We start from the raw sequence: 49,278 nt of genomic DNA on the forward strand, positions 1-49,278 counted from the left end.
ATGCGGGATCTACTCGCCTTCGGCTTCGTGGCTGTTTTTTGGCACCTGACGGCGCTTTTATGGTTCCCGGCTCGGGGGCCGGGATGACGGAAGAAGGAGCTGGGTGACGAAGGGAGAACAGGCATAAACTGGCATCCTCCACTCGTCATCCTGCACTTGATGCGGGATCTACTCGCCTTCGGCTTCGTGGCTGTTTTTTGGCACCTGACGGCGCTTTTATGGTTCCCGGCTCGGGGGCCGGGATGACGGAGGATAGGGCCGAGATGACAGAGGATAGAGCCGGGATGACGGAGGAAGGAGCTGGATGACGAAGGGAGAACAGGCATAAACTGGCATCCTCCACTCGTCATCCCGCACTTGATGCGGGATCTACTCGCCTTCGGCTTCGTGGCTGTTTTTGGCACCTGACGGCGCTTTTATGGTTCCCGGCTCGGGGGCCGGGATGACGGAGGGAGAAGCTGGATGACGGAGGGAGAAGCTGGATGACGGAAGGAGAAGCTGGACAGCGAAGGAGAGAGGCGAAATTGCGAAGGAAAGAGGTGGAGGCGGGATATCGGGGTGTATGTTTATGACGCTTGAGTGATAGCAGAATTGTTTGGCTTCACATCCGTTAGCAGAATGCTAAAATACGCCGGTGTATCAAATATGGGGAAGTGTGGTGTCGGCTCGGATCAGACAAGAATGGCTGCTGTCGTTGTGCGGGTGGACGCTGGTGATTGCCTTTCTGACCCTTATAGACCTTTTGCATGACTGGTCGGTGCCCGAAGAGGAGCGCCTCAATAATCCACTTTGGTGGGCGGGGCAGGAATGGGGCCTGTGGTATTTACTGTCTCCTGCGGTTTTTCGTGCCCTTTCCCGGCTTGAACCTGCGCCTAAGGTGAACGTGACCCATTACCTCACGCTCATGAGTGGTGCCTATTGCTGTACCATGCTGCTGCAGGCGGTGTTCGACCTGGTGGCACTGGACGACCCTATTGCTTATACCTTGTATTATTTTGCGCCGGCACACCTGCTGGTGCTGTTTGTGATCACCATTTTATGGCATACCCAGTTACGCGTCATTGCCGAGCCAAATCACGAGCATCCGGTGCTGTGGGCAGATCAGGGGAAAGACAAAGCCCCGGTCCCTTTTGATGACATTACCCATGTTACTGCCGCCAGCAATTATATGGAGATCCATACCAGTACCCGGCAATACCTTAAGCGCGGCACCTTAAAAGAGCTGATGGCTCAGCTGCCACCTCAGTTTATCCGTACTCATCGCTCTCATGTGGTCAACCTGTACGCCATTGACAGGATCCAGAATAAACCTTCTGGCAGTGCCACGATTCAGCTGAAAAGCGGCGCTCAGATTGCCCTGAGCAAGGGCTACAAGCAGGAAGTGAAAACCCAGCTGGCGCAAAGTGTCTAAATTCGCGCCAGTCTGTTCGTCCCACCTCCATCGGGACCAGTAAACAACCCAGGTTCATTCGTCCCAGTCAGCCACATCTTACCCCTAAGCTTTTGTTTATCTTGATTTGAAACTCGTATCATAGGACAACTTTTCAAGGAGTGTTGTATGAATCGATTTAAACCTGCCTTACTGGCCTCATCGCTGTTTTGCGCTGTCGTCGCGCCGGTATACGCGCAGGATCAGGCCGATAGCGTGTTTAACGAAGCGGCCCTTGCCCAGTTCAGCGCCCAGCATGCACTGGATCTGCTAAATCAGCTACCCACCTTTGTGCTCACCGAAGGCAGTAATGAGCGCGGCCTCAGTGGTGCCAGCAGCAATGTGCTGATCGATGGCGTAGTCCCGTTATCCAAATCCGACTCAATTGAAACCCTGCTGCGCCAACTGCCGATGAGCCAGATAGCCGGGCTGGAGTTATATACCGGCCAGCATCCGTTCAGCCAGCTCAGTGAGTACACGCAGATCGTCAACATCCGGCTCAAAGATCAGGGCACCTCATTAGACTGGCGTGCCGAGCTGCACTCTCAACACAGCGACCATGAACTGAGTGAAGCGATGGTGAGTATGCAAACTCGCCATGCTGACTGGCATCATAGCGCCAGCGTAAAGTGGGTAAACAACCATGCCTACTCATCAGGCGAACTGATGCAATACACCGATGTACAATCAGATCAGGTTGCCAATTCCGAACGAGAGCATTTTGCTGAGCGTGAGCAAGGCGTGCAGCTGGCGCTGATCAGCAGAACCCCGCTGCACAATGGCACCCTGCAACTCAATGCATCGGCACAGCAAACCGACTGGCTGACTCGTTATCGCTGGACTCCTGCTCTGCCTGCGCCGGTCAATGGCACCAAAGACATAGAACAGGTAGACGAGTATGAACTGGGCTTTGACTGGCAAAGACAAACTGCCACAGACTGGCAAATGCAACTGACAGGCCTTGCCAGACGGGAGCAGTCCGACTTGTCTATACAAGAGTGGCTAGGCCAATCGGCGGCACAAACTACCTTTGAGCAACGCGAACACGCCCGCGAACAGGTGCTCAGGCTGGCGTATAGTGATCCATCACATGATTTGCAGCCGAGTATCGGCATAGAAGGGAGCTACAACTCAGTCAGTGCCGACACCAGGCATGCAGACGAGGCCGAAAACAGCAAGGTCACTGAAACACGGTTTGAGCCTTTTGTGGCCGCCAGCTGGCAAGTGGCGCCACAGTGGCAGCTGTCGGGTAAGCTTGCGCTGGAGCAGGCCACCCTGAAATCCGGCCACAACGGCGCGCAATCACAGCAGCATCGGCTGTTAAAGCCGCAGCTCAAACTGGGCTATGACCTGAGTGCTGACTCACAACTGACTTTCAGCGCCCTGCACCAGGTTGAACAGCTGGACTTTGGGCTGTTTCAAAGCTCTCAAAGCAGCGGCTTTGCGCGCACACAAAATGGCAGCACACAGTTAAAGCCCATGCAGTACACTGAGCTGATGCTCACCTGGCAATATGCCCGGGCCGACTGGTTTGAGTTTACGCTAAGCCCGTTTTATCAGTGGCAGCAAGATATCCACGAATATCAGGTGCAAAGTAATGGCAATGGCGCCATCGTCAACGCAGGAAGGGCCCGTTATTTTGGCCTGGATACCGAGTGGAGTATTAATACCCGCTTTTTGCTCAGTGACAGCCGAGTTGAGCTGAGTTATGCCTGGCGGGATGCGCGCTATGCAGATCCGCTGAGCGGTCCCCGTCCCATCACGGAATTAACACCGCACGAGTTAACCATAGGGTTTCGACGTGATCAGGCCCGCTTATCCTGGGGTTTCGAAGCGTTTCTGCCTACCCGTTTTCGCGAGTATTATCATGACGAAATACTGACTGAGCGGGCCAACACTGAGCTCAGTGCCTTTATGCAGACTCAGATTGGCGGCGGATTATCGCTCACCGTGGAGCTGGATACCCTCAATAACGCCCGCTATCAGTATCATCGTGCTATTTATGAAACAGACAGAAGCAGCTCCTTGCAAAGCCGGGAGCAGTTATCTGAATCGATAAAGCCGAAGCTGTCTATCATATTGAGCGGCAACCTATGATAAAAACAGTTAATACAACAGGTTAAACTTATGTTAAAGTTCCGTCGACAGGCAATGGTGCCTGCTTACACGGAGTGTTTAATCTATGATGAAACTTGTATTGCTGAGTTTGTCAGCTTTGATCAGCTTCACAGCTGGTGCGGGCGCAACGGCCTGGTTGTCGCTCAATATCGAAAATGGCCACGCCAAGGTACCCGCAAAAGTGGCGGGTATTGAGGGCATGGCAATTTTGGACACAGGCGCACACATCAATGGCATTAATCAGCACTTTATTAATCACAATAATTTGGAATTTGCACATCGCGGGCACGTTGATATTGAGGGCATGCATGGGCAACAACGCCAAAAGCTCTATGCCAATATAGAAACAGAAGTGTTCGGCATTAAGTCCAGCATGAATGGGCTCGCGGCGGCCACGCTTGGCCATCACACCAATGCCTTATTACTGGGTGCAGGCTTCTTCAGCCAGTCAGTGGTACAGCTCGACTACCCTAACCAACGTGTTCGTATGCTCACGCGTGACGCCATCAATGTCGGTAAGCACGAGAATATTAAAACATACGCACATTTAGGCACAGGCATGCCAATTGTGGAGGTCGAGATCGCAGGAAAACCAATCTGGCTGCTGCTGGATACTGGGTACACGGGCGGTATCCTGATCTCTCGTCGTCTGGCAGAGGGGCTGGACCTGGTAACACCGGATGCAAAACACGTTACGTCTGCCGGGGTTAATGAGTTTGCCGTCATGCGCGAAACACAGCTTGCAGAAATGCGGCTGGGACCGTTTACCCTGGCCAATGTCGCCATTGCTTATCCCGACGAAGGACATCGTATTAAAACGCTCACTCAGTACCAGCATACCTCCAGCAAGATTAGAGGCCGAAAAGTCAGAGGCGTGATCGGTTACGACGCCCTCAAGCATTTTGTACTCACGCTGGATTATGCCAAAGGTGATCTGCACCTCAGCGTACCCGAGAAGTTATAAGCCGATATTTCCTGCCTATTCGGACCTGCTCGTCTATACTTAACGATCACAGTAAGTAAACACGAGGAGGTCCCATGACTCATCGTATCAGTGCCTACTTAGACACACACCTCATTCCGTACCGCGTTATCGAGCACGTCGAAAGTCAGTCCTCATTCGCTTCCGCTTATCTCAGCCAGATCCCATTGCCACAACTGGCAAAAGCAGTGATGCTGGAAGACCACGAAAGCAAGCGCCTGATGGCAGTGCTGCCCGCAAATTACAAAATCAGCCTGAGCAGCCTGAACGACGCACTTAAACGGCGCTTTCATCTGATGAAAGAGCGTCAGGTATATCGATTGTTTTCTGATTGCAGCCCCGGGGCTGTGCCACCCATCGCCAACGCTTATCACCTGGACACAGTCTTTGATGATTTGCTCCTCAACCAGCCGCATGTCTATATCGAGTCGGGCGACCACCGCCATTTACTGCAGCTGGCTCAGACGGATTTTCGGCAACTGATGGAAGATGCCAAGCATTTGCGTTTTAGTCACGAGACATTTCATTAACTGCGGGTGCTCTGTGTGCCTTGCACTATCGGCAAGGCACGCACTTAAAGAGATGCTTTATTCAACGGCATCACAAACCGGCAGTGTCCGTCGCTGACATTGCCTATCATCTCATCGTAGGCTGTTTCCATATCAAAGGTGGCTTGTGTGGCACCCAGCTCAGCCAATACCAGCTCGGCTTCGCGCAATGAATTGTAGGTCAGGGTTTTACCCTGGCGGTCGGTCAGTAAATGATAATTACCTAATGGGTCGAGCCCACCGGCGAGATAATGGTTTGAATCCGCATAGCTCAGGATAACTGCATCCATATGGTCCTGATCAAGCTCGTTTTTCAGTTCGGAACGTAACATAAAAGCCCCCTGACGGTACTCAAGTAAGCACAGCGCAGTGCCCTGCTTAACATTGCAAGTTTAGCTCAATTTACGTACAGATTGGAGCAAACGATCAACCCTGTCCGACAAGAGTGGCAAAATTCCCCAACTTATATACAATCAAAACAAATAAGAATAAGCCGAAAACCAGATGCCAGCCAGAAAGTTGCCTTTGCTGATGATGCTGTTATTGCTCACTGGGTGTAATACCACGCCCCAGGACAGCACATCAGACGATGCGGGTGTAACCACCCGAAGTACTCCACCCCAGCACACCTATGTCGCAGACCAACCTTTGCCTGCACTGCCAACCCCGCATACCAGTGATGATGTCTGGCAACGTATTCGCATGCAGCTGAGTTTTGCCAGCTCAACACACCCCAGAGTGCTGAAACGTGTGAACTGGTACCTGCAACATCCAAATTATATGCACACCATCAGCAACAGGGCCGAGCCTTACTTGTATTATCTGGTGAGCGAAGTGGAACGTCGTGGTCTGCCCATAGAGCTGGCACTGATGCCGCTGATTGAAAGTGACTTCAACGCGCAGGCTTACTCCGAAAAACACGCATCGGGCTTGTGGCAACTGACGCCTTTAATAGCCAAACACTATGGTGTCACTATCAACCCCTGGTTTGACGGACGCCAGGACTTGATCCAATCCACCGGCGCTGCGCTCGATTTTTTAACCTATTTGCATCAACGCTTCGACGGTGACTGGTATCACGCCATTGCGGCTTATAATACCGGCGAAGGCCGTGTTGCCACAGCCATTGCGAATAATCGCAAAGCGGGTAAATCAACCGATTTTTTCGCACTGAAGCTGCCAAGGCAAACCCGACACTATGTCCCCAAATTGCTGGCCGCCGCGGCGTTACTAAAGCAACAGCGTATGCACTTTCCGGCCATAGACAACCAACCCGCTTTTATCCAGCTGACAATGGACCAGGCCGTGATCTTGCCCAATACAAATGACTGGGCTGAGCTGGCGGTTCTGAACCCGGGTTTTCGCCGTTTTCCGGTGTTACTGAGCGGCCCGGGCCATCTGCTGGTTCCCCGGGACAGAGAGCAGGAGTGGCTGCAGGCAGCAGCGCAGTTTCAGGCACTGCCAGATACACGCTGGCAGCAAGTGACTGTGCGCCGAGGTGATAGCCTCAGCCGGATCGCCCGGCAACATGGCATCACGGTCAGCGAGCTGCGCCAGTTCAATCAGCTGAGCAGTAACCTGATCCGAATTGGTCAGACATTGTTGTTGCCATCGCGCTCAGAAAAGCTCGACTACGTGGTAAAACGCGGAGACAGCTTGTGGCGTATTGCCCGACAGTTTGGCGTCTCAGTCAAAGATTTAAAACGCTGGAACCAGCGCGACAACAATCAGCTCAGGCTGGGTGAAACCCTCGCCATTCATCTCACGGCCCCATAAAACAATACCAACAGGACTTGCCGTATGACACAACAGGACACCACATTACCCGACATCGATGACAGTCACGAGCACCCGCCCGGACATGAAATTGACAGGCCAGAGCCTGCCCCTCACGTCAAACCAAAGCGGTTGTTTCGACCTCTACAGCTGAAGCTGTCACGCTCTAAAATGAACACAGTGCTGGCTTTGTGCGCGATGCTGATCTCGGCGGCATCTTTCTATGCCACATATATGCAGGCAAAAGCCGCTCAGGAACAAGTTGCCGCGGCAGAACGCCAACTTGAGGCCGAAACCTGGCCCTGGCTGCAGTTCAATTACAGTAACTTCGACTTGGAGTCCGAGCGTCCCCGGATCACCATTGGCATCCTCAATTCAGGTACCGGTCCCGCTCTGATTGAGTGGGTGGAATACCACTACCGTGGCCAGGTTTACGACTCGATCATCGCGCTGTTCGATGCCTGCTGCAATATCAGCGCCTATCGCGAAGCCCTTGAGAATGCGCAGCAAGACGACAACGAGGTCAATGTGCTGGCCAAGTTTGGCTGGTACATTACCAGTCGTGCTGAGCACTCACTGCTCGCCGATGGTGCCTCCTTACCCCTATTCACCATGCAAAAAAGCAATTTTAATAACCGTCTGTGGGATAAGATAGACAGTATGGCTGAGCGGGTTGAGGTCTATACTTGTTATTGTTCGCTGCTGAAGCAATGTTATATTTCTACGGTGGATTCGCATGTGTCGCCGGTGTCTGACTGCACCTCGGGCAGGCAAACGCTCACGCAACACAACGACCCACCTGATCCGGAGCATTAACTGTGTGCTAAAACGTATTTTCTCTCACGCTGTTTCGCCCTCGCCGGCTGTCAGGCACATATGCCACTTTGAAGGGGTGATCGACCATCTTTATCTCGATACCCGAGGCAATCCAACCATAGGCGTCGGTTTTCATGTCAGCAGTAAAGAGGCGTTTACCCGCCTGAGCTTGAGAGACAAGCGTACTAATAAGCCGGCCAGCCGAGCGCAAAAGCAGCAGGAATACAACACCCTGACACGCCTGCCTGCGGGTAAAACTGCCCGCTGGTATGCCGAGCACTGCTCCTTGCACCTGCCACACAGCGAAAGTATGCGTTTGCTGCAGCAACAGATCAGCAATTTTGAGCAGGAGCTTGCGCGCCTGATCTGCCCCGCCAATGGCTATACCCGGCCGTATAACAAGCTGCCTTCCAGTGCTCGGCTCGCATTGCTGGATCTGGCTTATAACCTGGGCATCACCAATCTGAGTAGTCACTGGCCAAAACTCCAGACAGCCCTAAAACGCGAAGACTGGCAGCAGGCGGCAAACGAATGCGCCCGCAAACACGTCAGTAAAGCCCGCAATCAGGCCACCTCTGCACTGTTTATGCAAGCGTCAAAAAGTGACAACCTGATAGCACGGCTGCTGAGGCGGTTTTGGAGTAAATTGTGGCGCTAATCACCCTGGCAGATCTGTTGTTTCGCTTTAGTGCCCTCGGGTTACTCCTTGCCCTGGTGCTGTTTAACTGGCCCCGCCTGACTCACTTTGAGCGCCTGCTGGCGGTTGCCCTGGCCACCAGCCTGACGTTTTTTCTGCTACTCACTCAGCCTTTGCCTGAGTGGCGCTTTAACCCATTACGCAACCTGTTTCTTGCAGGTACAGAACTGCTGCCGCTGGTGTTGTGCGCCTGTGCCTGGTATCTGATCAGGCTGCGTGTGCCGCACTGGCTGACGCTTCACTGGGGCCGCTGGCTACTGGGGTGTGCTGTTGTAGTCAGTAGCTGTGTGTTTGTGATCTACGGAAGTAATACACACTGGCATACATTCATGCATGTATTTTCAGCCTTAGCTATGTGTGCCGCCTTATACTATTGTCTGGCAAATTTTAATGATGATCTGGTACATAGCCGACGTCGTCTGCGGCTGATCCTGGCCACGTTTGCCCTGCTACACTGCCTGGTGCTGGTCGGGTTTGAGCTCAGTGCCAGTCTTATTCGGCGGGATCCCATTTACCTGCTGGCCAATGCGGTGTTTGTTTTTTGTCTGTTGTTACTGCTCACCGGATTGTCCCGGCCTGCCGTAAGAGACAACGGCAACCCCAGTCAGGCCACCCAACAAACACTGCCGGTGCCTGCCCACTGGCTAACCACTTATGAGGCTTTGCAATCCCTGCTGGCACAGGGCATTTATCGTGAGCCCGAGCTCACCATTGGCAAGCTGGCCGAGCACCTTGATATACCGGCTCATCAGCTGCGCGCCCTGATCAACCAGCAGCTCGGTTTCAAAAACTTCTCACATTTCATCAATCAGTATCGACTGGCGTATGCCGCCGAACAATTGTGCGACCTGGCGCATGCGCGCACCGCTATTCTGAGCATCGCTTATGATGCCGGGTTTAACTCTATTGGTCCGTTTAACCGCGCCTTTAAACAAGTTTACACCCTGACGCCCGGTGATTACCGCAAGCAACACCTGAGTGGTGTTCAGACCAGGTCAAAAGATTGCACGGGTTCATAAATGAGCCCACGGCTGTCGCATCGGTAAGAGTGATAGAGGTGAAACTGCGTCACCGAAAGGGTAAACGGCGTAATGGATGAGCGTACCTCAGGTTCGCCTTTGTGCCCTCTCAGCAGAGTAATATGAGGGGCAAAAGGTAATCGGTCACAATGCAAACCCTGTGCGGCCCCCATGTCACGTAATGGCTCTGCAAGTGCACTTAACTCCGGAGGTTCGGGCTCCGGACGTAAAAAGAAAATCCCATTACCCGACCAGTAACCGGTATGTGCAAAGTTCAGCGTAAAGGCGGGCACTTTAAGCTGGCGGGCAAACGCCACCATGTCTGCTTCCTGTGACGCTTCTACCTGACCAAGAAAAGCCAGTGTCAGGTGCCAATTCTCCATTTTAGTCGGTGCTTTACGGGCACGCACCTCAGTGCGTAACCAGGCATCAATATGTGCCTGGCTGTGTTCATTCATCCCAATGCCAAAAAATAAGCGCTTTGCCATAACTCACTCCCGCTGCAGATACGCTGAGTATATCGCGCCACGCACGTATTTTCCCGCCAGAACAGTATAGGACGACCAGGCTAGTGAGCCCGGGCGTAGCGGCGCTCAAGTAACAGGGCCAGTAAACCTGCAACAAACAGCACGATACCGATAAACTGCATCCAGGCATACGCAGGAATATTACGCCATACCAGCCTCAGACAAGATTAACCTGCTGCAAAACAGGTCGTTTTGTTGCCCACATGGCCTGACCGGACCCACCTGTTTAGCCACTGATTTAGTCACCTTTTCAGAATCGGCTAGTATTTTTCACTTTAGACAAGATTTAAAAGCTTAACTCTCAGATAGTTAAGTCAGTTTATAGAGAATTAAGGATCGCCAATGAAACGCCTGTTCAGTCTGCTGACATTACTGCTCATAATCACGCTGGCCTATTTGGGCTGGCCCGTCTATCAGTTTTATGCCTTCAACCTGGAAAAAGTGCCGGTACTGGCCAGCGCAGATCCGCTCCCAGGGGGTCCTTTGCCACACCAGTCGCGTCATTCACCACTACTCAGTGCATTCAACGCTCAGGCCAGTGACATTCTCCATACCACCAGAGCCACCAGCAAGGCGCCCGGCATTTCCGCGGCCATTGCACATCACGGCAAAATCGTATGGCAGGGCACGCTCGGCTATGCCGACATCGCAACAAAAACTGCGCTCACACCGGAACATCAGTTTCGCATTGGCAGCACTTCTAAAGCCGTAACCGCCACGCTGATGGCAAAACTGATGCAGGCGCAAAACTTCAACCTGGATACACCGCTGAAAGACAGCATGACACCACTGCCCAATCCTGCATGGCAGGATATTACCCCGCGCCAGCTGGCATCACACAGCGCCGGTTTGCCTCATTATAAAGGCAATCAGGATTTAATCGGGCTGTACCATTCCCTCAGCCTGAATACCCAGTTTGATCGGGTGCTGGATGCCGTTGCACAGTTTGATGAAGGGCCGCTGCGCACCAAGCCGGGCGATGCATTTTATTACTCCAGCTATGGTACTGTGCTGCTGAGTGCGGTCCTGGCGCAGCATGCTCAGCGCCCCTATCTCGACTTGCTCCAGCAGCACGTACTCACGCCGCTGGGCATGAGCCAAAGTGGCGCAGAGTCACAGGCCGACAAGCTGGTCACTTTTTATTTCAATCGTCGGGGGCAGGACGCCCATTACATTCCCTGGCGCACGGTTAACCTCAGCCATCGTCTGGCAGGAGGTGGCCTTGTCAGCACACCCAGTGATCTGGTACGGCTCGGTAGCGGTTATCTGGATACCCGTTATTTGCATACTGATGTGCGCGAGCAAGTCTGGACACCACAGCGGCTCAATCATGGCGAGGTCAACCCGCAAAACTATGCACTGGGATGGCGTCGCCATGAGTACCAGCATAACGACAAGTCCGTGTTTACTTACTATCACCATGGCGGCGTATCTCGGGGTTCTCAGAGCATGCTGATTGTCGTGCCAAAATACCAGCTCAGTGTCGCAGTGAACATCAACAGTAAAACCAAACCCTTTTGGATCTTCGGCGAAGCTGCACTTAAGCTGGCACATGCTTATGTGCAGCAGACAGAACAAGCTCAGCGTGATCCGCTGGACAGTAAGGTCAGCGCCGCATCCAGCACCGCATCTGTACCGGCAAAGTAGTCCTTTGCCGTCAGGGCCACCGGCAGGTCCGGCGCCAGCCACACCCGGCTGTCTTCTGCCGCTCCTTGTTGGTGAAACTGAGATGAAATCACCCCAATCTGGCCACTGTAGGGCAAGGTGAACCAACCCGCCTCACCGATGGCGTTGGGCCGGGTGCCCGAAGGCTCGCCAACCACTATGGCGCTGGTCAGTTTGCTGATCCCCATCAGTAGATCATGGCCAGCCGAAAAAGTATTTCGCCCTGTCAGGATCATCAGCTTACCGTCTGGTACCAAGGCCTCAAACAAAACCGCGGTGGCTATGGTACTGGGCAGCAAGAAGCCATTCCCGCCACTGTTATCACGCAGATCCAAAATAAAGTGCTTCGCCTGCCCGGCCAGCAGGGTTTCACGCAACTGCTGATTAAAAGCATCCAGCGACACATCCTTGCGCTCACGTACAGCATTAAAGTTCACATAAAGTGCCTTGTGTTCAGGCAGCAATTTGGACCAGTAAGGCTCTGACTGTGGGTGCTGGCGCGGCAATTTAGGAAAACCATTAAACTGCATAGCACGCGGCGTCAGCGTTAGCTGCTGTGTTTGCAGATCATCACCCCGGATAGTCACAACGACTTCATGGCTATGTTCAATGATCCCCAGTCCCTGCAATACACTGGCAAGACTCAAATAGTAAGGTCCAAGCCACGCTTGCTGCATATTATTATCGCGAGGATTGACCACACCCGTTTTTTCCAACGCCTGTAAAGCCGGAGTGTTTCCTATTGATAAAACCTGCTTACCGATGAGATGCCGATAGTCGGAGTCGGCCGCCACAATAAACAACCCCTCCTCAAACAGATAAAACTGCACGGGTAACTGTTGAGTGTTACCCGCCTTACCCCAGGCCGGAACAATAAAATTGTGGCCATTTTCCAGCATGCCGAGCAGCTGCATCAGCTCAAACACAACCTGCTGATCGTTCAGGGCAGGAATGCGCTTGTCTATTTGTGCTACCTTGCGCTCAAAAGCCTGCTCACTCATACGGTGAAAGGCCGACACATGTAAACGTCTGATCTCCTCAGCCAGATAATGCAAATCATAGCGCCAGCGTGCATCTCTGTGCGCCTCAGATTCGGGCTCTGCGCCCACTAACTGACGAAAGTCATCATCCTGTGCAAACGCCACAAAATGCGGATTTGGCTTACGGCTAAACAGACTGCGACCCGTCAGTGCGGGTTTATCGTCCCAGCGTGCTTGCAGTGCCCGCTCCAGCCACAACATGGCATTGCGCTTGTCATTTAGCTCGCCATACAGCTCAGCCAGTGTCACCATCATGTCGTTGGGGTTATCATGCCATTTCGGCAAGCGCTGTAACCGCACGCCCAACTGTAATGCCCGCTTAAGTGGGGCAATGGCTGCCTGCCATTGCTGTTGCTGCCGATACCCCAGGCTCAGCAGGTACCAGGTAACGCCATCGTTTTGATAGTCTCTGGTCAGCTCGGTGGCCAATTTGACGACCGCAGGCCAGTCTTCGCTTTCAACCAGGGTAAAAAGCTGCGTTTTGCGGTGGTAATAACCAACCGGATCGCTTACCTGATTAGGCAACACTGGAATTTGATATGCATCGTTATGATGCCCGGGTGTACCACGCAACGGGGTTGCATGTGACTGCTGACAGCTCAAAATGATGAGTCCGAGTAGTCCAAGAATGGCTTTATACATTTGGTTCTCCTCCTAAGTTGAGAAACAATGTATTGAAAAAATTACTTTTATTCGTCCAGATTCCGGATTCTGAACGGCACAACGCGGTAGATAGTTAATTTAACTGCTGACTGAGCGTGGAACCCATGCGATAACGTGTCGGCGTCATCCCAGTGCGGGCCTTAAAGGCCTGATTAAAGGTCGACTTGGCATTAAAGCCATTGTTCATCGCAATATCGAGTACCGAAGTCTGGGCATAAGCCGGATCAACCAATTGCTTCTCAATCTGCTCAAGCCTTATTTCATTGATATAGTTAGAGAAGTTATTCCCAGATACCAAGTTGATGGCCCAGGAAACCTGCTTTACTCCCAGTGACAGCTGATCAGCAATATGCTGAATACTCAATCGCGGCTGACAAAACAACCCCAGCTCGCGAACCTGTGCATCCACCGACGCAAATATCGACTGCGCCAGCTGTTTGTCCTGCGTGGCCGCTTCGTACTGACTGAGCGCTTGGTACTGTGCCAGGCGATTGAATAACAGCGGCTGCTTTATGATGCCAATCAGCAACACAGACAAAATACCAAAGAAACCCACTTCATGGACAAAATACCAGTAGGCTTTCCAGGGCATTGGCGTCATGGGTTGCACATTCATGCGTACAAAATCCACAATACTCAGCACAGCATACACGCCGAGCAATCTGGTTAGCCAGGTCAGGTCTATCGTAGATGCGTCGGCGTGTACCTGACACACCGTATCGCGATAATCACGCAGCAGCTTTAAAGACGCAATCAGGTAGCACAACAGCATGATACTGCCCAGCGCGATGAGCGGCTGAACATAGTGGGTCAGGCTCAGCGACAACAGGGGTAACAGCAAATGTCGAGCAGACTTTACGCCGCCTGTTGATGCGCCAACCAAATTGCTGACACTCAAATACCAGACCGGCCCCATGGCCACGGTAAAAGCGGGTGTAATGACGTATCCAGCCAGTGTAACGCCGGCACTTTCAAATACATTGGCAAGACTGAGTAAGGCCTGGAAGACAAAAAATAGCACCAGGCAGCGACTGTGTGGATTTTGCCAGACGAGTATCGCGGCAAAGCACATCTGCCAGGCAAAAATCAGCTGAAACACGGTCAGCCCTGACATACTGAACGAGGTGAACACGTTTAACTCTTTATTGTTGTTATTATGGTTGGCTGCAGCGGCTATTTAAACTGCACCGTTTCATTACTGCGCACATAGGTACGCTGCTCCGGCTCTGTCCATTTTCCTTGCTTTAGATACTGAGTTGACACCTCAAAGCGATCGTCCTTAAAGCGGCTGATAGATTTCACCTGAGTGATGCCGTCTTTATTGCCGGTTACGTCCTCAAAAGCGACAAATTCGGTGGGGCTCAGCACCTCTATGGTGCCTTGGGTGTAAAATCCGGCGGTAGTGAAATAATAAAAAACCAGCGCGTTTTTGCTCTTATCCCAGAAAATCAGCGACTCGCCACCATACATACCCGCATTGATAGAGTGTAAAGTACGCACTGCGGTGCCATTGAGCGCCCGCTCCCAGCGACTGATATCCCGCATGGGCGGTTTGCCAGCGGGGACTGCAAAATCCGCCTGCCAGGTCCCCAAAAAAGGTTGAAATACGGCAAGTGCTTCAGCAAGCGGCGCTGATTTTTTATCGTCTGCCTGCACCTGCACATGCCACACGAGCAACACCATAAAACTAAGCCAAAGAGATACTGTTCGGGTCATAATGCCATCCTTCATTTTGTTTTTACTCAAGGGTAGCCAATGGACCCCAGAAACACAAAAAGCGCACCACAGGTGCGCTTTTCTTACTCGGTCACTTAGTCGGCTTTTTTATCTGCCGAGAAGTACTTACGACGGAGCATATCGTGAATAACCAGCTCCTGCTCGCGGCCATAGGCTTTGAACATACGGTTATTGTGCATGTGCAACAAAGATCCCATCAGCGTATCTTTGGTACAGTTGAGTTTGCCTTCGTCGAGCATCCGGTTCAGAACCCCAACTACAGGCTCTGCCGCCATGTACCATTGTGACAGGATCTCAAACAGCGCCTGTTGTGCTTCGTCGGCTTGCGCATCCGTTTGTTTGGTCAACAGTGCAAAGTCCTTGTCCAGTTGCGCTTCATAGTCACGGTAACGATTGCCCAACTGCTTACGCAAGACACTGGTTTCATTGAACTCTCTGCCAAAGCCATCACGTAACTGACTGACCAGCGTAAAGCGAGTGGCGGCATCGTATTCAAACAGGTCCAGTAATTTATGGGTCTGGGCCAGAGCCATACGCCAGCGCACGTCTTCACCGTATTCGTCCACCAGCGCACAGGTTTTTGCAATGAGCGCACTGTCGTACATAAACAGTGATTCAACCAGGGCCATCGACTCAGGACCACCATAGCGTTCAACTTCACGCTCATAGGTCATCAGTTCGACTTTGTGCAGCTCACCACTTTCCACTTTCGGGTCGAGTAACGCATTCAATTTTGGTAGCAGCTGACCACATAACAACCCGGGATCGCCATGGAAACGCAGGCGCAGGTGCCAGTCAGGATCACCATAACGAATGAAGAACCACTTGTCGTACAACTCGCCATTTTGCTCAATCAGCGGCAACAGCTCTTCGGTCAGCAATTGCTCGACCAGTGAGTTACCTGAATAAATCTTCAGACTCAGCCATTCTGAACCAGCACTAAAGCGACGCTTCAATGGCGCAGCCGTGATGTTCCCCAAAGGGTCATCACTGAAATGGCGATGCACATTCGCATGCTCATTGATAAATGGAATAATCACTTCGTTGCTATAATGATTGCCCTGTGCATCCACCACCCGCGACGGGTAATGATTGCTGAGCACTTCTTTGAGCTCGACCCGGCGATGACCTTTGGTTTCTGCAAGTAAGATTGCAAACATATCCGGGTTACGCAAGTCCAGCTGGAGGACATTATCAGCCATTGCAAAGCTGACTTGCGGGTCAAGCTGATAAGTCTCGAGTAACGTCTCCAGTTTAGCGCGATCAAACTGACCTTTTTTACTGATGGCTTCAAGTTCTGTTCGGTCAATGCGCCAGATTTTTTCACTCAGGATCAGGTTATCCAGCATCAGGCGCGGCACAAAGGTAGCTCGCTCCAGGCTGGCTGGCAGCTTAAATTGTGGTGGTCTGCCATCCTGATGCTGCAACATACATAAGAACTTATAGGCACTCAGGCTGCGTGCAGAGTAGTTATGAGCACTGGACAAACGCGGCACCACTTGCTTGTTCAGTCGTTTACTCCACAACTTCACTTTTTGTCCTTCAACCCAGACATACAGGTCGCTCAATGGGATCTGATACTCGTCATCCAGCGCGCTGTCGGCCAGGAAGACAATTTCGTACTGACGCAGATGTGGGCGTGCAATCACATTCCCCGGACGTCCCTCTGGCATGTGAACGACTTCAGCAAAAATCACGTCATCGCTGTGTGCCTGTTCAGACGCCAAATGCGCCACCACATTGTCTTTAAGTCCTTCATCCAGGTGACAAAAACGACCCAGCAGGTTGGCAGCAGACGGGCCGTAACAGCCATTGAATTTATAAACCGGGTTGCCGCGATCATCCTGATACAGGCTCACCATAGTCGCGAAAGAGAATGGGAACTTAGTAACCGCTTCTTTATTGGTAATTTTTTGCTTCAGCTCTTTACCACGCAACACGACACAGTCTTTGGTGCGGTTTTCAGGCTGACTCAGTGCATCCTCAACAATGCCGTCCAGTACGCTGATTTCAGGCGCCGTCTGTTGACTGCCACCGCTGCGTGCAAGGTTAAGACCCGCAACCAGAGGTGCCTCGTACCCGGTTTCTGTTGAAATGCCAATGCCGGATTCATCATCCAGAATTTTATCGAGCGGTACAAATTGCCCCTCAAAACGTGTATTAAACTTAGTCATAAACTGACTCAGTGAACTACCCTGCTCAGACACGCTCAGGCCAGCGATCAGCTCAAGCTGCTTTTGCAAACGCAAAACTTCCTGCCCTGACAACTGACAATCATTAAACTGACGGTAAATGTCGCTCTGGAACAGCTTATTTTCCTGCACCTTCACCGGCAGGCTTTGCAGGTGCTCCAGCAATTGTTTATATGGCTTAATTTCACCGGTTTTTTGGCTATCCAGAGTGTCTATCTGCGTCAGTGCCGTCGCCAGTTTATCAGCCGTATCCAGTTCTTTGATGGCAGTGATCGACTTCAGTAAAGCGCGATCCGGTGACTCACCGGTCAGTGGCAGCGGAATGTCTGCCAGCAGCACGCCTTCGTCAATCAGGTCCTGAATATAAGCTTCCACTTCTTCGAGTTCAGCTTCAGCATACTGCTCACGGAATTGCGCCACCAGGGCATTGAAGCTCTTACCATCACGGGCCGCTTCCAGCACAAAACGGAAATACTCGTCACTTTCTACCGCACTCAGACGATACTGCATCGTCTCTTCTGATAAATATGTCTCGATATATCGACACTGCTCGGCGATGAAGTAATGCGAGGTATTCGGTTTGTAGGTCAGTGTATCTGAGCGGGAAGCATGTTTGATAAAGTGCTCTTTCAGTGCGTTCAGATAGAACATATCGAGGCGAGTTTTGCGGTTGTCTTCGGCAAGATCCGCAACGCTCAGTTCAGTGCGATCTGTAATGCTACCCTGATGGATCCCGGAAAACAGGCCAAATGGCGTTGGCCGCGAGCACATACGTACCATATATTTAATCAGGGCATGTGCGACTTTTTTGCCCTGCTTAGAGTCTGGCTTAGTGCGCCACTGATCGATCCGCTCAAGTAATGACGGGCTCGCAAGGTAAATGGCTTCTTCAACGCCCGGCGTAGCTAGCCAGGCGGCCAGCAACACATTGGTGTCAGCATTTTCTTCGCCAAACTGAGCCAATTGCTCTAGCCCCAGACGGGGCGTACGAATTACAAAAAAATCTTCATTTTTTAGCTGTTTAGACATCACTTACTCCCTATGCCATTAACAAACAATCAACCCAGCCAGTATCATCATCAAACAGAGAAGTCAGAGCTGCACCAATACCGGCATAACCCATCAGGAAGCCAAAGTCTTCATGGTACTCTTTGTCTATGCCGTTAAAGGAATAGAGAGACTCAACCCCGCGTTCTGCATACTGCGCTAACGAGTAATCAACCCAATACTGCATTGCCTGTACAAAACGAGGATGCGGCATTAACTGGTTCAGGATTTGATAGATCAGTGCCATACCATAATAGCCATGACATACGCCGGCATCGGTGATGTGACCGGATTTTTCATCGCGCCCAGCGGCATGCAGGCCAATTTCCAGTGCCCGCTCAATATAGCTTGGGCGGTCCAGTGCCTGACCAACACGTGCCAATGTCATCGCAATGGTGAGGTCGCCATAACACCATCCCAGACGAGACTGATGGTCGTTGCCTGCACATGAACCAAAACATGAATGTGAGTCGCTGTCCGGGCTTTGCTGTTCCAGCAACCAGTCACAGCCCCCAAGCAGCAGCTTGGTCACGCGCTCCTTCAGGGATGGAATATGAACCGCCGGCAATAACGCTGCAATAATACCGGGCACGCCATGCGCAAGGCCGAGGTTGTACTCCGGCTCTTTGGGCTCATCTTTATTAAAACGGTAGACCGACTCTTCAGGCTGAGACCAGGCAATATGGCCATTGTCAAAATGGGTTGCGGTGCTTTCTAATCCGTTGACAATCACTTCATACAGCGCGCTCTGGTCAGACTGTCTGCTGCGACGAGCCGCGTACGGCGCAAATCCGGAAAGCCCCAGCACCATTTCAATTTCGCCACGCCAGGGCTGATGATCCAGAGACTGACGGAATAGTTCGTCAATTTCCTCGAGTAGCTCAGGGTCGTAATTTTCTTGATCAGACTGGTTCAGGTACTCAAGCAACCACGCTTGCCCCGCCAGACCGTTACTTAATTCAAAACTTTGCTGGTCCAGGCCTTCTTGCAGTTCCTCTAACTTTTGAGCAAACAGCGCTTCATCGACCAGGCTCGCGTCATATTCATACGCTTTATACAAAAACAGTAGCTGACCTGCTAGGCCGCTGAGCAGGCCATGAGGCAACTCCGTATCACGGATGTGTGCACTGACTTTGTCAGCCATAATGGACAGAATGGTGTGGATAGTGTCGCGCTGCTGCGTCGACAATGAAAATTGCTCCGGCATGTTCATCCTTAATCTATTCGTCATTCGTTATTGTTATCGTGTCATTGACGCAATACGCGCATCAACGATGCACGTATTGTCATCTGTACCTTTGTTATCTTTCCGACGTTAACCCAAATTCTTCGCCTGCTCAACCACCGCCAATCAAATTTTTTACAAAATAAAAACAATCAGACTGGCAGTTACTCACAAACAGACTCTTCCTCCTGCTCCTGGGCATCGGACAAATCGGCCTTTTTTAGCCGAACTTCCCGGTCAGCAGAGGCAATGGTTTCTTTACGGTGCGCAATAATCACCCGGGTGATATCCAAACGTGACACCGCTTCATTGATGTCGGACTCCAGGTTGGTGTCCAGGTGACTGGTTGCCTCATCCATAAACAAAATCTTAGGCTGTTTGTACAAGGCACGGGCCAGAATGATACGTTGCTTCTGACCGCCAGAAAGGCTCGACCCCATGTCGCCAATCAAGCTATCGTAGTTCATCGGCATCTGGCTGATATCATCGTGGATCGCGGCTAATTGCGCACAATACACAACGCGTTCCATATCAATTGGCGTATCGAAAAATGCGATATTGTCGGCAACTGAGCCCGACAACAGCTCATCGTCCTGCATCACCGCCGCGATTTGCTGACGATACTGGCGCGCACCGATCTGCTCCATCGGGACGCCGTCGATGAGCACTTCACCGCTTTTTGGTTGGTTCAGACCCAGCATAATTTTCAGTAAGGTTGATTTACCACAGCCAGAAGGACCTGTGATTGCCACTGATTCACCGGCAGATATGGTCAGATTCAGGTTATTCAGGACATTGGGTGTGGCATCGGAATAAGCGAAACAGATGTTACGTAGCTCAATGTGGCCCTCAACCTGGTGCTGCTTAACTTGATCCGGCTGCAGAATTTCTTTGTCGGTCAGTGCGATATCCGCAATACGATCAAAGTGCAGACCCACCATTTTAAACTCAATCAACTTTTCAATCAGGTTGGCCGTTTTGTCCATAAACTGGCGTTTATACGACATAAATGCGAACAGCATACCGGTACTGAACCCGCCATCCAGAACCAGGTGCGCTGCCAAAAACACCACCAGTATGTTTTCGATACCAAACAAAGCCCGGTTAATGGCATCGTAGCCGATCTGGAAATTCCCCAGACGAATACTCTGGTTAATGGCATTGGCATAGCGATTTTGCCACTGGCCCTCGCGCTTCACCTCTGAGCCAAACAGTTTGATGGTCTGAATGCCCCGCACGGTTTCCATGAAGTTGGAGTTTTCTTCTGCCCGCGCCATGATTTCCTGTTCGCTGATATTACGAAACGGTTTGTACATGGCAATACGTACCATGGCATACGCCACCACAGCCGTTAGTACCACCGCCGACAGCGTTGGGCTGTAAAAGAAGATCATGGCCAGCGTAATAATCGCCATCAAACCATCAATGATGGCTTCGATCACCCCGGTAGTGAGGATTTGTTTTACCTGCTGCAATGAGCCAAAGCGGGAAACCACGTCACCCATATGGCGTTTTTCGAAATAGGAAATCGGCAGTCGAACCAGATGGTGGAACAGGTTAGCCCCCAGCTGAATGTTCATCTGGTTACCAAAGTGCAGCAAAGTGAAGCCTCGCAACGCATTAGTGGCTATTTCAAATACCAGCACCAAAAAGAAACCGGTGGCGAGCACCGTCAAAAGGTTGGTATCCCCCGTCAGGATCACATCATCGATCACCAGCTGAATGTAATAAGGCGCCGCAAGGGTAAAGACCTGAAGGATGATGGACAGTAAGAAGATCAGGGTCAGCGAGCGTTTCAGCCCTGTGATACGACTCCAGAAATCCGAAAAGTGCAGACTGGGTTTCTTCTCTTTCTTTTCAAAACTTTTGGTGGGTGTCAGCTCAAGGGCAACGCCCGTAAAGTGTTTTGACGCCTCCGCCATGGTGAAGGTTTTTTCACCCGACGCGGGGTCATGGATCACGATACGCTTTTCATTGGCCTTTTTCAGGACCACAAAGTGATTCATATCCCAGTGCAAAATACACGGCGTTTGCAGTGCATCCAGATCTTCCAGCTCGATGCGCAAAGGCCGCGAACTCATCTCCAGCTTTTCTGCAAAGTGCATAATATCCAGCAGAGTCGCCCCTTCGATAGATATGCTGAACTTTTGTCTTAATGTGGTCAGATCGCTGTGGTAACCGTGATACGCCGCGACCATGGCCAGGCTGGCGAGGCCGCATTCAGCCGCCTCAGATTGTAAAATAATAGGCAGTGACTTCCTTGACCAGAACTCTAACTGCTGTACCGGTGATTCGTCTTCAACGTGCATAAAAAGCCTTTTTATTCTTGTAGTTGCAGCCTACAGCTGTCCTTTAATACTAAACACGGGATCAAATAACCAACGCAATAGGGAGCGTTCTTCAACGATGATGTCTGCATCGAGCATCATCCCCGCCCGCAGCGGTGTTGCCTTGCCGTAGGCCGTGATCTGCTGTTCTTCAAGAGAAACGACCACCCGATAAGCCGGTTGCTGTATCACCCCGGGCGTACTGGTTTCTTCTGGCAGGATCACACTGTTACTGACTTGCTGGATAGTGCCGTTATAGATACCAAACTTCTCATACGGAAAAGCGTGATATCGCAGTTTGGCTTCCTGACCCAGGTTAATAAAGCCAAAAGACGACGTTGGCACATAAATGATGGCCTGCATCTGGCTGCCCTGCGGCAAAATGCTGAGCAGGTTTTGTCCGGCATTAACGCTCTTGCCCACTTTACCCAACAGGCCAGTAACCACACCCGCTTTGGGCGCACGCAACTCACCGAGGCGTTGCTGTTCAACGGACGATAATTGGATTTGCAAATCGGCCTGCTGCGATTCCAGCTGGCTTAAGCGTTCATCGTGTTGCAGCGGAAGTTTTTCCAGATCGGTGTCGTACTGCTGAATTTGCGCAGCCAACGTCAGCCGTTCTGACTGGATACTGGACGACTGTTGCTGCAACGACAGCAAGGTGTCTTTTTGTCTTTGCAGCTCTAGCTCAGAAATATAGCCCGTGCCTTTTAGCGTACTGATCTGACCGACCATCTGCTGATTCAGCTGTAATCGCTTTTCAAAGGTGCTGGCCTGACTGTCCAGCTCTTTCAGACGTGCTTCTGCCGTGGCTCTCTGTTGTCTCAGTTCAGTGAGTTCCAGCACATGCTGGCGCTTTTGTTGACTGATCTGCTGCTGTAGATTGCGCAACTGAAAACTATACTGATTGAGTAGTGCCTGGTTGAGCTCTAGTGACTGAGTGCTGTGCTTAGCAGATGCCACCCGTAACAATGGCTGATCGGCTTCGACATAGTCTCCCTCAGAAACCAGCACTTCAGCAATGATCCCTGTCTGAGGCGCAACCAGTTTTAACACCCCTGTATTAGGTTCAATCACTCCGGATACGCGCTCTTTGCGCGCATAGCTACCGCTGGCAAGAAAAATGATACTTACAATTACGACGATCAGGATAAGTAAAGTCAGTGTCTTGAACACGGGTGGTTGAACTAAACTTACAGCTCCTTCTAGTCGGTGTCTTTTACTCTCTAATACTTCTTTTCTAAAGAGATTTTCCATAATTACCTAACACCCGATTGTTTGAGTTTTTATTGTTAAATTTTAATTAACCCTCAGTAATGTATCACTTTGGTCATCAGAAAGGAACTCACAGTGCGATGTCTTAGCAAAACAACGACCCTAAATAAGAAACGGGAGCCTAAGCTCCCGTTTTTATTAACTCTTTTTTACTGGTCTTTGCCAGCTATCAATGTTGCGCTGTTTGCTTCTGGCCACTGCAAGTGTCTCATCACCCACTTTTGTCGTGATCACTGACCCCGCACCAACAGTCGCAGTCTTGCCAATCTCTACCGGTGCAACCAGTGAAGAATTGGAACCAATAAACGCGCCGTCGCCAATGATGGTTTTCGATTTATTCACGCCATCGTAGTTGCACGTAATGGTACCGGCGCCAATATTCACTTTTTCACCGATCTCAGCATCACCCAGATAAGTCAGGTGGTTGGCTTTTGACCCTTTACCCAGACGAGACTTTTTCATTTCGACAAAGTTGCCAATATGCGAATCCGTTTCCATGACGGCACCTGGACGTAATCTGGCAAATGGACCTAAGGTACACGCATCACCTACGACGGCTTCTTCTATCAAGGTGTTGGCTTTGATGACAACGCCACTGCCAATCTTACAGTTTTTCAGCACGCAGTTTGGACCTATTACCACATCGTCACCCAGCTCAACCTGACCTTCGAATACCACGTTCACATCAATTTGTACGTCCTGACCGGTTGTTACTTCACCACGGACATCAATACGCATCGGATCTGCAAGGCTAGCACCGTTGAGCATCAAGGTTTCTGCCTGCCACGCCTGATAAGCGCGCTCCAACCCGGCAAGCTGCACACGGTTGTTTGCCCCTTCCACTTCCATGGCATCATCCGGCTGTGCTGAGCTAATCTCCACGCCATCCTGATGAGCCATCGCGACGATATCAGTTAGATAGTATTCGCCCTGAGCATTATTATTGGAGAGCTGACCCAGCCATTTTTTCAATAGCCCACCATTCGCCGCCATAATACCAGTATTGATCTCTTGGATTGCCAGCTGGGCTTCAGTCGCATCTTTTTGTTCAACAATACCAACCAGCTTGCCATTTTCACGGATCATACGACCGTAACCCGCGGGATTGTCGAGATTGACCGTCAATACCGCCAGACCTTTCTCAGGCGTAGCATCTAACAGGCGCTGCAGAGTAGACAAGCGAGTCAGTGGTACATCGCCATACAAAACAAGCACCATATCATCATCTGCAATATGGTCTTTCGCAACGGCAACAGCGTGACCCGTACCCAATTGCTCAGCCTGATGCACCCAATTTACTGCATTGTGCTTTAGTGCCTGTTGTAGCTGCTGAGCTCCATGACCATATACAAGGTTAGTCGTACTCGCACCCAAAGCCATTGCATTATCAATGACGTGTTGCACCATCGGGCGACCTGCAACAGGGTGTAATACTTTAGGTAAGTTAGAACGCATACGAGTTCCCTTGCCCGCGGCGAGTATAACTGTAGTCAATGCCATAACATTATTCTCTTCTAAATTTGTTGTCTTCCACGAAGAGCATAGGAGTGCCTTTCCATTGCGTGGGCAACCCGCTCCATTTATGTGGCGACATTGTAGCGCTTAATTCTGCGTATTGTCAGTAATGAAAGCCCTCTTTCTGATTGCGCCTACATCAGGCCCACTCTGCATAGACTAGCAAACACAGATCACCGGCCATTGACCAGGCTCAGAATAAGGCTACCTGTCATATTCTACAGCTAGACAATAAAAATAATACCTGAGTCAGAAATAATCCCAATAAAAAGTAAAACCTGTAATAAAAGCCAGCTTATAAAAACATCAATCAACGCTATTATTTAATCACTGGCTAACGCCAAGAAGATAAAACCTAGTTTGTTACAAAACCACCCTTGGAGATAAAGATGAATATATCAAGCGACATTAAAACAGCTGAAAAAATTAGTGACGGCTTGAGTTTTGATAAAACAACAAACTTATCAAGTCATTTTTGTGAAACTAGGGTAAATCGAGCAATTTAATAAATCGGAGAGTCATTATGAACAACGTATTAAAACTTCAAGCAGTTCAGTCTGGTAACAATAACGGTGAAATCCAGGAGTGGAGCACTATTTCTAACCACTGCGGTGGTGACAGCCTGCAAAAATCACTTTAATTAAGAATAACGGGAGAATAATCATGAACAACGTATTAAAACTTCAAGCAGTTCAGTCTGGTAACAATAACGGTGAAATCCAGGAATGGAGCACTATTTCTAACCACTGTGGTGGTGACAGCCTGCAAAAATCACTTTAATTAAAAACGGGACAGTAATCATGAACAACGTATTAAAACTTCAAGCAGTTCAGTCTGGTAACAACAATGGTGAAATCCAGGAATGGAGCACTATTTCTAACCACTGTGGTGGTGACAGCCTGCAAAAATCACTTTAAATAAAAACAACAGGAAAATAATCATGAACAACGTATTAAAACTTCAAGCAGTTCAGTCTGGTAACAATAACGGTGAAATCCAGGATTGGAGCACTATTTCTAACCACTGCGGTGGTGACAGTCTGCAAAAATCACTTTAATCAAAAATAACTGGAGAATAATTATGAACAACGTATTAAAACTTCAAGCAGTTCAGTCTGGTAACAATAACGGTGAAATCCAGGATTGGAGCACTATTTCTAACCACTGTGGCGGCTCAGCGCTTAAATAAGCCTGACAACTATAACTTTGTATCGGAGATAAAAAATGAACAACGTATTGAAACTACAAGCAGTAGCAGCAGGTAAAGACAGTGCAGAAATCCAAGAGTGGAGCACTATTTCTAACCACTGTGGCGGATCAGCGCTTAAATAAGCCTGACAATTACAACTTTATATCGGAGATAGAAAATGAACAACGTATTAAAACTACAAGCAGTAGCAGCAGGCAAAGACAGTGCAGAAATCCAAGAGTGGAGCACTATTTCTAACCACTGTGGCGGCTCAGCACTTAAATAAGCCTGACAATTATAACTTTATATCGGAGATAAAAATGAACAACGTATTAAAACTACAAAGCATCACATCAGGTAACGATAACGCAGAGATCCAGGAGTGGAGCACCATTTCCAATCACTGTGGAAGCAGACTGGAAAAAGCACTTTAAGTGCTTTATGGCTGGGCTGAGAGAAAAACAGTGACTGAGTCTGAAAGGAGATAATTTCTTTTCAGATGCCTCTGGGTCAGGTTAATAATGGAATGCTTGACCAAGAGTACACACCACCTGTTTGCTCAGCTCCTTGCTATTCAAAAAAACTTTAAATAACAACAGGTGTCGGTATGTATAATAACTCTTATATGTTGGGTGATAATGAGTACTTTACTCAACCCTCAATCATGAAGCCAGACGAAACCATTGCGCAGGCAGTCTCGTCAATAGTCCCTGAATCTTGGTCAACCAAGCATCATAGTATTTGGCTCTCAGCAACACCCAGCTATCACCAACTGCCTGAGCAGGGCTTTAAAATTCACGTTTCAGCTTCCACCGAAGATGCGCTGTCTATCATTCGGGCAACCCTGCAACAATGTATAGAGTTCGACACATCATTTAAAGTTATTTGCCGCCAGGACATCGCCAACCAAATGGCCTCCAAAGCCACCGGAAGAGGCAGCTCTGGAAAACTCATCACCATTTACCCACGCAGTGTGTCCTTATTTAAACAACTGATCCAAGCCATTTATGAAGTAACAAAAGCATTTAATGGCCCTTATATCCTGTCAGATAAGCGTTATAAAGATAGTAAAGTCGTGTATTACCGTTATGGTGGCTTTAAATTATTGCCACAACAAAAAGCGGATGGCAGCCAGATTGCCTGTATCAAAAAGCCAGATGGCACGCTTATCAAAGATGAACGTGAAGCCTTTTATACATTGCCAGAGTGGGTACAGGAACCCTTTGATCTGACAAACAGCACGGATGAAAGCATCGCGCCCCTCAATGATAGATATGAAGTACTTGAAGCCCTGTCTTTTTCTAATAGTGGCGGTGTATACAAAGCAAAAGATCTGAAAACTTCACAGACGGTTGTCGTCAAAGAAGCAAGACCTTATGTGCACTTCTCAAGCGTAGCAGATCAGGGCGCGATTTACGCCGACCAAGTACTGCAGAACGAATTTAACGTGATCAAAACCCTCAGCAGCAGCCGCTACTTTCCAACCGCCATAGACTGGTTTACTGAGTGGGAACATTCATTCTTAGTAGAGGAATACATTGACGGCACGCCACTACGCAATTATCGCGGTAAAAAAGAAGTCACTTTGGTGCCATTTGTCGCAGACGTTGCCAGTGCTGAGCGATTCCAACAACATTTTATCTGGATCGCCCGCGAAACCATCGCAGCCGTGACAGAAGCACACCGCCGTGGTGTGGTCTTGGGCGATGTATCACCAAACAATATTCTGGTTGACGAACAGGCCAAAACAATCCGATTTATTGATTTCGAAGGCGCCTATCACCCGGAGCAGAATACTCAGAAGCAACGGGCTTTACTGACGACTCCCGGGTTTAGTAACGAAGACTTTATGGATACCGGTGCAACCTATAAAGGCGACTGGTTTGCTCTGGCGATGGCGTTGTACAGCATGATTTTTCCGGCGCTGCATATTTTCTCCCTGGCCCCAGAAAAACGCTGGCAGCTACTGCACAAACTACAAAATGATTGCGCCCTGAACCCCTACCTGATCGAAGTCATTCAGAAGCTGGCCGACGGTGAACCTGAACAGGCACAAAGCGCGTTAGTTAAGCTTGCCGCAACCGCCAATCCACAGCTTGCGAACGCCAGCGCGCACTTTATTACGGCCTTACCCAATTACGACCAACACCCGGTTGCAAATGCGGAGGACTTTTCGCGCCGGGTGAATAAAATCGCCGCCTTTATTTCACAGGGGATCAAGACCAACATCGATCCGCATTTTATGCCCGTCGATTATACGGCATTTGATGTCCATCCTCTGGCACTCACTTATGGATACTATGGACCCGCCGTGTTTATGGCCAAAACAGGCCATGATATTCCGCCACATTTGCTGGAGAAAATCGCCGATTTTGAAACTCAAACCTCAACCGCGGGCCTGTTCGTCGGCTACGCCGGAATGGCACTGGCAGAACTTGAGCTCGGTCGTGAAGTACAGGCTAAACGCTGGGCTGACTATGCCATTGATTCAATCAATAAGTTTGACGCGGTGAGCTTTGCACATGGCCTGGCCGGCGTAGGCTATATGTGTCTGAAGCTATATACCCGCTATCACGACGCGGTATACCTTGAGCATGCCGAGTCCATTGCACAGCAGCTTAGGCTGCGCGCTTGCGATACCGAACACGGTTGCTATTTTCCCGTTGCAGAAGAGGAAGAAACCCCGGTTGGCTTTGCACACGGCAGCGCCGGGGTCGCCCTGTTCTTGCTCTACCTAGCCAAACTGACGCATAACACAACCACACTGGAGTTTGCCAAAGCGGCGCTGGCACATGATATTCAGGCCGGTCTCACCGCAGAGGGCGAATATCAATGGGGTAAAACGGTAGACAGCAAAACCGTTCTGCCTTACTGGGAGCACGGCGCAGCAGGCATTGGTGCCGTAGTGATCCGCTTTTATCGGGAAACAGGTGATACCAGCTATCTTGAACTCGCTCAGTCAATTGCATTGTCTGCGTACTCTCGCTATTCAGTTGACCAGGGCCAGTTTATTGGCGTCTCAGGCATCGTTGAGTTTTTCATCGACCTTTATCAAATCACCGAGAATACACACTATCGTCAGGTTGCCTGCGAGATCAGTGAACGATTGACGCTGTTCTCCATCGACCGTCAGCAAGGTGAAATCTACCCAAGCCGTCACTCTGTACGCCTATCTGTGGATTATGCGTTTGGCTCTTCAGGCATCGGTATGATGCTGCACAGGCTTGCTACTGGTGGTCATCGCTTCATGCATGATTTGTAAGAAATAAGGGAGGCAGTCAGACAATATCAGACTGCCCACACGGTCCCCGGTGAACCGGGGCTATATAGGAAGTGTTTTTATGCCTATCAGTAAATCGAACTTAAAAACCGCCGGGCAATTACTGGCCCCGCAAAAGTCTCGCCTGGCATTGTTGCTGGTACTGACTGCAATTCAGGCAGTATTTTTTACTGTTGTCGATCCGCTCGCCTTAAAATGGCTGATTGATGCCATTAATGAGGGCAATCAGTCTTTCTTTATGTGGTTAGCCATCATTGTGACGTCAGTTGCCACCGGTGGTCGTCTGCTTATCTACTGGACCACACTGACAAGACAGAAAATCAAAAATACCTTACAGGAACAATTGTCGGTCGACCTGGCCAATAGCTATTATCAGCATGACTGTCAGGAGATCACCCATCATGGTCGTGGTTACTATATTTCACGCCTCTATGATGAACCGAAAAAGCTCTCAGAAATGATAGATACCCTGGTTGCATTTACGACCTGCGTCTTTATCTGTATTTCGGGCATTTCGGTGGCCATCTGGATCAGCTGGGAGATCACCCTCGCCCTGGCCATCATCCTGCCTTGCTTGTATTTTCTGGCGAATCGCTTCAGTGGCAAAATCAGTGACAGCACCAAACAACTTCAGGAGTCCGAAGCCCAATTTAAGTCGATTTTGGCGACCGTTGTCGACAGTTATAAGCATGTACGCTTGTTTTCGCTAAATGAAACGGCGCAGAGCACCATTAAATCGGGTCTACAGGCCTCACTAGATGCCCAGTATAAGAATACCCGTTACAGTGCTCTGTATCAGTCAATCAGTGCCGTTTTTCTCTCTTACACTGAGTTGGCCGTTATCATAGTCGCGGGATTTCAAGTCATCCTGGGTGTGATCACCATAGGTTCCTTATTTGCACTGACACGCGCCTTTAGCCTGATCATCAATGCGGTGGAGCAACTCTCAGCCTTGGTGCCTCGCCTGGCAACCTTAGATGCATTACTGGACCGTTATAACGAATTTAAATCGCTGGCCACAGATGCCGATGCGCACACTCCGCTCACCGACAGCGACACGATCAGCTTTAACAATGTTGACTTCGATTTTCAGGCGAAGCCCATTTTAAAGAGTACCAGCCTGACGGTTGATAAATGCGACCGCGTGTTGATCAGTGGTCCTAACGGGGCTGGCAAAAGTACTCTGGCACATTTGTTGACAGGCTTTTACACACCGAACCAGGGTGAGATATCAAAACCGGCGATGTCACACATCAGCGCCTCGTTATACCCCTTTGGTCTGCTGCCTGGCACTGTGGGGGACAATATTGACCGCATTATCGCACAAGGCGGAGATCGCCAAAAAGCAGACGAACTCATTGCAAAACTTGGCATACTGGAGTGTTTAGATAAGCCCTTTGAACGTCTGTCTGAAGGACAGAAGAAAAAGTGTCAGATAGCGATTTGCCTACTAAAAACAGCCAGTGTTTACTTGCTTGATGAACCACTGGCCAACATCGATGATGCCAGCAAAGGCGATATTCTGCAGATCATTAATGACTACACACAAAATGCGGCTTTATTGATGATAATGCACGAAGGAAACCGTTTCAGTCATATGTTTAACCGCTTTTTAAATATAGAGGGGCAAGGGAACGTTAAGCTCGTCTGACGCCTTACCTCACAGACCAAACACCGACACGGGCCGCCCATGGATGGGTAGCCCTTTTTGCGTACACCATCATGATCCTGTTGTATTTTACAGCTAACTAAGTCCCCGTCCGACAAGTATATTTAATCTACAAAGTTCACTTTAGGTTCCAAAGGGGAAAGCCCATGACCATGGATAAGAAAATCACTACTTCACGCAACACTAAACTAAAGAAGTCATTAATCTGGGCAGGTCTGTGTGGCAGTTTACTGTCAATTAGCTACGCCTATCAGGACAGCCGCTCACAGGGGCAGACACAGACCATAGATCAAAGCACCCTGGTTCACTCAGAAGTGATCCGAGGCACCTTTACCGAGCAGATCAGACTCAGAGCCAGTATTGCCCCTAAACGCGCCATTTTGCTCGATACCCTCTCAGGTGGCCGCGTTGAGGAAAAGCATGTGGAGCCCGGCGACTACGTTACCAAAGGCCAGCCTCTGGTGCGTCTGTCTAACATGTCTTTGCAACTCGATGTGATCAGCAGAGAAGCCCAGGTTACAGAACAACTTAACTTTTTACGTAATACTCAGATGACAATGGAAAACAACAAACTGAACCTGCGTCGCGACCTGTTAGAAATTGAACATCAAATCCAGCATCTGAAACGTAAACTGGACCAGGCGCTGGCACTACAAACACACCGTGCAATCACCAAAGATCAGATTGCCACACTAGAGCAAGACCTGACCTACTACGAGCAGCGCCGAGAGCTCACTTTGCAACGCCAAAAAGCGGAAAATGAGATCCGCAATATCCAGATTGAGCAGCTTGAAGACAGCGCCCAGATGTTGCAGAAAAACCTGGCTTTTGCACGTAAAAACCTCGAAGACCTGCTCGTTCGTGCGCCGGCAGATGGCTATGTGAGTGAACTGGCAGCGGAAATTGGCGAATCTAAAGCACGAGGCGATCGCCTGGGCCAAATTGATATTCCTGATATGTACAAGCTGGTTGCGGAAGTTGACGAGTACTACCTCAACCAGGTCGCCGTCGATATGAATGCCATTGCTTTGTTTGATGGTCAGCCTGTTGCACTGACTGTGACCAAGATAGACAGCCGGGTGAAAGACGCTAAGTTTCAGGTCGAACTCGACTTACCCACGGAGCTGACCCAGCTCAAGCGCGGCCAGAGCGTTGATCTGGAGTTGCACTTAGGTGATGCGCAAGCCAGCACTTTGATGTTACGCCGTGGCGCATTCTTCTCTTCAAGCGGCGGAAACTGGGTCTTTGTGCTTGATAAAGAAAGCAATAAAGCCGTCAGAAAGTCGATCCGCTTGGGCAAAAAGAACAACGACTATTTCGAAGTATTAAGTGGCCTGAACGCAGGGGATGTTGTCATCACGTCCAGCTACAGCGCGTTCAATAACGCCGACACTTTAATGCTGAACTAACACCTCAAAAAAACCGAGAACAATCATGATAAAACTAGAACAAATTAACCGGGTATTTCGCACCTCAGAGGTCGAAACCACGGCGCTACACAACATCGACCTGCATGTGGAGCAAGGCGATTTTCTTGCCATCATGGGACCTTCGGGTTGCGGAAAATCAACCTTACTCTCTATTTTAGGTATGCTAGACAGCCCCACCAGCGGCTCCTATCGATTTGCTGATCAGGCCATTGAGCACTACAGCGAACAACAGCTGGCAGAGCTAAGAAAGCGTCAGCTGGGCTTTATATTTCAGAGCTTCAACTTAATTGATGACCTGACCGTGGCGCAAAATGTTGAGCTGCCTTTGATCTATCAAAAAGTGGCTAAAAAACAACGCCAGGAAAAAGTACAGGCCATGTTGACCCGCGTCAACCTGGCCCACCGTGCCGGTCACCTTCCTCAACAATTGTCGGGTGGTCAGCAGCAACGTGTCGCCATTGCACGCGCTTTAGTGTGTAACCCAAGCCTGATCCTCGCCGATGAACCGACAGGTAATCTCGATTCACAAAATGGCGAAGAAGTGATGCAGCTTTTGCAGCAGCTTAATCGAGACGGCACCACCATAGTAATGGTGACGCACTCGGAGCAGGACGCCTTGTATGGTAACAAAACGGTCCGGCTGCTGGATGGTGAAATAATCTCGCATGAGCGCCCGGCGGCTCAGCACAGCGTGCCGGAGGCGGCATATGCTTGAACTCTATCTGATGGGCGCACTGAGGGCCTTTTTGCGGCAGAAGTTTCACCTGCTGCTTAACGTCACCGGGCTGGCCATCGGGCTGGGCGCGGCGTTATTAATCGCACTCTATAGCCAGTTTGAACTCAGCTATGATGACCACCAGCCCAATGCCAGTCATGTTTTCAGGCTAGAGCAAAGCTGGCCCTCTATGGGCCTCGATGCGCCTGTGTCTAGCCCGCTGATGGCTGAGGAATTTACCAAACTCAATGATATTGAAGCCGCATTCTACCTGCTTAATCTGAGCCAGCGTCATGGCAGCGATATTATGATCCGCGGCCAACAGCAAAAGTTAGACAAGGTATTTGCAGCCACGGATAACCTCACTCAGTTTATCGCTTTGGATATACTGCATGGCGAACTCGCGCCTGCGCTGACACAACCGGCTAAGCTCGCCCTGTCGCGAAGCCAAGCGATCCGCCTGTTTGGCCAGAGCGATGTGGTTGGTCAGACACTCGTGCAAAGTGATATTACCTGGAGTGTGGTTGCTGTCTTTGCTGACCTGCCAGACAATACTCACTTTGATTTTAATGGCCTTGCCGCCATGACCCCATCTCAGGCTGGGCAGCCTGCATTGCAAAGCAATGATGCCTATGTCTATCTGCGCACCCGGTTTGATGACTCTGCACAGCTGCCGCGTACACAACTCGAACAAGTGCTCACTGAGCAATACAACGAGATGGTATACAAGGGTAAAAACATGGTGCAGGTGACACTGTTGCCACTGCTGGATATCCACCTGTATGGCCACTCCCGGTTTGAATTCAAAGCCAATGGCTCTGCCGATAATGTCCATATCAGCATTGGCCTGAGTATCTTGCTGATCCTGGTTGCCAGCTTTAACTTTATTAATATGAGCACAGCGAAGGCGGCACAACGCGCCAAAGAAGTGGGTGTCAAAAAAGCACTGGGTGCCTCGCGTTTTCAGCTGATGCTGCAATTCTTGCTGGAATCGGTGCTGATCACCTTGATCGCCGGTTTACTGGCCCTGGTGTTTGTCGAGCTTGCATTGCCCTGGTTTAATCAGCTGGTTGATAAGTCTTTGTCACTGACCTTTACCCTCCCCTTTATTGCGCTGTTTAGTGCGACCATAGTGACGGTGGGTGTTATTGCAGGTTTATACCCGGCCCTGTTTATCGCTTCATTTGACGCAAAACGCGTGCTTAGTGGCGATCTGCAACGTGGCGCCACAGCCATTTGGGTGCGTAAGTCCTTACTGGTTGCACAAGCCGCCCTATCTATTACCCTGATCATCGCAACCTATGTGCTCTATCAGCAACTGGTCTTTCTCACCACGCTCGACACCGGCTATGCCAAAGAAAACCGCCTGGAGATCCGCGGTCTGAATGCCACTGAGGTATTTAGCCGCCACTCTGCGTTGACCAATGCCCTGCAACGCCTGGACGGTGTCACCAGTGTTGGCATCAGTGATACTGCGCTGACTAGCAGTACCAATACCTCGGCGCGATTAATCTGGCCAGGTGCCGATCCCGCCAATATGCCGATCCCTTTTATTGGCACCGGCTATCAGACGGTCGAAAATCAGGGCCTCACCTTGTTACATGGTCGGGACTTCAGTCGCCAGTTTAGTAGTGACTGGTATCAACAAGGCGATGAATCACAGCCCAGTGCCAGTATCATTATCAGTCGTGATATTGCTATGCAGGCCAATCAGGTCGACATGGACAGCATCATCGGCCAGACCTGGCGCGTGGTGATAGGCAATCAAGAGGGTCAGAGTATCCGTGCTAAAGTCGTTGGGATTGTGGAAAACATTAAAATTGGCTCCTCTCGCGATGCATCGTCTGCGCTGTTCTTTATATGTGGCTACAGCCGCATGTCGCAGGCCAACCTTGTACTGGCGCATACCCGAACCGACCTGGCACCATTGCGTCAGGAAGTTCAGCAGGTACTGCAAAAGCATCTCGGTGTAGTCGGTGCAGATGTTGAGTCAATCTCCAAGCGCTATCAGCTGCTTTATCAGGGAGATCAGCAAGCATCTAAGGTGATCTTCACCTTCACCGCCCTGGCCATTGTCCTGACTGTCATAGGTATTTTTGGTTTATCTTCTTTCAGTGCCCAGCGTCGCAGTAAAGAGGTGGCCATCCGCAAGGTATTAGGCGCCACACGTCCTCAGCTGATCAACTTATTGGCTATGGAGTATATTAAGTTAGTGCTAGGCAGTGCGGTCATCGCGTTTCCTGTGGCTTATTGGCTGGTCAGTGACTGGCTCACGAACTTTAATGAACGTGTTGCACATCCCTATGCCATTTATCTGGTCTCAGCCGCCCTGGTCGGCACTATCACCTGGCTGACCGTTGCCATACAGGTCTTTAAAACAGCCAGTACCAAACCCTCTGCAGCGCTACGGTACGAATAAAGCGCTCAGCCAACCAAATCATGATTGTAAAGGGGTTCACAGCAATGTGGCCCCTTTTTTCATGCACCGGTCAAGATCTCTGCGCATCGGCGTAAGAAAGTACTCAGCCTTATGGTGAAGCATGCTCGATAACAACAGCGCCTGTGCGTACAGCGAGGCTGCCTATATCTGTACAGGTGATAAACAACATGGTGTGAGCTTCAGCCTAACACACCAGGATAGAGTAAACAGTGTTTAGCCCCATTAAGCTGGCCGAGTTCTTCGAGCTGACCAGATATTGATGCAAACAGATATAGCGGCCTTTCACACCATATCCCACTCAAATAGGGGCAAATGCCGTATCGAAACATAAAACGCAGCCAACGCCAGCCAGATTGACACGACAGCCGTTTAAGCAGATATCCTTCAGGTCTGTGACCCGTGATTTGATCGTCGCTTGCACAGGATCAGCCTCGTTACTATCGCACAGCGCATCACTCACGCTTTAGTAGGTGCCAAAAGCAGACAAACCAAACCGATGCAACCAGTACGGGAGGGGTTATATCTGAACATGATTAAGTACCGATGGCTTATGATACTGCTGAGGTTAGTCGCTTAGCACAGAATGCACTTGCAGGTGACATGGAGCTGACCTTTGGGCGCCAGACATTAATAGCGGGAAAGTGAGGAGTGAGGGTGAAGCTCGCCGTGTTTAAAATAGGAGAGCGCGCTGTCTCGTCATCGTATAAAAACGGCAACGCTGATCCGCAGATGGTTTGTCAGTGGGGAGGCCAGTGCACCACCTCTGCGACCATGCGCTAAAAGCACATATCCACGGCGGTGCATACTTACAGATCAAACAAATCCCGTTTGGTCTCTGTAGGGAGCAGGCCACCCGATTGGTGTTCTGAAGGTCCTATCCCCCAAATGATTTCTTTACTTAATTTTTTATTTCCAAACCCGAACATGGTTATCTCCATCGTCTTTGTCGTTGGCAAGCACCTGGCTTGCATTCGCAAAAATTATGCACAAAACTAGATTAAGTTATTGATAATACACTTAACAATTGCTTGCTGGCGATTGGCACTTTGAGTTTTCTCTATACAGTTCGTCAGATGGAAATTCACCGTGCGCTCTGTAATACCCAGGATTTGGCTGATCTCCCAGGACGTTTTGCCTTCTGAAGCCCACAACAGACAGTCTCGCTCTCGCTTGGTGATTGAGAGTCTGACAGTACGGCAGCGCAAAGCAGCGTTGAGCAGGTAAGGTGACAACAGCGTCCAATACCAGTCTATGGATTCAATGCTGTTTTGCTGTGCAACGTCTTCAGGAATATTAAACACCAGCCCCCCCACGATCCCCGACACCCCCCGTAAAGGCAATGCGTAAAGATGATCAAGTTCATCCGCATGAGTCAGTAAATTCGACATAGCAGCAATACGTATACCCGACTTAAAATGGCTATACATCTGAGGCGTGTCCAGATGACTTTCTAGTGTATTGTGGTAATGGCCATATAAGTTCATATCGTACACAGTGGTAGACATAGGCATAAAATCAACAAAAGCCAGGCATTCATACCCTGACTGTGAGGCTATTTCCTGCAATGCACCAGACAATTGTTCACCTTGTTCTATCGCCTCAAACTGCTCAATAGACGACTTCAGTACATGGTTGCTGGCAAACAGGTCATGCGCATAATGTTCGAGTTGTGCTTTCATTGGCTGCTCCTTACGGATCACGTAATTGCTAGTTGGTGTTGTCAAATCAATCTAGTCTCTATACTGCGCCACTCGACGGACTTGGTCAAAATCACAAAAACAACAACATTAACTTTAATTTCAACATCTTATGAGTTTTTATTATGAATAAAACGAACTCTGTATGTATTGATAAGAGTCTATATTGAAGTCTCTTTCACCCCATATTTTTCAGCCATTTTATACTCCCCAGGTGTTCTGACTGAGTGACGCATGACATAGGCATGGAGGCACATACAAGGTGCCTGCGTTGCTGACAGCTACTCCCACAATACCGGTCCAAATTTGGTCTGGCCGACAAACAATGTGTCTACTAACCACGCTCGTCATAGCAAGCCCTTACAGATCATGACAATGGCGGCTAAACAGGCTTATTGGTCTGGGTTCGCATTATCCGGATATACGTTTTTTGCCGCCCTCATGGCGATATGATTGATATAAATCGGTTGGAACTGAACAACACCCGCAATGTATAACCGGATGATAGGATGAAGTGTTATTGCCAATGCACGTATCGAGACGACGCCCACCACTTAATAGCTTTATCACTTGCAAATCGTAGTTTGGACAAGGCTAAACAGCATTGAATGTGTGCACTATGTCGCAGTAATGGGAAGACAGTGCAATTACACCTGTGTTTAGTGCCTATACTTTGCACCTGATATGGGGTAGGCGAGCATGCCCGTCAGCTGAGGTTGAATGGTAAACCGGCTTGTCGTCAGCCGGAAAAAGAGTCGTGGCAAATTAAGCCGCCAGGTGAAACAGGCGAGAACAATGAAGAGACTGGGCTGCCACGTTACTGGCCAACTCAGTCAACAGAATGTATGTCTGACGCCAGTTTAATACTATCAGCCAAACAGGCATGGCGTTCTTTGTATAAAGAGAGTTGCGGCTTCTGACTGATTGATTTTAGGTCTGCATAGTCACCAGCTCGCACGTGCGTTGAAACCAGCAGACTACTTTGTGTCACTTCATCAACACGCATAGGCCATGCCTTAGCCTGATCGCACAACCACACAGTCTGTTGCTGGGTGATTTCCTGTACGGAGATATGCCCGGTCAGCTCATGTTTGGCCAATATACGCGCTGAACGAATAATGAATAACATTTCACCGGCAGACACTCGATAACCGGGTGACAGTTTATCACTGACATAATCGACATACCCGTCCGATTTAGATACCAGAGAATGGCGTTCATCACCGTGTTCTGGTTGGATGGTCAGTAGTACCGAGCCCTTGTCTATCCAGGTTCCATTCGTCACCAGCGGTGCAGCCAGCACGGTGACAGTATCTCTGGAGTAGTAAAACTCACTACTGGGCTCTTGCAGTGTTAACTGTCCTGCAAGCGCACCCGCAGCCAGCATGGGAAAAGTTATGTTCAGCAATGTTTTTTCCTTGAGTTCAGGCATCACGACAGCAGAGTGTGGCGACTTTAGTGACTGTTACGGCTAGGTGGACAGCACCGGATCGCTCAAAGTGATGCAAAGGTTTTGCGTATTAAGCGTCCAGCTTAGGATCGACTGATCCGGTAAAAGTCTCAGTGTTAGTACCACCTGCAATAACGCGTGTTTCTTTACTGCCCAAGATTTCTTTTTTTGACAATGTTTTTAGTTTTTTTGTTTTTAATGTAATCATCCTGACGCTCCTGCTAATTGGGTTAGTTGTGCGATTGAAACCATGTTGTTTCGTTACTAACTACCTTAGCCAAGCCATCACAAATTCGGTAATTATCAAATCTTATCTTACCTCCAGCGAAAGCTCGTAGGTCAATGTTATATATACGAATAATACCGTGTAAGAATTGCTGCGATTGCCGAATAATTCCATTTTGGACAAAAAAACCAAAAAACTGTGTACACAGACAGTGTCTCAGCCTGTTTAAATTGCAAAGCGGGAAAATATCCAAACCACAGCAACACCGCCACAAGTCCATAAAGTGATGAATCATTTCACACCGTTTGCGTTTTACTGGATGCGATGCAGAGACAGCGAAGATCGCACAGTGAAAGTGGCGAGCTGATCGTGAAGAAAAAGTGCAATATTCTTATTTATTACTGTAGTGAGTGGCAGATTTACTCTCACAAACTGGCGTGAATTCATGTGGGTAGATAGCATTTGACAGCAGAGCAACATGCGACGCTGATCCAACCGGAGACTTACCCCCAGCTACGCCTGAGTTCTTCCGTTATGCCAAGGATCACACCTGCTGGTGCTGAGTCACTCTGTTAGAGTGACTCCGTTTCTTTTAACGTGACTTTTATCAGCTGGTTTTCCACGACTTCAACCAGGTCTAAAATTAACCCTCCGCGTTTTTGAGAGTATTTCATATTGCTGATCACATATTTCGACGTATCTATTTGATAGAACTCGGAAATCACTGACGGCGCGCTAAAATCGAGTTTATAGATGGTCTCACCATCAGAATGGTAGATGTCCCCTTCGCCGATAGCGAGGGTATGCTTATATTTCACCTGAGGTAAATCAACGGTTCGGGTTATCTCTCCCGACTGAATGTTGTATAGCACGACTTTGTCACTGGAAGACAAAGAAACCAGATGCTCGTCATCAAGGCGCCCTATCCACAACGAATCCGACGTGGGTAATGGCGTCACCTTTTTATCTGTCAGGGAATAGCTAAATACCCGACTTTTCACTTTGTGGTCATCCACAACCACATAGCCTAGCTCATGGGGCCCGATAAACTCGGCTGCTACCACAACCCCCTGCGCATTGATACTGTCAGCCAGCGTCATATCCGAGCGCTTATATACTTCAATTTTGTCTTTGTACTGGAGTAATAGATGGTCACTGGCAGCGTTATAACGCAACGCAGTGTAGCTGTCTTGTGGCAACGTCAGCGGCACAATTTGACCATCTGCGAGCTGCTTTCTCACAATGCGCTGATTGCCCTGACGCGTTAGGAATAAAAACTCGTCACCCACTTCAGTGGCGGATGTGTCCTCCAAAGGGCTCGCAATGAGCTCTGTCAGCCCGAGCGTTTGCTGATCTAACAAGAATACATCCGCCTGAAAGGGATAACTCACCATCAATAACGTATTGCTATCCAGTATCTGAGAGCTTGCATATTGTTGTTCTGTTTGAAGTTGCTTAACACTATGCAGCCGTTGCTGCGCCAAAGAAAATCGATATAGCTGATTTGCAGTATTATCAAACCAGCTTACCAGATCATGTTCCGCATCATAGTTCACAGCCCAAATCCGGTTCGCCGACTCAAATAACTTGACCTGATTGCCACCGTCCAGATCGGTCATATACAGCTCATTGGATTCGTATTGCCGGCGTTCAAACAGGATCACCTGCTTCTGAGCCACGTAAGTTAAAAAGCGGTCGCCATAAGAGTTCAGATTGGGTGAGGTAATTTGGAATTCATCACCCGTGCTCAGATCGCGGCTTGTTAATACAGATAACTCATCGCGGTTACGATAGCCACTTTTTGAATACACAAAGCGGCCTGCCGCCACGCCACCACCCGTTGTATAGTGCAGCGTACAATCAAAAACATGTCGATTGCTGGTAATAAAATCTGCACTGAGTTGCCAAACCTGACACTGATCTTCACTCACAGCCCGATAATAAATAAAGCTGGAATCAACCGACCACCCCACTGGAAAATAATTCACACCAGGGTTACCAATACGTTTCTCATGTCCGTTTTCTAGCGACTTAACCACCAGTGCATAGTTTTTGTTTTCATTTTGGATGAAGGAAAATGCAACGTGCTGCTTATTTGGTGACAGGTTGAGTGTGGCATAACGACCCGGTAGCCAGGAAAGAACACTTTCCTCTATGTCGCTGCGGGTGAGTGAATGGGTCTCTTGATCTCCTGAAAACAGCCCTGTTGGCATGATATACCAAGTTACCGGAAGCAAAATTAGAAGCACAGGCAGCAACACATAACGCCACCGCAGCGCGCTTTTGCGATGATTATCGGCTGTTACATGAGTCTGGGTAACACGCTCAGCCTCCCCAGGCAAAGCCGGCTTTTCTGAGTCAGTGTTGCCATGAACGTAGGACGACGGCGGTTTTTCAACATGCTCATAGTAAACGATTTCTGGTTCAAGAAAGAAGCTATACCCTTTACGATAGTGGGTCTTTACGATTGTTCCTTTCTGCCTTTCCGATTTCAGGATCTTTCTCAGTTCTGACATCGCGCGATTGATCGCGTTGTCATCAACATAATGCTGCGACCAGACATCCTCTACCAGATTTTGCCGAGTGATGATCTGCTCATTGTTGATGATAAGGTAGCAAAGCAGTCGAAATAACAGGGGTTCAAGCTCTCGCTCAACCTCTCCATCACATATACTCTGGCGCTTTGGATCTAGTATCCAGGCTCCAAACCTCACCTCCTTGACCTGCCTTGAAAATCTTACTTCATTCATGGTGACTCATGATCCCATATCCTTTCACATCATCCCCGGGCTTCATTCGGATTGGGGCAATAGCGAATGGCAAGTTAATAAATCAGAACAAGTCACAATTTTTCAACCCAAGTGACTCTTTCGTATCATCTTGAACGATAATATATAGTAAATCACAAAAACAAAACAATTTAGTAATATTAAAGGTAAAGAATTTTCCCCACAGCCTCTTGGTATAAAGGACAAGCTACTGATTAATAATAACATAGCTAAAAATTTCTCAGATGGCAAATGACCCCAAATCAGGTTCAGCGCTGACTTGATGTAAATAATCAACACAGCATAATTAACAATAGAAGCGCATTTCAGGCAATAATTCATTAGGCATTACTTTGCTTAAACCATGCTCTTACTAGCAATATAAAAACCCGAATTTCAAACTGATAAACCGTTATGGTTTAGCGCAGAAAAGAAAAAGGGCTGAATGCACATTCAGCCCTGAACAACAAGTAAAACTAAGAGACACAACTCGTTAGCAAATAGTACGAGTCGGGTCATTAGGATCGCCCAGGCCAATGCCCATAACAAAACCACCAGTGGCTGACGCTAACTCTGCAGATGTATTTAGTTCTTTCATACTGATTTCCTTTGATATTCTTCTGGTTTACAGCACTAGATTTATTACACCTAGTGCTGTGGAGCATATGAATGCCCTTCGCAATTCAGCTTGAATTACATTTCAAGCGACGGTAACGGATCGTTACCATCTTCTGGAATTGCCATAGTCACGTAAATCGGACCACCGTCTTCATAAATCGCCTGAGTAATATCAATTGGGCGATTGATTAGCCCGCCAGTTACTGCTTGCTCTTGTTCTTTCTTTAATGAAAATGGATGCATAATGGTTTCCTTATTTATTTCTCGTTAAGTAACGACTAGCGCAATTGGCTCCGCCAAGCCCGATGCGACTGTCGGTCATGTTAGTATCAGGTGCCTGAGGGCACCTGGCATGGGAGGTCTATGTCAGTAAATAGCGTTGCACGCCCGACTGCTTTCAACTCCCCAAACAATTAGAAAAGTTCTAGTGGTAATGGATCATCGCCATCTTCAGGAATGGCCATGGTCACGTAAATCGGGCCACCGTCTTCATGAGTCGCCTGAGTGATGTAAATTGGACGCTTGTTCAGCCCACCGGTTACTGCTTGTTCCTGCTCTTTTTTCAATGAAAATGGATGCATAATGTTCACTCCTTCTTACATGATGTCTTTAACAGGATAAATAGGTGGTAAAGGGTCGTTGCCATCTTCAGGGATCGCCATAGTGACTCGGATAGGTCCACCGTTTTCGCACATGAATTCCGTCATCGGATCTTCTTTCAGACCACCTGTCACATTTTCTTGCTGTGCTTTATTGAGTGAAAAAGGGTGCATATGTTTTTTCCTTATTAATCTTCTAACATGGTTAAAAAGCGAGAGTAAGGCTTATTTTCCCGATAACTCCGCCAAGTGCTTCGGGACAACTTCACTCTCTATAAACGTCTTGCCGTTAAGGCGTATTACATAGTGATAAGCGTTGGGTCGTAGCCGTCTTCCGGGATGGCCTGAGTCACATAAACTGGGCCGCCATTTTCTACAAGCAGATCTGAAATAAAAGCATTTCCGCCAGTGACATTTTGTTTTTGTGCTTTATCTAGTGAAAAAGGGTGCATATGTTTTTTCCTTATTAATCTTCTAACATGGTTAAAAAGCGAGAGTAAGGCTTATGTTCCGATAACTCCGCCAAGTGTTTCGGGACAGCTCCACTCTCTGTAAACGTCTTGCCGTTAAGGCGTATTACATAGTGATAAGCGTTGGATCGTAACCGTCTTCCGGGATAGCCTGAGTCACATAAATTGGACCGCCGTTTTCTACAAGCAGATCTGAAATAAAAGCATTTCCGCCAGTGACATTTTGTTTTTGTGCTTTATCTAATGAAAAAGGGTGCATATTTTTTCCTTATTACTGTTACATAGTGAGTTAAATTGTATTATTACAGGCTCGGTTACTCCGCCAAGAAAACCAAAGCCCGGTATTCAGCCTGATCGCGCTAGCATTATAGAAAGATAGGCGCAGGGTCTAGTCCGTCTTCAGGAATAGCCTGAGTGATATCAATTGGCCCGCCATCTTCTTCCAGCAGATCAGAGATGGGAGTATGTCCGCCCGCTACGCGTTGTTTGTGTGCTTTATCTAATGAAAAAGGGTGCATAACGCTTCCTTATTTAATTGCTTGCAACATGCATGGTTTCCTTCACTGTCTCTGCCAAGATGACTGATGAAGGTACCTATATAAATTTATTCAAAAAATTCAAGAATCGCATCAATGACGTCAACCCAAGGTTGGTCAGGAGACGTCGTATTCACACCGCCAACCACGGCGCTGAATTCTATCTGAGTTAGTTCTTTCATTGCTTATTCCTCTGTTAAGTGTCAATTACTCAGCCTTTTCCTAACATGTAGTCGACTAAGTGGTCTGTAATAGAGATCCCTGAGCGTTTCTCAAACCCAATAAACATCGGAGAAGGGTTTGCTTCTAAAAAGTAGTACTCTCCACGCTCATTTCTTCGCCAGTCAATGGCCGTCCAGTTCAAATGCAGGGTTCGCGCAATCTGCCTCGATTGCTCAATGATCTCTGCCGGTGTTTCTATCGCGAGGAGCGTCATGTTGTCATCTTCTCGGAAGTCTGCCCGATCACTTTTCAGCTCGACCGAGATCACTTTATCCCCTATGACGTAACTGCGGATATTGGTGCCGGCAATAAACTCCTGAACGGTGATAGGGGACTTGGCCAACGCAGCAGTCACACGTTCCGACTCCAGGTGTGCCTCCGTCAGCAACTCAGTATGTGCGCCCCCAAACACCGGCTTAAAAATAGATTGCTTAAGCACACTGAACGCGGTTTTTATGTCCGCCAAATTGTTACCAACATAGGTCTGAGGAATGCGTACACCCAGACGTTTTACTTTAGTTAACTGAAACGGCTTCTCTTTATGATGCTGAAATGCTTCCCAGCTGTTTAACCAGATGGTGTCGTTATCAAGAAAAAACCAGGTTCTCAAACACGCCATCGCATCTTGAGCAGCAATACTCTCCGCACTCATATAATTTTCTCGGGTCGACTCATCCGATACACCTGAAAAGCCACGCCAAAACACCGCTTGTATTTCATCTAAAGTCAGTTTTTTACCGCATGCAAGGGTTAAGCTTCCGAGCTCCTCATTGGGTTCATAACTAAACTGAACCTTGCGCGGGAAGTCGTGCGTAGACAGTAGATAAGCATCAAGGCCACGCATTTTCAGCTTCTCAAGCATATACTGCGCGTGTTCATCCTGCTGTTGTCCAAGTACGATAAATGCCATCTCAGGTGCTCTCCAAATTTACATACGATAAAAATTAATAGGTTGCTCATCACCGATATTTAGTTCGGCGTCTGCAACATTGATCAGTGAACAATCCAGACCATCAGGCTGAAAATAATCATCCAGGCAATCACCAATGAGTTGTTGGTTTAGTAAGTAAGCTAACTCTTTGTCTGTATAAAATTTTGTTTTCGCCATTTTGTGCCTCCAAATAATCAGGCATCTGCGAAATCGTGTTCGTATGAATGCCTGGCTAATTTTTTAAATTGTTCAATTTTCAATTCCGATTACTGTTTAGTGTCGTGCGTTGCATCGCTTTGACGGTGAGCATCATGGCATCGAGAATTTAATAAATCAAAATTATAAAAACACAAACATAAACATAAAATACAAAGACTTATGTAGAACTATTATCCTCAGGTATACCTTAATTATGTGCTAAATATGAATACCTGAGTTGTTATAAAAATATTCATATGACAAAAATGCGCAGGTCCCAATATTGGAGATTTTCATGTGTGTATTGCACACCCTGAACACCCGCGCTGGCCGCTGATTATTGCCAAAACGAGGGCAGACGTTGCAAACAGCACTGAATAACAACCCAGGCTCACAATCTGAAAACCAGTAGCAGACGGGGTATTGCCGGATAAGAAAATGTACCTGGTAGAAATTCGTGGTCAGCTTGACTGATCAATTATTTCTGGCGCACTCAAAAGAGGTAATGGTGAAAAGAGCACTGGCAGCCTGACAGCTCAAAATTCTGCGAGAACATATGACGGGCTTTGTCATGACTTGTAGCAGGTACAGTGCTTGTGTTGAGTCGGTATTGAACGGGCAAGTTTAAGATAAGAAGGTATCGAATAAATCAAACCTTTGCATCTCGATACTGGCCTCACAGCAGTCTGAGCTGCAAATGATCACATATTACAAGTGGTGTTCGGGCCAATGCATGACATAAAAAAGCCGCACAGAGTCTCTGCACGGCTTGTTTCAACAGCGGCTTATTGCGCCGCTTGTCGACACTTAGTTAAATTTTTTGTCCTGAGGAGGGAAAAGGATACACCCGCCCTCATCGATACCGCCAGAAACCAATGCCAACTGTACGTTATTTTTTTCAATGACTTGCATGTTATTCTCCTTGTTTAGGTTTAAAGATCACACTCAATTTTTGAAAGATCTTTATTCTGATTATTGATGCCACCAGTGACAGCTTTTAGTTCTTCTTTGGTTAAATACATATTTCACCTCATACAAATAAAAATGCGCAGGGAGCGCAAAGAAACACAATGCCAATTTATAAAAGACATTACATTCAGAACCATAAAGTTCATTACTTAAAATTCTAGCCAGGGCTTCGTATGGCCATCAGCCAGAAAACCCGCGATGTTGTTCATCATGGCAACCTATCTATGCATAACAAAAATTCACAAAACCTTGAAAATTAGAGTTAAAACAGTATTGACCATAAGAATTCTAAAAAATTTATTTAGGTGTATGGAAAGGTGGTACATTTATAAAATCCACCTTCCTTTAAATCTACTCAGTTGCAATCCATCGCAAAATCACTTTCATTTCAGCACCCAGTGACCATCTAGTGCTTAGAGTGCCTTCTCTCGAAATACGACTCTAAAGTCGACCCAAAGAATCAGTGAAATTTCATAAAACAATACGAACAACTCGCTATCGACCATTTATATGTCATTCGCTGTAGTTCCTGGGTCTGGTTAGCAACCGATTAGTTGCTGTTTTTCTTTCTTTCCATCTCTTCCAGCATCTTATGTGTTGTATCACCACCAGACACCTGAGTTGCTTGCTTTTTATCCAACATAGTAAACATATTCATCTCCAAAAAGTTGTTATCAGCACTTAATCCACCTAAGCGCTTGAGGCCATAATGGGTGACGACAGCACCATTGTCAAAACAGAAAAAACAAACACTTAACCATTAATATCAACGAGTTAACCCAATCTGTTTTCTATCAATAACCGAACTATCAGCTCTATATATGCGAGCTTCCGGATTTCAGTCATGGGGGCACGCAATACCACATGCCTTTGCCCTGACAGATACCCTCAGGTGATGCCAGCTAACCGGGCTTAATGCGCTTTCGCTTCCTGCAGCTTAATGCTCTGGCTCATTGTCAGAAAGGGACACCTGAAAAAGCTGTAACGGGAAAGTAAGAGGCAGGTATATATAGATAACTTTTTATGTCGACAGGCGCAGAACTAAAGCATACTGCTCCCCTGCCAGAGCAGTTCAAGCAACTACTTACTGTGTTAAAAATAATCTCTGTTCGGGCTGGTACATCAGATATAGGCTCACCCTATTGCGTCTCCTGTATATTTGAAGACAGCTCAGCCATACCAGGGCAGATGTGCAGTGTTGTATAAGAGATTTCGTCAACTTTGGATTGGTGCATGAACTGTGCAAATGAGTAGAAAAGCAGCGGATACCGATGTTATGACCAGGCAAAAAAAAAAGGAGTCAATCAGACTCCTTATTTATTCAGCATTCTCACATTACAAACAAAGGCGACTTTCCGCCAAAAAAGGTCGCTTTGTCGACAGCTTAAAATGTGAAATTAGTGCTGGCGGCGCTTAGTGGGATCAAATACATCCACACAACCACCTTCCACGATACCACCTACTACTTGCTCAATATCAGAGTGTGTTAATGTCATCATTTTAGCCTCTCTCAGGTTCCTCAGAACCAGTTTTTTATAGTTTCAATCAGCAATTCAACTTCTGTATCGGCAGGGTGTGAAGCCCCACTCACCATAGATATTTCAGCTGTATTTAAGTTCTTCATATTTCTAGTCATCGTCTCACACTGATGTGGCGTTGTTAGCCTAGTCAGTACTATGGCCCTGGGGCGCTCAGTACCAATTACAGCGTTACACGAATTGGTCGGGTGCAGTCATGATCTGCTTCCCGGCCACCGCTAATTGCCAGCAGTGCTGTATCTTTTAATTCGAACATATCTGTCGCTCCTGATTACCAGTCTTTTACCTGACACGGAATATACGGGTTATGATGCTCTGCACCGCCAGAAACTTGCGTTACTGACGCACTTTGCTTGTGTAATTCGTACATATTTAATCCTTAAACTTTCTATTCGGCGCTCAAAAAGCACCCTTTACATTGGTATCCGAATTACCGGTTGCTCACCACCCAGATCGCCGCAACCGCAGTCAACACCGCAAGATGAATGATAACCCCCACCAACAGCGGGCGTTGCATCAACTGGAAATGACTTACTTGCACTCAGGTTTTTGATTTTTGTTACTTTTAGCTTCATTACAGACGCTCCAATTGGCCAGGGATTAGTGAATTTCATTCAAAACAGGGATGGTTCTGTCTACATCGCCGCAGCCATGGACAGTATGTGGACAACCACCTGCGACTTTCACCAAAGTAGCGTCACTATTCAGTACTTTCAGATTTACTTTTTTCAGTTTCATCATAGTCTCCTGTTAGTTTATGAACTGTTCACGAGTTTCGTTTGATTGGCAGCCACGGAATGCACTTGGCTGAAAATCATGACCACCCGCAACGTCTTTCGTCGCTGATTGGGCGAATTCTTTAGCAACAAGCTTTTTAATTACTTTCTTTTTTAAACTAAACATACAATCTCCTTTTAGGATTTAATCAGGTCAATATGCTGAATTAACGATTAATCAGCTTGTCTAAATGTGGAGGGATACACCCTCCTTCCGCACGACCGCCAGATACCAGGTGAGCGTTTTCAATAGTAAACATATCTAACTCCAATACTTTTAATTTATGGCCACAACACATAGCGCGAAGTGTTACGCTTGCATAGAGCAAACACTCTGACATGAGTCATCAATCACATCAGCCGCCTGAGATCTTCCTGCACCAGCCACGTGTGCCGCTTCGGTGAGAGACAGGTTCTTAATTGCTTTTTTACTAATTTTTAAGTTCATACCAATACCTTTTATTGATCTGTTTTACATTGGTCACAGTGGGTTATGTGCAGCACTTCCCCCTGAACGCTCATTCAAATTAACAACCAAAAAACATCAAGTCAAAATCGCAAAAAACACAAAATATCATTAAAATTCAAAATCATAGACGCAATAGTGATGAGCCAGTACAGCAATAATAACTATCCTGTGAGGATCGCCACAATTGATTCTTTGCTGGCCACCAGGTCATGTAGAGTTCGCTTGTCAGGAAGTAGGCAGCCGTTTGCAATAACCTGCATCTCAGTGTGACAAACACAACTCACGTTGCAGCCTAAGCACCAAGGTTGCTCAATGTTGTTACAACGTTCTCAGGAAAAGGAATACATTGCTCGTCCTACCTGATTGGTTGATTGGCTGACTGATTGGTTGATTGGCTGACTGATTGGCTGACTGATTGGCTGACTGATTGGCTGACTGATTGGCTGACTGATTGGCTGACTGATTGGCTGACTGATTGGCTGACTGATTGG

Annotated in this window: 44 protein-coding genes; 17 read left to right on the forward strand and 27 right to left on the reverse strand. The window is 48.5% G+C overall.

Annotation, left to right across the window (positions count from 1 at the left end; genetic code table 11):
* The first annotated feature begins 658 nt into the window (after positions 1-658).
* From ACXAH1_RS22035 to ACXAH1_RS22050, 4 genes are all read left to right on the forward strand, one after another.
* The gene (locus tag ACXAH1_RS22035) at positions 659-1,411 is read left to right on the forward strand and encodes a LytTR family DNA-binding domain-containing protein (RefSeq protein WP_475199681.1); all 753 of its coding nucleotides are present in this window, start codon (positions 659-661) and stop codon (positions 1,409-1,411) included.
* A 147-nt stretch (positions 1,412-1,558) separates the two neighbouring features.
* Entirely contained in the window at positions 1,559-3,526 is a 1,968-nt protein-coding gene (locus ACXAH1_RS22040; protein ID WP_475199683.1) for a TonB-dependent receptor, read from the forward strand.
* An 85-nt stretch (positions 3,527-3,611) separates the two neighbouring features.
* Positions 3,612-4,511 carry a retropepsin-like aspartic protease gene (locus tag ACXAH1_RS22045; protein ID WP_475199687.1) on the forward strand — a complete coding sequence of 300 codons (900 nt, stop codon included), beginning with the start codon at positions 3,612-3,614 and terminating at the stop codon, positions 4,509-4,511.
* A gap of 74 nt (positions 4,512-4,585) precedes the next feature.
* Complete coding sequence (locus tag ACXAH1_RS22050; protein ID WP_253049287.1) at positions 4,586-5,059, forward strand: aminoacyl-tRNA deacylase; 474 nt, start codon at positions 4,586-4,588, stop codon at positions 5,057-5,059.
* Positions 5,060-5,103: 44 nt separating this feature from the next.
* Here ACXAH1_RS22050 and ACXAH1_RS22055 read toward each other — a convergent pair whose 3' ends face one another.
* Positions 5,104-5,409 (reverse strand): DUF6482 family protein, encoded by a 306-nt coding sequence (locus tag ACXAH1_RS22055; RefSeq protein ID WP_138552233.1) that lies wholly within the window; start codon positions 5,407-5,409, stop codon positions 5,104-5,106.
* A gap of 172 nt (positions 5,410-5,581) precedes the next feature.
* Here ACXAH1_RS22055 and ACXAH1_RS22060 point away from each other — a divergent pair, with 172 nt between their 5' ends.
* The 4 genes from ACXAH1_RS22060 to ACXAH1_RS22075 are packed head-to-tail and all read left to right on the forward strand — an operon-like array spanning position 5,582 to position 9,385.
* The gene (locus ACXAH1_RS22060; RefSeq protein ID WP_475199689.1) at positions 5,582-6,853 is read left to right on the forward strand and encodes a LysM peptidoglycan-binding domain-containing protein; all 1,272 of its coding nucleotides are present in this window, start codon (positions 5,582-5,584) and stop codon (positions 6,851-6,853) included.
* A 24-nt stretch (positions 6,854-6,877) separates the two neighbouring features.
* Positions 6,878-7,669 carry a hypothetical protein gene (locus tag ACXAH1_RS22065; RefSeq protein WP_475199691.1) on the forward strand — a complete coding sequence of 264 codons (792 nt, stop codon included), beginning with the start codon at positions 6,878-6,880 and terminating at the stop codon, positions 7,667-7,669.
* 4 nt (positions 7,670-7,673) lie between these two features.
* Positions 7,674-8,327, forward strand: coding sequence for a glycoside hydrolase family protein (locus tag ACXAH1_RS22070; protein WP_475199693.1), 654 nt, complete (start codon positions 7,674-7,676; stop codon positions 8,325-8,327).
* Positions 8,318-9,385 (forward strand): helix-turn-helix domain-containing protein, encoded by a 1,068-nt coding sequence (locus ACXAH1_RS22075; RefSeq protein ID WP_475199695.1) that lies wholly within the window; start codon positions 8,318-8,320, stop codon positions 9,383-9,385. The genes ACXAH1_RS22070 and ACXAH1_RS22075 overlap by 10 nt, the downstream gene beginning before the upstream one ends.
* Here the strand turns inward: ACXAH1_RS22075 and thpR are convergent.
* A complete protein-coding gene (thpR, locus tag ACXAH1_RS22080; RefSeq protein ID WP_253049298.1) occupies positions 9,352-9,873 on the reverse strand; it encodes an RNA 2',3'-cyclic phosphodiesterase in 522 nt (173 codons plus the stop codon). The two genes, ACXAH1_RS22075 and thpR, sit on opposite strands and share 34 nt — an antisense overlap.
* 381 nt (positions 9,874-10,254) lie before the next feature.
* Here thpR and ACXAH1_RS22085 point away from each other — a divergent pair, with 381 nt between their 5' ends.
* Positions 10,255-11,559 (forward strand): serine hydrolase domain-containing protein, encoded by a 1,305-nt coding sequence (locus ACXAH1_RS22085; RefSeq protein ID WP_475199697.1) that lies wholly within the window; start codon positions 10,255-10,257, stop codon positions 11,557-11,559.
* On the opposite strand, the gene ACXAH1_RS22090 is transcribed toward ACXAH1_RS22085, so the two are convergent.
* The 8 genes from ACXAH1_RS22090 to glmU form a co-directional block, all read right to left on the reverse strand.
* Positions 11,493-13,259, reverse strand: a complete 1,767-nt coding sequence (locus ACXAH1_RS22090; RefSeq protein WP_475199698.1) for a S41 family peptidase — start codon at positions 13,257-13,259, stop codon at positions 11,493-11,495. The genes ACXAH1_RS22085 and ACXAH1_RS22090 overlap by 67 nt on opposite strands.
* A gap of 94 nt (positions 13,260-13,353) precedes the next feature.
* The gene (locus tag ACXAH1_RS22095) at positions 13,354-14,412 is read right to left on the reverse strand and encodes a helix-turn-helix domain-containing protein (protein ID WP_475199701.1); all 1,059 of its coding nucleotides are present in this window, start codon (positions 14,410-14,412) and stop codon (positions 13,354-13,356) included.
* A 41-nt stretch (positions 14,413-14,453) separates the two neighbouring features.
* The gene (locus ACXAH1_RS22100; RefSeq protein WP_253049330.1) at positions 14,454-14,963 is read right to left on the reverse strand and encodes a hypothetical protein; all 510 of its coding nucleotides are present in this window, start codon (positions 14,961-14,963) and stop codon (positions 14,454-14,456) included.
* Between the two features lie 128 nt (positions 14,964-15,091).
* Positions 15,092-18,238, reverse strand: a complete 3,147-nt coding sequence (locus tag ACXAH1_RS22105; protein WP_475199702.1) for a lantibiotic dehydratase — start codon at positions 18,236-18,238, stop codon at positions 15,092-15,094.
* 10 nt (positions 18,239-18,248) lie between these two features.
* On the reverse strand, positions 18,249-19,463 hold the full coding sequence (locus ACXAH1_RS22110; protein ID WP_253049309.1) for a lanthionine synthetase C family protein: 1,215 nt from the start codon (positions 19,461-19,463) through the stop codon (positions 18,249-18,251).
* 182 nt (positions 19,464-19,645) lie between these two features.
* On the reverse strand, positions 19,646-21,790 hold the full coding sequence (locus ACXAH1_RS22115) for a peptidase domain-containing ABC transporter (RefSeq protein WP_475199708.1): 2,145 nt from the start codon (positions 21,788-21,790) through the stop codon (positions 19,646-19,648).
* Between the two features lie 30 nt (positions 21,791-21,820).
* Positions 21,821-23,065: an HlyD family secretion protein gene (locus tag ACXAH1_RS22120; protein WP_253049312.1), complete on the reverse strand. Its 1,245-nt coding sequence runs from the start codon at positions 23,063-23,065 to the stop codon at positions 21,821-21,823.
* A 156-nt stretch (positions 23,066-23,221) separates the two neighbouring features.
* On the reverse strand, positions 23,222-24,583 hold the full coding sequence (gene glmU / locus ACXAH1_RS22125) for a bifunctional UDP-N-acetylglucosamine diphosphorylase/glucosamine-1-phosphate N-acetyltransferase GlmU (protein ID WP_475199713.1): 1,362 nt from the start codon (positions 24,581-24,583) through the stop codon (positions 23,222-23,224).
* 1,238 nt (positions 24,584-25,821) lie between these two features.
* On the opposite strand from glmU, the gene ACXAH1_RS22130 reads away from it, so the two are divergent.
* The 8 genes from ACXAH1_RS22130 (at position 25,822) to ACXAH1_RS22165 (ending at position 35,299) form a co-directional block, all read left to right on the forward strand.
* Positions 25,822-25,929 carry a class III lanthipeptide gene (locus ACXAH1_RS22130; RefSeq protein ID WP_253049316.1) on the forward strand — a complete coding sequence of 36 codons (108 nt, stop codon included), beginning with the start codon at positions 25,822-25,824 and terminating at the stop codon, positions 25,927-25,929.
* Between the two features lie 35 nt (positions 25,930-25,964).
* Complete coding sequence (locus ACXAH1_RS22135; protein ID WP_253049316.1) at positions 25,965-26,072, forward strand: class III lanthipeptide; 108 nt, start codon at positions 25,965-25,967, stop codon at positions 26,070-26,072.
* A gap of 34 nt (positions 26,073-26,106) precedes the next feature.
* Entirely contained in the window at positions 26,107-26,220 is a 114-nt protein-coding gene (locus ACXAH1_RS22140; RefSeq protein WP_253111126.1) for a class III lanthipeptide, read from the forward strand.
* A gap of 173 nt (positions 26,221-26,393) precedes the next feature.
* Positions 26,394-29,048 carry a class III lanthionine synthetase LanKC gene (gene lanKC / locus ACXAH1_RS22145; RefSeq protein WP_475199715.1) on the forward strand — a complete coding sequence of 885 codons (2,655 nt, stop codon included), beginning with the start codon at positions 26,394-26,396 and terminating at the stop codon, positions 29,046-29,048.
* Between the two features lie 79 nt (positions 29,049-29,127).
* On the forward strand, positions 29,128-30,717 hold the full coding sequence (locus tag ACXAH1_RS22150) for an ATP-binding cassette domain-containing protein (protein WP_475199717.1): 1,590 nt from the start codon (positions 29,128-29,130) through the stop codon (positions 30,715-30,717).
* A 170-nt stretch (positions 30,718-30,887) separates the two neighbouring features.
* The gene (locus ACXAH1_RS22155; protein WP_475199719.1) at positions 30,888-32,144 is read left to right on the forward strand and encodes an efflux RND transporter periplasmic adaptor subunit; all 1,257 of its coding nucleotides are present in this window, start codon (positions 30,888-30,890) and stop codon (positions 32,142-32,144) included.
* Positions 32,145-32,169: 25 nt separating this feature from the next.
* Positions 32,170-32,880 (forward strand): ABC transporter ATP-binding protein, encoded by a 711-nt coding sequence (locus ACXAH1_RS22160; protein ID WP_475199722.1) that lies wholly within the window; start codon positions 32,170-32,172, stop codon positions 32,878-32,880.
* A complete protein-coding gene (locus ACXAH1_RS22165) occupies positions 32,873-35,299 on the forward strand; it encodes an ABC transporter permease (protein ID WP_475199725.1) in 2,427 nt (808 codons plus the stop codon). The genes ACXAH1_RS22160 and ACXAH1_RS22165 overlap by 8 nt, the downstream gene beginning before the upstream one ends.
* 1,013 nt (positions 35,300-36,312) lie before the next feature.
* On the opposite strand, the gene ACXAH1_RS22170 is transcribed toward ACXAH1_RS22165, so the two are convergent.
* From ACXAH1_RS22170 to ACXAH1_RS22250, 17 genes are all read right to left on the reverse strand, one after another.
* Entirely contained in the window at positions 36,313-36,999 is a 687-nt protein-coding gene (locus tag ACXAH1_RS22170; RefSeq protein ID WP_475199728.1) for a helix-turn-helix transcriptional regulator, read from the reverse strand.
* A gap of 847 nt (positions 37,000-37,846) precedes the next feature.
* Positions 37,847-38,425, reverse strand: coding sequence for a hypothetical protein (locus ACXAH1_RS22175; RefSeq protein ID WP_475199731.1), 579 nt, complete (start codon positions 38,423-38,425; stop codon positions 37,847-37,849).
* A gap of 112 nt (positions 38,426-38,537) precedes the next feature.
* Positions 38,538-38,675 (reverse strand): hypothetical protein, encoded by a 138-nt coding sequence (locus ACXAH1_RS22180; RefSeq protein WP_253111154.1) that lies wholly within the window; start codon positions 38,673-38,675, stop codon positions 38,538-38,540.
* Positions 38,676-39,265: 590 nt separating this feature from the next.
* Positions 39,266-41,443 (reverse strand): winged helix-turn-helix domain-containing protein, encoded by a 2,178-nt coding sequence (locus ACXAH1_RS22185; protein WP_475199733.1) that lies wholly within the window; start codon positions 41,441-41,443, stop codon positions 39,266-39,268.
* A gap of 711 nt (positions 41,444-42,154) precedes the next feature.
* Complete coding sequence (locus ACXAH1_RS22190; protein WP_253111157.1) at positions 42,155-42,322, reverse strand: hypothetical protein; 168 nt, start codon at positions 42,320-42,322, stop codon at positions 42,155-42,157.
* A 170-nt stretch (positions 42,323-42,492) separates the two neighbouring features.
* Positions 42,493-42,660: a hypothetical protein gene (locus ACXAH1_RS22195; protein WP_253111159.1), complete on the reverse strand. Its 168-nt coding sequence runs from the start codon at positions 42,658-42,660 to the stop codon at positions 42,493-42,495.
* 15 nt (positions 42,661-42,675) lie between these two features.
* Positions 42,676-42,852: a hypothetical protein gene (locus ACXAH1_RS22200; RefSeq protein ID WP_253111161.1), complete on the reverse strand. Its 177-nt coding sequence runs from the start codon at positions 42,850-42,852 to the stop codon at positions 42,676-42,678.
* Between the two features lie 125 nt (positions 42,853-42,977).
* Positions 42,978-43,130: a hypothetical protein gene (locus ACXAH1_RS22205; protein ID WP_475199736.1), complete on the reverse strand. Its 153-nt coding sequence runs from the start codon at positions 43,128-43,130 to the stop codon at positions 42,978-42,980.
* A gap of 124 nt (positions 43,131-43,254) precedes the next feature.
* A complete protein-coding gene (locus ACXAH1_RS22210; protein WP_171045379.1) occupies positions 43,255-43,407 on the reverse strand; it encodes a hypothetical protein in 153 nt (50 codons plus the stop codon).
* A 106-nt stretch (positions 43,408-43,513) separates the two neighbouring features.
* Positions 43,514-43,666 carry a hypothetical protein gene (locus ACXAH1_RS22215; protein WP_475199738.1) on the reverse strand — a complete coding sequence of 51 codons (153 nt, stop codon included), beginning with the start codon at positions 43,664-43,666 and terminating at the stop codon, positions 43,514-43,516.
* Positions 43,667-43,895: 229 nt separating this feature from the next.
* Positions 43,896-44,816, reverse strand: coding sequence for an ATP-grasp domain-containing protein (locus tag ACXAH1_RS22220; RefSeq protein WP_253111169.1), 921 nt, complete (start codon positions 44,814-44,816; stop codon positions 43,896-43,898).
* 18 nt (positions 44,817-44,834) lie between these two features.
* A complete protein-coding gene (locus ACXAH1_RS22225) occupies positions 44,835-45,014 on the reverse strand; it encodes a hypothetical protein (RefSeq protein ID WP_253111172.1) in 180 nt (59 codons plus the stop codon).
* 953 nt (positions 45,015-45,967) lie between these two features.
* Positions 45,968-46,057, reverse strand: a complete 90-nt coding sequence (locus ACXAH1_RS22230; protein WP_366042018.1) for a bacteriocin — start codon at positions 46,055-46,057, stop codon at positions 45,968-45,970.
* A gap of 1,898 nt (positions 46,058-47,955) precedes the next feature.
* Positions 47,956-48,117: a hypothetical protein gene (locus ACXAH1_RS22235; RefSeq protein ID WP_475199746.1), complete on the reverse strand. Its 162-nt coding sequence runs from the start codon at positions 48,115-48,117 to the stop codon at positions 47,956-47,958.
* 25 nt (positions 48,118-48,142) lie between these two features.
* Positions 48,143-48,283, reverse strand: a complete 141-nt coding sequence (locus ACXAH1_RS22240; RefSeq protein WP_253111175.1) for a hypothetical protein — start codon at positions 48,281-48,283, stop codon at positions 48,143-48,145.
* 9 nt (positions 48,284-48,292) lie between these two features.
* Positions 48,293-48,445, reverse strand: a complete 153-nt coding sequence (locus ACXAH1_RS22245; protein WP_160317395.1) for a hypothetical protein — start codon at positions 48,443-48,445, stop codon at positions 48,293-48,295.
* A gap of 183 nt (positions 48,446-48,628) precedes the next feature.
* The gene (locus ACXAH1_RS22250) at positions 48,629-48,766 is read right to left on the reverse strand and encodes a hypothetical protein (protein ID WP_171045375.1); all 138 of its coding nucleotides are present in this window, start codon (positions 48,764-48,766) and stop codon (positions 48,629-48,631) included.
* Between the last annotated feature and the right edge of the window lie 512 nt (positions 48,767-49,278).

It is taken from the genome of Pseudoalteromonas sp. AWH4_217 (assembly GCF_056161105.1).

Excerpts from the sequence above, each read along its gene's own strand:
- ACXAH1_RS22180 (WP_253111154.1), bottom strand. The coding sequence starts at position 38,675 with ATGATTACATTAAAAACAAAAAAACTAAAAACATTGTCAAAAAAAGAA.
- ACXAH1_RS22230 (WP_366042018.1), bottom strand. The coding sequence starts at position 46,057 with ATGTATTTAACCAAAGAAGAACTAAAAGCTGTCACTGGTGGCATCAAT.
- ACXAH1_RS22155 (WP_475199719.1), top strand. The coding sequence starts at position 30,888 with ATGGATAAGAAAATCACTACTTCACGCAACACTAAACTAAAGAAGTCA.
- ACXAH1_RS22220 (WP_253111169.1), bottom strand. The coding sequence starts at position 44,816 with ATGGCATTTATCGTACTTGGACAACAGCAGGATGAACACGCGCAGTAT.
- ACXAH1_RS22225 (WP_253111172.1), bottom strand. The coding sequence starts at position 45,014 with ATGGCGAAAACAAAATTTTATACAGACAAAGAGTTAGCTTACTTACTA.
- ACXAH1_RS22200 (WP_253111161.1), bottom strand. The coding sequence starts at position 42,852 with ATGCACCCTTTTTCACTCAATAAAGCACAGCAAGAAAATGTGACAGGT.
- ACXAH1_RS22215 (WP_475199738.1), bottom strand. The coding sequence starts at position 43,666 with ATGCACCCTTTTTCATTAGATAAAGCACACAAACAACGCGTAGCGGGC.
- ACXAH1_RS22060 (WP_475199689.1), top strand. The coding sequence starts at position 5,582 with ATGCCAGCCAGAAAGTTGCCTTTGCTGATGATGCTGTTATTGCTCACT.
- ACXAH1_RS22100 (WP_253049330.1), bottom strand. The coding sequence starts at position 14,963 with ATGGTGTTGCTCGTGTGGCATGTGCAGGTGCAGGCAGACGATAAAAAA.
- ACXAH1_RS22140 (WP_253111126.1), top strand. The coding sequence starts at position 26,107 with ATGAACAACGTATTAAAACTACAAAGCATCACATCAGGTAACGATAAC.
- ACXAH1_RS22115 (WP_475199708.1), bottom strand. The coding sequence starts at position 21,790 with ATGCACGTTGAAGACGAATCACCGGTACAGCAGTTAGAGTTCTGGTCA.
- ACXAH1_RS22120 (WP_253049312.1), bottom strand. The coding sequence starts at position 23,065 with ATGGAAAATCTCTTTAGAAAAGAAGTATTAGAGAGTAAAAGACACCGA.
- thpR (WP_253049298.1), bottom strand. The coding sequence starts at position 9,873 with ATGGCAAAGCGCTTATTTTTTGGCATTGGGATGAATGAACACAGCCAG.
- ACXAH1_RS22245 (WP_160317395.1), bottom strand. The coding sequence starts at position 48,445 with ATGTTTAGTTTAAAAAAGAAAGTAATTAAAAAGCTTGTTGCTAAAGAA.
- ACXAH1_RS22040 (WP_475199683.1), top strand. The coding sequence starts at position 1,559 with ATGAATCGATTTAAACCTGCCTTACTGGCCTCATCGCTGTTTTGCGCT.
- ACXAH1_RS22240 (WP_253111175.1), bottom strand. The coding sequence starts at position 48,283 with ATGATGAAACTGAAAAAAGTAAATCTGAAAGTACTGAATAGTGACGCT.
- ACXAH1_RS22160 (WP_475199722.1), top strand. The coding sequence starts at position 32,170 with ATGATAAAACTAGAACAAATTAACCGGGTATTTCGCACCTCAGAGGTC.
- ACXAH1_RS22130 (WP_253049316.1), top strand. The coding sequence starts at position 25,822 with ATGAACAACGTATTGAAACTACAAGCAGTAGCAGCAGGTAAAGACAGT.
- ACXAH1_RS22110 (WP_253049309.1), bottom strand. The coding sequence starts at position 19,463 with ATGCCGGAGCAATTTTCATTGTCGACGCAGCAGCGCGACACTATCCAC.
- ACXAH1_RS22150 (WP_475199717.1), top strand. The coding sequence starts at position 29,128 with ATGCCTATCAGTAAATCGAACTTAAAAACCGCCGGGCAATTACTGGCC.
- ACXAH1_RS22085 (WP_475199697.1), top strand. The coding sequence starts at position 10,255 with ATGAAACGCCTGTTCAGTCTGCTGACATTACTGCTCATAATCACGCTG.
- ACXAH1_RS22090 (WP_475199698.1), bottom strand. The coding sequence starts at position 13,259 with ATGTATAAAGCCATTCTTGGACTACTCGGACTCATCATTTTGAGCTGT.
- ACXAH1_RS22065 (WP_475199691.1), top strand. The coding sequence starts at position 6,878 with ATGACACAACAGGACACCACATTACCCGACATCGATGACAGTCACGAG.
- ACXAH1_RS22250 (WP_171045375.1), bottom strand. The coding sequence starts at position 48,766 with ATGAACTTAAAAATTAGTAAAAAAGCAATTAAGAACCTGTCTCTCACC.
- ACXAH1_RS22165 (WP_475199725.1), top strand. The coding sequence starts at position 32,873 with ATGCTTGAACTCTATCTGATGGGCGCACTGAGGGCCTTTTTGCGGCAG.
- ACXAH1_RS22195 (WP_253111159.1), bottom strand. The coding sequence starts at position 42,660 with ATGCATCCATTTTCATTGAAAAAAGAGCAGGAACAAGCAGTAACCGGT.
- ACXAH1_RS22135 (WP_253049316.1), top strand. The coding sequence starts at position 25,965 with ATGAACAACGTATTAAAACTACAAGCAGTAGCAGCAGGCAAAGACAGT.
- ACXAH1_RS22210 (WP_171045379.1), bottom strand. The coding sequence starts at position 43,407 with ATGCACCCTTTTTCATTAGATAAAGCACAAAAACAAAATGTCACTGGC.
- lanKC (WP_475199715.1), top strand. The coding sequence starts at position 26,394 with ATGTATAATAACTCTTATATGTTGGGTGATAATGAGTACTTTACTCAA.
- ACXAH1_RS22205 (WP_475199736.1), bottom strand. The coding sequence starts at position 43,130 with ATGCACCCTTTTTCACTAGATAAAGCACAAAAACAAAATGTCACTGGC.
- ACXAH1_RS22045 (WP_475199687.1), top strand. The coding sequence starts at position 3,612 with ATGATGAAACTTGTATTGCTGAGTTTGTCAGCTTTGATCAGCTTCACA.
- ACXAH1_RS22055 (WP_138552233.1), bottom strand. The coding sequence starts at position 5,409 with ATGTTACGTTCCGAACTGAAAAACGAGCTTGATCAGGACCATATGGAT.
- ACXAH1_RS22235 (WP_475199746.1), bottom strand. The coding sequence starts at position 48,117 with ATGAAGCTAAAAGTAACAAAAATCAAAAACCTGAGTGCAAGTAAGTCA.
- glmU (WP_475199713.1), bottom strand. The coding sequence starts at position 24,583 with ATGGCATTGACTACAGTTATACTCGCCGCGGGCAAGGGAACTCGTATG.
- ACXAH1_RS22170 (WP_475199728.1), bottom strand. The coding sequence starts at position 36,999 with ATGAAAGCACAACTCGAACATTATGCGCATGACCTGTTTGCCAGCAAC.
- ACXAH1_RS22050 (WP_253049287.1), top strand. The coding sequence starts at position 4,586 with ATGACTCATCGTATCAGTGCCTACTTAGACACACACCTCATTCCGTAC.
- ACXAH1_RS22185 (WP_475199733.1), bottom strand. The coding sequence starts at position 41,443 with ATGAATGAAGTAAGATTTTCAAGGCAGGTCAAGGAGGTGAGGTTTGGA.
- ACXAH1_RS22190 (WP_253111157.1), bottom strand. The coding sequence starts at position 42,322 with ATGCATCCATTTTCATTAAAGAAAGAACAAGAGCAAGCAGTAACTGGC.
- ACXAH1_RS22105 (WP_475199702.1), bottom strand. The coding sequence starts at position 18,238 with ATGTCTAAACAGCTAAAAAATGAAGATTTTTTTGTAATTCGTACGCCC.